This is a genomic window from Bacteroides sp. MSK.20.12, assembly GCF_019052435.1.
In the GTDB taxonomy this organism is placed as follows: domain Bacteria; phylum Bacteroidota; class Bacteroidia; order Bacteroidales; family Bacteroidaceae; genus Bacteroides; species Bacteroides xylanisolvens.
This window is the reverse complement of sequence record NZ_JAHQVH010000033.1, coordinates 1-57,671: the sequence shown is the minus strand read 5'-3', so window position 1 is coordinate 57,671 and position 57,671 is coordinate 1. Positions and strand designations below refer to the sequence as shown.

The following is a 57,671-nucleotide window of genomic DNA, read 5'->3' as shown; positions in this document are numbered from 1 at the left end:
TGGTATGAACAGATATTTCCGTGGACAGGCTTTGGTTGCTTTCTGCGTAGGTATTCTTTTCAGCATTGGCTTCCTGATTATCGATTTCCCCATGGCTATCGCTTTGGGACTTTTCATCGGAGCATTGAATATGGTTCCCTACTTGCAAATCATCGGTTTCCTGCCCACCATTCTATTGGCAATCCTCAAAGCTGCCGACACCGGACAGAACTTCTGGATTATCATTGCATGTGCATTAGCTGTCTTTGCAATCGTACAAATCATACAGGATACCTTCCTTGTCCCCAAAATCATGGGAAAGATTACCGGACTGAATCCTGCCATCATCCTTTTATCTCTTTCTATCTGGGGTTCATTAATGGGAATGCTCGGTATGATCATCGCCTTACCACTAACAACTTTAATGCTCTCCTACTACCAACGCTTTATTATCAACAAAGAAAAGATAAAATATGATGAAGCCGAAACTACTGATAATCAAGAAACAAGCCATAACGAGGAAAAATAATTGAAACTTTTTTCTACGGAATGCTTGCAAATTAAATAAAAGTAACTACCTTTGCACCCGCAATCAGGAAATAACTGATTCGCAAATAAGGATTGATTCGCTAGCTCAGCAGGTAGAGCACAACACTTTTAATGTTGGGGTCCTGGGTTCGAGCCCCAGGCGGATCACTTAGAAATCAGAGAGTTACACGAAAGTAACTCTCTTTTTTTATGCCTAAATTACGCTGGTTTACATGGTTCAGTTAAACCGAGAGTTAAACCAAGAATGGAAGCAACAGTTAATGTAACCTGTTACAAATCAAAGGTTTTAAAAAATGGCGAATCACCGCTTATGGTGAGAATCTGTAAGAATGGAAAGAAGAAGTACAAGAGCTTAGGAATCTCTGTCAATCCTGCATATTGGGACTTCAAGAAGAACCTACCCAAGCCCAAGTGTCCAAACTATGAAGCATTGCTCATTCTCATAAACGAGAAGATTAACGAGTTTCAAAGAATCATCTTGGATAAAAAAGTCAATAACGCAGAGTTTACTGCTACAACCCTACTCCAATCCACAGACACCTTCCAATCCAAGCACCTCGTATCTGTTGGAGAAGGATTTCTAAACTATATTCAAGCACTTAAAAATGAGAACAGGCTCAGATATGCAGGAATGTTTGAAGTGTCCTACTCATCTTTTATCAAGTTCAACAAGCATCTTGACATGCCATTCTCTGATATAGATGTTGCTTGGTTAAAGAAATATGAGCAGTGGATGAAATCAAACCATTACGCCATAAATACGATAGGCACACGCCTTAGACATCTTCGTGCTGTGTTCAACAAAGCTGTTGAATCCAAGCAGACCACTGCCTATCCTTTCAATTCCTACAAGTTGTCAAAGGTGAATCAGCAGACAGCCAAGAGAGCAATATCCAAACAGGACATTCAAAGAGTTATCAATTATAAAGGTAAATCAGATATGGAACGTTTGGCGATAGACCTGTTCACATTCTCCTACTTCACAGCTGGAATTAATTTCATTGATATGGCCATGCTGGAACGGAGCAACATAGTGGACGGTCAGCTTGTCTATTACAGGAAGAAGACCAAGAAGCAAATCATCATCCCTTTGCAGGATAAGGCTGTTGAGATTATAAAGAAGTACAGTAACGAACATTCGCCTTATCTGTTTCCTGTTCTCTCGCCATTCCACAAGACAGAAGTACAGGTAGCAAACAGACTGCATAAAGTTTTGGCAAAGGTAAACAAGCATCTGAAAGAAATAGGTGAAAAGTTGGAACTGCCTATACCTTTGACTACATACGTTGCACGCCACTCGTATGCGACAGTTCTCAAACGGGCAGGAGTTTCAACAGCTATTATCAGTGAATCTTTAGGGCATAGCTCGGAGAAGATAACTCAGACTTACCTTGACAGTTTCGATAATGAACAGATAGGCAATGCCATGAAGAATTTACTTTGAAACCATTGCAATATGAATGAAAAGTTATATATTTGCATCAATTCTACAACAGTGGTAGAAGATACGGGCTAAGACTTAAATAAGCCCTGTTTTTACTAATGGTTCACGTGACAGTGCAGTTATCAAGTGAGATAATCAAGAAAGGTAACCATAAAAGAAGCTTGTCAGCAATTAAATTCTACTGCATAAGTAGCGGCTTCTGTAACTAAGTTCTCGGAGCAATGACTTCCGAAATTTATTATTGGATGAGCATTCATTCTACCTTGCAAGGGTGAATTGTGTCCAATCGTAAGAAGAACTTGGTTACAGGAGCTTTTTATTTATTCCCCTTAGTCCAATTGTTAAATTTTTAAATTCATCTAATTATGGTAATGAATTTGAAATTCCGAGCAATTGGATTGAGCCACCAATCGGTACTTGTCACTCCGACAGGTCTTAATCGGCTCACGAGTTTTATAACTTTATATGGGTCTGAACTCCATTCTTCGGGTGGGGTAACAAAATCATCACACCCATATAACAACAGGTTCTTTCAAGTTTCTTACCCCCTAAATCCAATGCGCCATGAATGACACTAAGCACAAGACATTGGACGTGGAGCTACTGAACATCCACAAGGGAGAGTATCTATCCGAAGCCTTAAAAAGACAAGGCTACTCCATGCTGCCGAGCAATGCCATTATTAATAAGGTAATGACTGGTACAGGAGCTACTTATATGGAGTTGAACGCAAAGTTAAGTCCGAGAAATTCTATCGTAATCGAACCGTATCGTTCTGCGGTGGAGAACAAAGTGCAAGCGTTTGACGAAGCACAAGGAGTGTTCAAAGAAGTAACCGTTAAGAAACTGACCGCCTACCTCAATAACTCCAATATCAAGTACAAAAAAATTATCACTACTCCCGAAGGGTTTGAAAACAAAGTCTTAAAAGTAGCAAAGCAACTTAAGATGAACATTTACAAGGAATACTTCTGCCTGTTCGATGAATCCGAGCACTTAACAGAAGATACAGACTATCGCAGAAGCATATCCGCCCCGATGAAGGAGTTCTTCAAGTTTGAGGGAAAGGCTCTCGTATCTGCCACTCCGTTAAAGCCAAGCAAGTACACCTTAACCCTGTTCCTGCGCCACCAATTCAAGTGGATAGAAATCAAACCCGACTATGACTATCGGGAGGACATGACTTTGGTAACAACACGTAGCTTTTACAAGCGAGTAAAGCAGGAAGTAAAGAACCTGTTGGATAACAACTCTCCTCATGTGTGCATCTTCTACAAAACGACAGAGGGTATATGTAACATCGTAGAATCATTGCTGCATGACGGAATAATAAAAAAGGACGACTACAAGGTGTTCTGTTCAAGGGACAGTGCCGACAAGCTAAAGAGCCGTTTCTTGGAACACAGTACGGATAAGCTGGAACTTCCTCTAAGAAAGGTGAACCTGTTTACATTAAGGTTCTTCCCGTCAATAGACATCAATCTGAAAGAACTTTGCGATGTGCTGGTGTTGTCGAACTACGATCATGTGAAGCACACCCTAATCAATCCGTTCACCGAAGCTATCCAATGTCAAGGAAGATTCAGACACGTGTTCCCCAACGGGAAGAGGTACAACTCGCTTACGGTTATCGCTTCAATTCCGAATGAACTTAAAGCTAAATCCGATGAAGAAGTACAGGCAGACATCGAAGCGAGAATTAAATGCTACCGAGCCATTCAACAGGAAAAAATAAAAGCTGATGATTCTACATATTATGACAAGGAACTAAAACGGCTACGGCTGAACGAAGTCCTCAATTCCGAACGGAACGGATTTGACAGGTTCGCCATAGAGCAACTATTACTCGACGAGCAGGTGAAAGGATATTACCTCTCACCCAATGCACTTAGACAGGCATACGAAGATACAGGATATTTCAATGTGGACTTCCAACCCGAAGATGAAGCGGTCGGTGAAGATGACATTTACAGAATCAAAGCAGCCAAGACCAAAGAGAAATGGCAGTTCATTGTATCCGTCTTAAGCAACATCAAGGAAGATGAAAATGCTGTACAACTTCTCCGAGCCAAGTGTGTAGAAGAAGAATGGCTCATCAATGCGTTCTTCAAATTGGGGCGAGAAGTTATCGAACAACAGAAGTACAGCAAGACTACAATCAAGAAGCTGTTGGAACAGGCCGAGCAGGAAGAAGCTCTGCAACAAAGATTCAGTTCAAAGTTTCTGTCTGACATGAAAAATGAATTTAAATCGGAAACAGGTAGCGATTTATATATCCTCGTAAATAATGTACTTGATAGAATTTCTTACCTGTTGAACTGTTACGGAATAACCTACTCCCGATATGGAGACGGTAAGAAAGATGCAACGTGCAAGTTGTCCGAAGCTCTTATCAAAGATTATTTCGATGTGAAGCGCAGCAATCGGAACGGTGCTAAAATCAAATTGGAGAGGTTCAAAGATGAATTGCTGAACTGACACTAATTGAAGCAACGGGTGGCGCAGCCGCCCGGTGCTTCGCACCGTCCGACTGCACCCCTCTTTTAGTCCCCCTCATGCTTGTCGAAGAAAAAAGAATGCTTTTATAATTGCACTATCACCTCACATCATCTATTAAAAAGACATTCTTTGTTGGCAGAGTATATGTTCACAATTCTATTCCCGTAGCCGACCGATTACTCACTAATACTCCGAACTTCCTTTGATTGAATATTTAGGGAAAGACATAGAACGAGCCTTAGATGCAAGCGAAGAAATTCACTTGTGTTTAGGGTTTGTTCTTGTTAAATCCATTCAATCAATAACCCTTTAAATTTCAATTATAGATAGATTATGAAAGCTGATTACACAGTTGGAGAAGTGGAACTTACTTACAAATCCACATCAAAAACTCGGAGTAAAATTTATAGCTCGGAGGATGCTTACAAGGTCTTACTCCCCACATATAAGGAGGGTACAATCTGTTACAAAGAATATTTCAAAGTCTTGTTCCTAAACCAATCCAGCCAAGTTTTAGGTTACACTCTCATATCAGAGGGAGGGATAACAGACACAACCGTAGATGTCAGAGTAATTCTACAAGCTGCATTGCTCACCAATTCAGTAGCTATCATTCTTGCTCATAACCATCCAAGTGGTAACATGAAACCAAGTAGGCAGGATATGGAGATTACTAAACAGGTCAAAGAAGCTGCAAGACTTATGAGAATAACAGTAACAGACCACCTCATATTAACAGATGCAGGATATTATAGCTTCGCTGATGAAGGACAGTTATAGCGTATCATCTTAAAAGGACATTCAATTTTTAAGTTGGGTGTCCTTACTTACATAAGCTGAATGTTCGTTCAGCATTTGTAACCAACTATTAATAATTGTGAATTATGAAGACATACATAGCATATCTAAGGCAATCCACCATGAAACAACAAATCTCTGGTCTTGGTGTAGAAGCACAACGAGAGATTATACACAACCATGTAAAGAATAAGCTTATACTTGCTGAATATATTGAAACGGAGAGTGGGAAGAAATCTAACAGACCTCAACTCCTTGCAGCTTTAGCGATGTGCAGGAAAACAAATTCTATTCTGATTGTAGCCAAATTGGATAGGTTGTCAAGGAATGTAGCGTTTACTTCAAAGCTGTTAGAAAGTGATGTTGAGATTGTGTTCTGTGACTTCCCGCAAGCTAACAGATTAATTCTGCATATCATCAGTAGCATAGCCGAATATGAAGCAGGACTAATCAGTCAGAGAACCAAACAGTCACTTCAAGCCAAAAAAGCAAGGGGTGTGCAGCTTGGTAAATCGGAGAACTTGATGAATAAATTTGAACAAGCTGTTCAACATAGTATCGTTACCAACAAGGCTAAAGCGGAGAACAATCCAAATAACATGAGAGCGATAGCACTGTTACGGTCACTATCAATACAAGGCAAATCATTATCCGAAATGACTTGTCTGTTGAATGAGCAAGGCTTTGTTACATCTAAGGGATGTAGGTTTCAAATTACACAAGTCAAGAGGTTGCTTGTCAGAGCAGGATTGATGTCGTGAAGTCACTTTGAAAGGCAGGACAAACAAGGAGCAAGGTCAGTCTTATATACCCCAATCTAAATTTGTCCTACCCCAAAATTCAGACGGAGAAACAGAGTTTAGCTTTATAAATTCATACGGGTAACAATTTCTAAAATTCACTTCTTATAAGAGGATTTATCATTTTGATACCCACATGGATTCACAGAGTTCAGATGCAACTCTGATTAAATATCTCATTCAGACTATGTTTGAGAGCAGAGAATTTACTATTAATCCACACTTCATACCTATTAATTTAGAACCTTTCATTATCTTTGCACCAATTCCAATGAACTAATGAGATAGGGAGTTGGAAGGACATATTTAACGAAAGGTGTTATTGAAATTATCTTCCATTCTCAAATCTCGCAAATTTGACAACGGTACGAAGATGATAGCAGTAGCACCACATCATTTGATATATACCTACCTTATATATTCTTATAAGGCTTTAGATATTGTCAAATTGGTGTGGGCTATTGTTTTATCCGTACCAAAGGCAATGCGAGAGCCAGAGAATGAGATAAGACAGTATGTTCCCACACCTTTTTTATTGTAACAGCTTATCCATAGGGAACAGGTGGGCATAATATCATTATCATTATGAAATACTTGTTTATCTTTTTACTTATCATTGCATTTACCAGTTGTGGTAATTCTAACAAAACCGTCAATAGCGAGGATACTGAAACCGTCAATGGTTACAGATATGAAAAAGGCAGCGATGAAGCCTTTACAGGTACAGTTAAATTTAAGAACGGTACAACAAAGGAATATAAGGACGGCAAAGTCACATCAAGAACAATCTATCATGAGAATGGACAGCCTGCTTCTACCAAATATAAAGATGAGAATGGACGCTATTACAAGAAAGTGGAATATGACAAATCGGGCAACAAGATTGATGAAAAAGTTTATGAATAAACCTTATCAGCATATCTAAATGACAACGGACATAGTAGTTTATAATCGTAAATAATAATCAATTTAACAACAATGAAAACTTTAAGATTAATTGGAACGACCTTATTAATGGTCATGTTGGCTGTAAACTTTACAGCGTGTAGCGATGATGAAGATGAACAGACAATCATTGAACAAGCCAACCTTATAGGTAAATGGCAGTCCACTTGGGAGAAGATTCACAAAGTGGAGAATGGTAAAGAAGTAGTTACTTCTGATGAAGCATATACCAATGGTTTATGGGAGTTCAAGGCTGACGGTACTTGCATAGAAAGTTATGTGGACGGTGGACATACAGAAACAAGTCGTTGGTCTTTGAAAGACAATAAGCTGACTATCTCTTACAGTGACGGCTATTCAGATGTCCTTACTATCAATGAACTTACAGCTAATAAATTGGTTCTCGCCTTTGAGGATTGGGATACAATGGATGATGGTAGCGAGGAGTTGGACGATATTACTACGACCACCTACAAGAAGATTAATTAATTACTCAATCTACTTGGACGGAACAGCATTTGAGGAAACTCTTATGCTGTTTTTTATGGGGTACGAATATTGAAATATTCTTCTTTATATGGAGAATTGACAAATTCATACCCACATAAGTTTTAACTCACAATTAGCATACCTAATGAAGTAATCTAATTGTGATGTTCTATTACCCGTACTAATTCAATTTAAGAGTGGCTATTTCCTCTAAATTATAGCAGGAGATAAGCCATTTCAGAGATAGTAAATTTAATGTTAAATCAATGAACCAGTTAAACCGAGAGTTAAACCAAAGGTAGAATAACTGAGAATTTGTGCAACTACTGATTAAAGGATAAGATTCGCTTGCTCAGCAGGTTGCATTTGAAAGTCGAGCCGTAGGCGAAGGCTTTTAAATGCCTTGAGAGACAACACTTTTAATGTTGGGGTCCTGGGTTCGAGCCCCAGGCGGATCACTTTTTAAAACAGCAAAAATGCATAAAGCTCTGACAATCATACATTATCAGGGCTTTTTCTTTTATATCAAACCTGCATTTTACCACGAATTGGAGCACCTAATACAGATGATTCCTATCGATGATGAAAGACAAAAACTAAAACCAAAGCGGAAAAAGAAAAAACGTAGACTGTAATCATTTCTACATAAATAATAGCATTTTAATTCAAATAATCTCATACTCCACTTTGTGTTATTCTTGTAACACGCTAATAATCAGCAATATTATTTATTATTTCATTCATTCATTGGATAGAAAGCCAAAAACCACTATCTTTGTTTCCATAGAAAGTCAATATTATAACATTAGATATGAATTCAAAGGACAGTTCAATATTTCAAGTTTTGAATCTATCTGAATACCAACAAAATCTGTATTCAGTGAAGTCCTCATATACAGACGAGCAGTTAGAATTTTACAAGATGCAAGCTAAAATTGTAAGTGCGAACTATTTCTATTGCTTCAATAGTATTATTGAAAATCAGCCTATTCCATATATATATGTATACGACCAACGATCATCTTACAAAGAACAAGAAATTGATCTAGTTAAAATAAACAAACAGCTATGGACTCTAGGAGAAATAGCACTTGCTCTCATTGTTTATGATGATGGATTCAAAATAATAGACACAAGAAATCCAATAAAGAGTGTATCTGAGCCTTCTTTTTTAGATGGCATATCACAAGCGATAAAAAGAATCGATTCAACTTTAAAGAATAGAATATTTGAAGGACAGATTTTAGAAGAATCACCTGCTAATTATATTAGTGTATCACCGTATCAAAAACTATTAGACCACATTGAAAAGAGAATACTAAAAAAGAGTAAAAAAACAAATTGTAAACCAGAACTATTAAAGAAACTTTTAGTCAAATTTATACTAATCAAGTATCTTGAAGAACAAACAGATAATAACGGAAATAGTGTATTTGAAGACTGCTTTTTTGATAAATTTATCACCAAAGATAGAAACAACAATACTCTATTTAATAATTATACATTTTGTGATGTTCTAAGAGGTAATAATATAATAGGACTGCTATCATTCCTCAATTCTAAGTTTAACGGAGGGATATTTAAAATTAGCGAACAGGAAGAAAGAGAGTTACAAGCGGCAGACTTTAGCATTGTCGCCGATGCACTTGATGGGAATAAAGATATTGATGGGCAAATGTCCATATGGCGCTATTACGATTTCAACCTTCTTCCTATTGAATTTATTAGCCGTTTATATGAACGCTTTGTAACTTCTGTCACAGGAAAGCAAAAAAGCACTGGGGCTTATTACACACCACCACATCTTGCAAGACTTCTTATAGATGAATTATTACCTTTCAATAAATCAATCAATTTTGAAAATTTTAAGATTTTAGATCCATCATGTGGCTCAGGGATATTTCTTGTTTTAGCATACAAAAGACTGATAACTTTATGGATGTTAAAAAAGCACAAACAACTTATTGAGGGAGAGGAAGCTATTAATGATATAAAAAAAATCCTACTTAACTGCATCTATGGAGTAGACATAAATGAAGATGCATTATCTATTACAGCAACTTCGTTGCAAATAGAACTTTGTAGTCATATACGACCAAAAGAAATTTGGGACAAATTAACTTTCGACAATTTAGAGGAACATGGAAATCTTACAAATTTAGGTTTTTTTAAATGGTATAAATCCGTATCTTTCAAATTCGATGTTATAGCGGGAAATCCGCCATTCAACATTTCAAAGGAAGAACAGGAAAATAATATAAGAATAGAAAAAGATGATGATTTTTCAAAAGAAAAATACAAAGATTATAGAGGAAAACTGCAAGCTTTCCCTTATAATAATCCAGCATTAATATTTTTGTATAGATGCCTAACTGAGCTTTTAAAGAATGATGATAGCACTTTATTTATGGTTATGCCTTCGTCATCATTTTTATACATGCCTTCATCTGCTGAATATAGGAAAAGTCTTGTTTACTTTTGGAATATAGAACGAATATATGATTTTACTCCATTAATCAATCATTTATGGGGCAAAAAGAAGGTGGCGACTATAGCAGTCAAAATATCAAATAAATATTTTAACTCATCAAAACCAATAGAGCATATTATCGTTCGCAATTCATCAGCAAATGAGAAGGGAGCGATACGTTTTCAGATTGATAAATACGACAGATTTTATGTACCTATTGATTTTGTATATACCAAAGATTATATATGGAAAATTAATTTATTAGGAGGAGGATATTTAAGAATTTATTTTGAGAAATATCAAAACGGATTCATACATATTGAAGATTTCATAAAATCTAACAAATGGAAAAAATCTAATGGCTCAAGAGAAGATAATTCGTCTGATAAACAGATCGATATGTATGAAAAAAAAATCCTTGATTCCGATCTTTTCATTTCAGATAAGATTACTAGAAATATGATTTTTGTAGAAAAAGAGCATATTTTTAGAAGACCTATACCTGATGAAGTTTTAAATGCTCCTAATATACTAATTAGGCTAAACATTAATCATCAGATACCAATTTCTTACAATACTCAGTACAATGTACACTTTCGTCCAGGAGTCTTAGGCTTAAAGGGTGATAATAATTTGTTAATGCAAAAATTTGTATCCGCTTTTGTTGCGAATAGAAATTTATATATGTTATTAATAAAAGCAAGTTCCCCTAAAATTTTTATACAACAAAGTAATAGCTATACTATTGATGGTAACGATATATTAAGTCTTCCTATAAACATAGATAATGAAGGATATCCTATCCCATTTAAGCAAATGGATGGAATTGAAAAATCTGTTATAGAAGATACATTATTGTTATCTGACAATCTAAACAATTCATCATCAGTTATTTTCAATAAAATCAATCCCAATTTATTATCTAATTATTGTGATGCTTTTTGTGAAATACTTAACTTAACATATGAAGATGGAGAGTACAAATTTCGGGCTATACGACAGATAATTAATGACGATTATGTATGGACAACATTTGAACATACCAATAACAAGAAAGAAATAGAGACTATACTTACAAATTCAAACAAAATAGAATTTGATAAAATTTTCTACGATGAAATTTTCAATAATGCACTGACAATAAATAGAATTATAGTATACTATGGAAAAAATAATCAGATAAGTTTGATTAAGCCAAATAAGACTAAATATTGGATGCAAACCATAGCGTATCGAGATGCGGAAAATGCTAAAAGTGACATGTTTAAAAACGGATATTAAATTATGCAATTTGACTATATAGACCATTCTCATAAATATATAGATGATATTCTTTATATAATTAGACTAGGACTAAAACAGAGAAGTAGTGTACTTAATCGAAAAACACGAGAAGGCATAAACACCCAATCATTAGTTGATGCTTTTAATGTTATTGGCTTAACAAACACTGTGCGTAAAGTAAAAATTGGTGTACAAAAAGAGCATGAACGAGAAGATGGCAAAGGAAAAGAGGATATATACTTCTATTTGAATGACGACAAATATACACGCATATTCTACGCCGAAGCAAAGCGACTTCCAATGCCTCGCTATAAAAACAAAGAAGAATACGTAACAGGAAATAGTACAACTAACAACCCGTCTGGAGGAATACAACGCTATAAATTAGGATTCCACGGTGATGAACATCTGAACAATAATGGAATGTTTGCATATATTGAGAATAAATCGATTGAAGAATGGCTTAAAATCATCAACGATAAAATATTGAATGAATATCCTAATGATTCACCATTGATTTTAACCAATAAAATAAACGAATATACCTCCACCCATACATATGAAAACCATGAAGGATATTTTACAATGTATCATTTCTGGATTGACTTAACAAGAAATTGATTACAGAATAGCTTATAAAAAACGTGTTGTATTTTGGTTAAATGGAATATTTTTTTCACATTTGCACAAGCATCGTTCTTATAGCGAGCAAAACGATAAAACATAATCGTGTGCTAAATCATGTGGATTTCCAAATGGATGAAACTATAAAACGGTGATAATCAACAGAGATAATATAATAATTCTCTTGCTGCTGGCAATAAATGTGAAATTCTATATTTTGTAAATATGAAGAAGAGTAGCTATCTTTCCCTTCAGTATTCTCCATGAGCAAACTACTGCAAAAGCACGTAGCAAATTAGTGGGATAAATCATGGGATATGCTTGAAGCTAAAAATATAAAGTTTTAAATATCAGCATGGTAATTCCTATTGGAGAATCCCAGGCGGATCACCAAGAAAATCCCTTGATAATCTTAAGTTATCAGGGGATTTTTCTTAAAACAATATTTCCAATCCTACTCCCGCAAAAATTGGCTCAGTCTGAAAATTTGGGAGATTTGATTCAGGGCAATCACATCCTTAAAAAAAGATTCATTCCGGTGCGGATTTGAATTAAATATTACATAGTGAAAAAACATCTATCATAAGTATCATTCATTTTAATAATTTTCTCATTATCAAAAGAATAAGTATGACAGATAGCTTTTTAAAAAGGTATCTATCATACTTTTATCAGCAAAAATAGGTAAGCGTCTCGGCGATGCCGTCCCCCCCCTCAAAAAAAATAGAAGTAGCATCTCCTCTTTATGTTTCGATCCTACTTCTATTTTCTTTCCATTTGTCCGGCAATAAATTTCTATATACCTTTATGTCCGTATTTGGTGGTAGCTTTGCCGCTTTATTGATTACCTCCGTGATATATTCGAAGGTATTTATTCCCTGCATTCTGCATGAACAGGCCAGCGAATAAAATAAGGCACCTCTTTCCGCCCCCTTATGGCTTCCAAAGAAAAGGGAATTTCTTCTGGACAGTGATATATATCGGTTGTACCGCTCGACCAAATTATTGTCCAAGTAGTAATATCCTTCAGTAAAGATGCCCTTAATGGCCTCCCATTGCGAGAGCATATAGTCAACCGCTCCCGCCATCTCACTTTTGGGAAGCAAGTCAGGCTTACTCTTTATCCTGAGCAGTTCCCGTTTTATTTCGCTGAGTATCTGCGGCGCATACCTTTTCCGGTGCCTGAGGTTATCCTTGTCTGTCCATCCCTGTCGACCAACACAGTGTTCATGTTCTTTTTGATACAGCTTGTTCGTCAGTTCAACGATCTTTTGTGCTTCCGGTTCCTCCTGTACCTCAAGAAACTTCCTTTTGACATGCTGCAGGCAGGCGATTCTTTTAATTCCCGGATAGGCGTCACTTTCCAATTTTCTATACGGACTGTATGCGTCACTTTGTACTGTCCCCTCATATTCGGAAAGAAGGTCAAAAAGCACCTTCCCGCTACGGGAGCCATTCTCGTAGAGGTACAGTATCAATTTCTGCTTGACCGCGACGGCCGCCCAGATATACCCCTGCCTTACCCCTTCGCCTCTACTGTTCTTCTCTTCCACAAGGACTTTGTGGTAACTTTCATCACAACAAAGATAAGAGTCTTCAAGCACGGCCATTCTCAACGCCCTGTAAAGGTTTTCCAACACTTCGGCCGCTCTGCCCAGCAGGTGATGCGCGGTGGGCTTTTCAAGCTCAAATCCGCTTTCACGGAAGAAGCCGATAATCCGCTCCACACTCATAGAGTAGATATAGCGCAACTGGCATAAACCCGCTACAAAAGATCCGTCGTAGTTTGAGTTAAGGAAAGGTGCCTGGGGAGCGGAACCGCAGAAGACTGTTCCGTTTAAGCTATAAATGTTTTGCCGGTAGACAAGCTTTTCAAATTTCGGAGGAGTGTAGACATAACGGATAGAATCACGGTATCCCATGAATTTGGCAAGGGATATGCTGAAAAGGGGATGTTCGGGATTGACTTCGATTACCTTCTCTTCCAGTTCAAAATGCTCCTTGCGTTTGGATTTATTGTTTCCCCGCTCTTTGGGAGAAGGGCATGGACGGGAAGGAGACGTCTGCCGGACCGCCTCCGCTTTACCCGGTACCTGCTTTTCAGACTCGTTGCTTATAAGTTTGCCTAAGCCACGACTGATGTTCTCCTGTTTTTTCAGTTTACCATTTTTCAAGGTCAACGCCTCTTCTAATGAATGGACACTTTCGGTTAATTGCCGGACCTGCATCGTCAATTCGCAGATAAGCAGCTGCCCATGCTCCTCACGCCTGGCAGCCGCTTCAAGCTGTTCTTTTAAAGATCTGATTTGATCCTCCAGAAGTTCTATGAGTCGGTCCTTTTGCATGTGTCAAAGATAAGAAAAAAGAACCGGAAGACAAAGAAATCAGCGAAGTATTTGCAATATAACATATTGATATATAGATTATTATATCAGCATATCACTTCAACCGGAACCGTTTCCTGCATTTGGCAGACCGGAGCGAGACGCCCTGCATTATCAAAAGAAAAGTCTTCCATGAGAGCTCATAAGACCCTGTATCGGGATTAAAACGGGCAACCTCAAAGGTACCTTCTTCCAGTCGTTTCTGATAGAGAATAAAACCGTCCGTATCCCACCGCAAAATTTTAACCATGTCACGTTTGCGGGAGAAAAACACAAATACATCACCCGAAACGGGAGAAAGGGACATGTCGGACTTGACAAGCCGGTAAAGCCCGGTCATGCCTTTACGCATATCAACATAATGCTGGCACAGATAATAATGCATGCCATCGGTTAAAGCAAACATGACTCTTCCTCCTGAATTTTACTGTTATAACGGTCGATAAAACGGCTGACGCTAAAAGAGCTGCCTTGCTTGATAGAGATAGTCACTCCGTCAGGGAAAGTGATGGTAACCCCGTAAAGCATATCCGGAGAGGAGGAAGGGGAAGAGCAGACCGGAAACAAACGGCTGAAAGAGGATGCAGGCTCTTTAGCGGTGGCGACGGAAGAGGAGGGACGCAACTCACGGATACTGATGCCGTGACGGGAAAGCCAAAGACACATACCATGGTAGTTTACATGTCGTTCACAGCAATAACTACGAAGAGTTAAGGCAGGAGAAGAACATAAACAGGATTTATAATCCGATAAGGTACGGGTGTACAAGTCATGTGCAGTCATAAGATGTGTTTTTTTATTATGACGCAAAGCTAAAAGGAAAAATTAAGATAGAAAATATGGCATCGTCGAGACGCTTACAAAAATAGATTATCTATCATCAGCAAAATAGCCGAATAAAGGCCCTATATAGATAAGATAGCTTGTTTTTGTTGCAATGAACCTGTATAAATCCGATGATCATGGCTTAATAATCCAACTTTAACGGTGATAAGTTTATAGCCCACGTATGTAGGCTGTACAGCCTACATACGTAAACCGTACAGCCTACAGATGCGGGCTGTATAGCCTGCATACGTGGGCTATAGACACATCACCGCTCCCAATAGATTATTAAGCTGCCAAATACAGGTTGTCGTCCTATAAAACGTGCATTCTTATGCTTTTAAATGGATAATCTCACCTAATACTACACTAAAATAGACAAAGTATAGGCATGATAGATAGCTGTTTTTTGCAATAAAAGTATGATAGATATCTTTTTTAAAAGCTATCTATCATGTTTATTCTTTTGATAATGAGAAAATTATTAAAATGAATGATACTTATGATAGATGTTTTTTCACTATGTAGCATTTAATTCAAATCTGTGCAGGAATGAATAATTTTTTAGGGATATGGCTGTGTCCTGAACCAAATCCCCCAAGAATTACAACTGAGCCCAAAATTTTACTAGTACCATATAAGTTCACAATCTTTTATTACACATCTCTTAATCTTGCTATTTTCAATAGAAGATTGTACTTTTGTCATCATTTTATTAGTCAATATTTTATACAAATGATCTTTATACACAATTTATTTCTCATTCTGGGACGTGGAATAGGACAAGTGATGTTTCAGAATAATGCGCTATCCGGATTATTAATGCTAATTGGAATATTTCTAAACTCATGGCAAATGGGCATACTAGCAGTCTGCGGTAATATAATAAGTACACTGGCAGCCTATTTTTCGGGATATAAGTATGATGATATTAAAAATGGATTATACGGATTTAATGGAACTTTGGTAGGTATAGCAGTTGGCGTATTTCTTCAATTATCAGTAGGAAGTTTAATCATGTTGATTATCGCTTCAGCCCTTTCCACATGGATTGCCTATTTTTTCAGTCAGCAACGTTTGCTCCCTGGCTTTACTGCTCCTTTCATTCTTGCTGTATGGGGAATGTTGGGAGTTTGTAGCTGGCTTATACCAGATCTGCTACCAGTTTCTGATACGGTTATTGATACCACACAGAATATTAATTATTTCCAAGCCTTCTGCTTAGGTATAGGGCAAGTCATGTTTCAGGGAAATACAGTTTTATCCGGATTATTTTTCCTTATAGGCATTTTGATTAATTCTCGGAAAGCAAGTCTCTATACTATCTTAGGAGCACTTCTTCCTATTCCCTTAGCCATTTTACTTGAAGTGGATACTACATACTTAAATGCCGGTCTAATGGGATATAATGGCGTATTATGTGCCATAGCTTTAGGAGGAACGAGCTGGAAAAATGGCGTATGGGCAGGATGCTCTGTCTTACTGTCCACCGTATTACAGATTCTAGGAATGAGTTTGGGTATCACTACCTTAACCGCTCCCTTTGTTATATCTGTATGGATCATACTAATGATACAAAAAGTAATAAGGACACAGAATAACTAAATTAGCCTTCAAATAAAATTTTGTGATATTTTTTTCAAAGAAAAAGATATTATCTTGTCACCCGAAATAATTGCCTTTGTGTTGTGAACACTACACCATAATGCAGTAAACTTAAAAATAGTATCCAAACTCCTTGAATTAAAAAGAGTTTGGATACCTCAACATTTACAGTAGAAAATATTATTTATAAAGTTTCAATCAGCTCTTAGTTATGCTTACAATATAAAGGTGATAATTACCCATATAAACAACAGACAGAAGTGTATCACATAATTATGATAACATCATCTCATATCTTTTCACCCACAATCAGCAGCAATTTTTCATTTTCCCCTCTTAAAAACTTAATTTCTTCTTTCAACCAATCTATTTCCTTATTTTTTGAAGAAATCAATTCAGCTATCATTGCATCAGGAGTATAATTACGACTGATAAAATTCAATATCTTGGAGATATTTATTTCTTCTCTTTTTTTAAAGTTTCAAATTGCTCCTTTTGTTTATCCAACAGCTTTTCGAAAATCTCAATTACCTGTTCAACAGGAAAACTATTAAAGGTCTGATTATTACCTGTATTACTGACAGCACTTTTAACACCGCAATTCTCGTAGAAGTTATTCGTATTATACAAGATTGTCTCTTCATTAAAATTCTTCAGGCCATCTACAGTAACGCCTAATGCTGAAGCAATCTCGCCTAATCGTTCATCGTCAAACTTCTCTGTTTGTTCTATTTTCGAAACAGCCTGTTTCGTTATACCTAACAAATCACCGAGTTCCGCTTGAGTCATTCCCCGAAGCCGACGCACCCGTTCAATTTTTCTTCCCAGATGAATCGTATTTGTGTACTTTTCCGTTTCCATATTCCAGTCTGTTGATTATTTGCCCTGCTTTATGCACTCTCTTAGAATCTCTATTTTCTCCTGTTCACTTTTCAACAAGCGCTCATACAGTTCAACCACCTTTTCAAGAGGATTAATCTGTTGCGTATGAGCTGCATAAACAGTTGCTGTTGCTCCCGGAGAAATCGTGGCATCTTTATAGTTATTAATATTACAAATGGCTTTTTCAACATCAAAATCCTTGATGACATCAGTAGATATTCCCAAGACTTCAGCTATTTTTGTCAACAGTCCGTCTTCTATCTCATCTTGTTTCTCTATTTTCGAAATCTCCTGTTGACTAACACCCAGATCAGAAGCCAACGCTTCCTGTTTCATACCCAGATACACACGGATTCTTTGCAGATTGCGACCGACATGCCTTTGATTCACCTTGTCTTTTACTTTAATATCCATATCATTGTTGCTTTAGTAAATACATTGAGACAAAGATAATGAAAATAAAATTCGCAACTACATATCACCCTTTGAAAAAGACAGCTTTCTATCTGTTTCTCTTTTGAATATAACCTAATTAGATCTATTTTATCCCGGTCTTTATCATTTTTATCTACTTCTAAAACTTTACTACTGTAAAGTTTACGACGGGTAAAGATTTAATCAACAACAATATTACCTTATAAAATCAAATATACAACAGGTAGTAAGAAACAACTCTGTCCTGATAAAAGTCAACTTTATTTTTTTCAATCCCCAGTTCTATATGCATAATTTTGCCCTGTCAGTTTTTTTACTGACATGAATCGTGGCGCCACATTCAAAACAGTAACAGAATAATGTTCAATTGGCATTGACATTCTGAACAATCATCATTTAACCAATAAAATCTAATAGCCTATGGGGTAAGTAAAGTCATTACAGTCGAAACATAGCTTTAAATCATCCTGAAATTTAGCTATCCAAAAACAAATTAGTAAACATACAATTAAACAAAAAGCATGAAATCATTTTCTGATAAAACAAACATAGGGGAGAATAATCCCCTAAAGACTGTTTATAGAATGAATTTTTACCTATTATTCCTATTAATAGGTTCATTATCGATACTTGGATCAACACGAGCTTATTGCCAACAGAGCAGAACGATCTCGGGTATAGTGAAAAACTCTCAAGGAGAGACGATTATCGGAGCGAATATCGTTGAAAAAGGTACCAGCAACGGGACGATTACGAATGTAGACGGACTGTTCACACTGCGCGTAGCGCCCAATGCAGTATTAAAGGTATCTTATATGGGATACACGGAGCAGGAAGTCAATACACGCAACAAGAACAAGCTGGAAATCATACTGACGGAAGATGCCAGACTGATTGATGAAGTAGTGGTGGTAGGATATGGATCGGTCAAAAAACGGGATTTGACGGGGGCAGTCACCTCCGTCAAAAGTGCGGAAGTACTGGCCGCCCCTACCAATAATGTAATGGAAGCCCTTCAAGGCAAGATACCCGGAATGGATATCACCAAAACTTCGGGACAGGTAGGAGGTGATGTCACTATTCTGTTACGTGGTTCACGATCTATTTATGGCAGCAACGAACCGTTGTTCATTATCGATGGAATCCCCGGCAGTTATAGCCAGGTCAGCCCGTCAGACATCGAGAGTGTAGATGTGTTGAAAGATGCTTCTTCCACCGCCATTTATGGTTCCGCAGGAGCAAACGGCGTTGTCATCATCACCACCAAAAGAGGAAAAGAGGGAAAAGCGACCGTAAACTTCGATGCTTATTACGGATTCAGCGGTTCACCCAACTACAGACATGGGATGACGCGGGATGAATGGGTCACCTACCAGCAAGAAGCCTATAAATATAAAAACGGTGACTATCCTACCGATATGTCCGCCCTACTGGGGAAACAAGATTTTATAGATGCATACAACGACGGCAAATGGATAGACTGGATAGATGAAGTGTCGGGCAACACGGCTACCACACAGAAATACAGTCTTTCGGTCAGCAGTGGCACTGAAAAAACAAAATTATTTGCTTCGACTTCCTACAACCGGGAAGAAGGTTTACTTAATAACGAAAATCTGAACAGATATTCGTTACGCCTCAACCTGGATCAGCAGATATTTTCATGGGCAAAGGTGGGCTTTACCTCCAATTTAGTCTACCGGGACTTGAACTCCGGCGTGAAAAACACATTCACCAAATCTCTCTCCACCATCCCGCTGGGTGATGCTTATACCGAAGAAGGGGAGATCAATCACGAATACATCACGGGACAATATTCCCCGATGAGTGATTTCATAGAGAATCAGTATGTAGACAACACACGTTCCACCTACCTGAACATGAGCGGCTACGTCGAACTAACTCCCATCAAAGACCTGACTTTTACCAGTCGTGTCAATGGTACGTTGAATCACTCACGCCGCGGGCAATACTGGGGAGAGAAGTGCAATGCCAACCGTCCGTCTTATGCAGGTTCACCGCATGCTTCCATCACCAACAACAATGCCTGGAATTACACTTGGGAAAATATTCTCGCATACAACACAACCATCGCCAAAGACCATAATCTGGGAGGTTCACTGATTACTTCCTGGAATAAGAACCAGTCGGAAAGTAGCATGGCTGCCGCCAGCGGTCAGATGGTAGATCAATGGTCTTTCTGGCGACTGACATCGGGCACTTCCCAACATGTAGAATCCGACTTCGCACAGACGCAGAAAATGTCTTTTGCCTTCCGTCTGAACTATTCATACAAAGGCAAATACCTATTTAATTTCTCTACGCGGTGGGACGGTGTTTCACAATTCTCCACCGGACATAAATGGGATGCTTTCCCCGCAGGCGCACTGGCGTGGAGAATATCGGACGAGGCATTTATGGAAAAGACACGTAGTTGGCTGGACAACCTGAAGTTGAGAGTGAGCTACGGCATCACGGGTAACTCGGGAGGAACCACCGCATACAGCACCACAACACAAGCATACGTATATACCGCTTCGGGAATTTCCATTAATGGGAAGATTGTTCCTTTCACGCAATACTCCGGTACTTACGGTAGTTCCGATCTCGGCTGGGAGAAGTCATACAATTGGAATGTGGGGTTGGATTTCGGTATCCTGAACGGTCGCATTGACGGATCGGTAGAATGGTTCAAGACAACCACCAAAGGATTATTATTCAAACGTACATTGCCCATCACCAGCGGTCTGACCGGATGGGGATCGCCTCTGGCTATCTGGCAGAACATCGCCCAGACCAGTAACCAAGGTGTGGAAGCAACGATCACTTCGCACAACATACGGCATAAAGATTTCACCTGGAACACCACTTTATCCGTCACCTGGAACAAGGAACAAATAGACGATCTGCCTGACGGTGATCTGATCGCCGAAAATCTGTTTGTCGGTGAACCGATTAAAGCTATTTACGGATATAAATATGCCGGAATTTGGGGAACCGATACTCCACAGGAAACATTGGATGCCTACGGCGTAAAACCCGGATTCATCAAGATAGAAACCTTAGACCAGAAAGGCGATGGAGGTGTGCATAAATACAGTACGGAAGACCGGCAAATTCTAGGACATTCCAATCCGGACTGGATCATCGGATTCAGCAATTCCTTCACCTACAAGAATTTTGATTTATCCGTCTTTGCCATGGCACGTTACGGACAGACAATCAACAGTGACCTGCTCGGTTATTATACCGCTGAACAGAGCGTAACCAAGAATCAACTGGCAGGCGTAGACTACTGGACAGAGGATAATCAAGGAGCCTATTTCCCCCGTCCCGGAACGGGAGACGAACAAAAAACCGTATATCCTTCATTAAGAGTGCGCGACGGCTCCTTCATTAAGATTAAGAATATCACGCTGGGATATACACTACCCGTCAATATTTCCCGCAAAGTTTTAATGGAGAAATGCCGTATTTATGCCACAGCCTACAATCCGTTCATCTTTGTAAAAGATAAGCAGTTGAAAGATACTGATCCCGAAACCAACGGTTCGGATGCATTTCCTACCTACCGGCAATTTGTTTTTGGCGTTAATTTGACATTCTAACAAAAGATTATAATCATGAAAAGGATATATATAAAATTCATATTTTGCAGTGTGCTGTTCTCGGCCTTATCTCTACATTCCTGCACCTTGGAGGAATACAACCCGGGCGCATTTACCAAAGAGGCTTTGGCTACTTCCATCGATGGATATGAAACCCTGATTAACCAGTGTTATTTTGCTATGGAAAGGTTTTACTACGGTTCTGCGGACTGGATGTCACTGACTGAAGGCGACACCGATCTTTGGACGTATAAAGCCAACGAATCAACCAGTTACACACAGTGGTTCTGGTTTTTCGCAGGAACATCACCCAATACGACTTACACCAATAATTGGTGGAACGGGACATACGACGGTGTGGGAGCCTGTAACGAAGCTATCGCATTAGGAGACAAACCTCCCTACACCACGGAAGAGGAGCGGAATGCCAAGATTGCGGAAGCCCGTTTTCTTAGAGCTGTCTATTATTTCAATGCAGTGGAACAATTCGGAGTAGTGACGATGCTCACAGAACCGATAACAGCGGAAACACTGACTTACTCCCCCACCCGCACCGATCCGATGACCATCTACCAGGAAGTAATCCTGCCCGATTTAAGATTCGCATCCGAATGGTTGCCAACAGGTACGCATGCAACTACTACCACCCCGACGAAGAAAGCCGCTCTCGGTTTTCTGGCTAAAGCCTGCTTGCAGACGTACGAATATGGAAGCACCGAATATTTGCAGGAAGCTCTGGATGCAGCCAAAAAATTGATTACCGATTGCGAAACTGGCGGTGGGAAATACAATACGTATATGTATCCATCGTATAGCGAAGTATTCAAAGAGAGCAATAACTGGGAAAACAAGGAAGCTCTCTGGAAACATCGCTGGTATGCAGGAGCAGACGGTCACGGATCAAGCAACGGAAATTACAAGCTAAATCGCAACGATGAGTATTTCTTATGCAATATCAATAAGTTCGGTGCTCGTGAAGATAATCAGGAGACACGCCTTACTTGGGAAGGCTCAATTACCGGTATCTTTATGCCCACTCAGCATTTATTGAGTTTGTATGTACAGAAAGACGGAACATTGGACCCCAGATTTCATGAATCGTTCACTACTGAATGGAACGCGAACAAGAATTACACGTGGGATGAAAGTGCCGTACACATGTATGACAAAGAAGAAACCGTCATTGGCAAAGCTCTGAATAAAGGTGACTTAGCCATTAAGTTTATCATGCCACAAGACATTGATTATGCTACAGAAAAGCAAAAAGAACATATTTCTGATTACTTGCTGATTGATTATCACCATGTATATAGTAATGACAATAATAACGTGAACATGAATTATGCTTATACAAACGTCACAGGCAATTACAAGGATGACGGCACAAACGAAAACCAGTTCCGCTACTATTATCCGTCACTGAATAAGCATAATAGCAGTAATTATTATGTAGCCAATGCTTCCAAACAGAGAAACGGTAATCTGAATGCGACATTTATCATGCGTATGGCAGAAGTTTATTTGATTGCGGCAGAAGCTGATATTTACCTGAATGGTGGTGTAAATGCAGCCGGTTATATCAACAAAGTTCGTGAACGTGCCGGAGCAAATCCGCTTACAGGGAGTATTACAGTACGAGATATCTTAGACGAAAGAGGCCGTGAACTTTGCGGAGAATATTGCCGCTTCTACGACTTGAAACGGACAGGAATGTTTAAGAACTCGGAGTATCTGGAGAATACTCATCCGGACTTAGCACAATTCTTTCACCCGAATTATGCATTACGTCCCATTTCAACTACATTTACTGCAACAATCACCAATGGCAGTGAGTATCAAAATCCGGGATATTAAGTAGGAATTTCAATATGTACAGGTGCCATGGAATCAATTGTGGTACCTGTACATTATTATAATTCATGGTAATCAGTCAAACAAGGCGGATATGCCGATTGAAATTTTAGCTAACAATGCTTCTATAAAAAGTTATCATGTTTTAAGTTTCGACCGCCTAAACATGGATAAAACAACTCATGTCCACAGGTATCACAACAAGAAAACGAATGACCAATTATAAAGAATCTAAAACAAACACAAATGTCGAAATAATACGTTGGGAATCGTATATGATTGTTTATATTTGCGGTATCGAGCAATTTATTAAGAACCTGATGATATGTTGAAACGGACTAAATTTCAAATTCTGTAGAAGTGTACATCACAATTAAATACTAAAAAGAAAAGAACATGAAACTTTGGAAATATAGTGGAACACTTTTAACAGCAACAGGAGTCATTCATACCATTTATGCGCTATTTCTTGGAAAAGAAGCTTTTGCGGAAATGCTTAACAATGGATTAATAGACTCTATTGGAGAAAATCAGAACTTGGGCTTTGCTTTCTGGTTCCTAATCTGCGGAATAATACTTATTCTTTGGGGAGAGACACTTCAATACTATATCAGAAAAGAACAAAAACCGGCACCTTTATTTTTAGGTTACTTCATTCTACTGTTCACCATAATCGGTTGCGTAGTCGAACCAATATCCGGTTTTTGGCTTTTCTTACCGCAAGCACTTATTATTATTTATTCAAACGCTCGCTTTTCTCAACTTCCCAAGCAATGAATGAACGACAAACAGAGATGAGAAAATGACTATCTCATCTTCCAAGCACCAAAAAGTGTTTTCTTAAAGCAGGCCTTGTTTCGTTTCGCCTCTTCCGAATCATATTCTATGGCAAGATCAAAGTACTCTATTGCCTGCGGTATATTCTGTTCCGTACCTCGTCCGAAGCCATAAGCAACACCAAGAGCATTCAGTACCATAGCATCAAGAGGTTCCCATACCTCATCGAGCCTATCATTCCCTTCTATCTCGGAAAGGAATTCAAATGCCGTATCATCATCCTGAAAAGTGCCTAGACCATTCTGATAACAAATAGCAAGTTCGGCTGCCGGTTGCCAAGAATCCTCATCATCCATATTATGATACGCCTTATCTAACCATATCACCGCCTTGGCATAATCTTGTGTTATATTGCCACGCCCTTCAAAATAGAAGTTGCCTACCTGAAATTGCGCCTTTGCGTTACCTGCCTTCGCTGCTATCATGTAATTCTCAAATGCCTTGTCCAAATCTTCAGCAACGCCGTAACCTGTTCCGTAACACACAGCCACATTGTAGGCGGACTGGACATCTCCGCGCTCCACAGCCATTGAGTAATAATGAAAAGCCCCCTCCGCATCATCATACTCATCTTCCAGCAATTTACCGTAATCATTACAAGTGAGCGGATCACCCGTATCAGCAAGAAGTTTCAGATAGTCCTCGTACACCACGTCATCAATATCCGCCAGTCCCGACTCATAAATGGTACGATAGTTGCCGAATGCGGCAGGCAAACCGTTATCGAACGAGTTTTCATAGTATTTTGCCGCTATAGGATAAGCAAAAGCGTAATACTCATCTTCAGAATTGTATTTGCGGTTTTCTTCCTCACCACGAATGACAAGATAATCACCATAGAACATAGCATTTCCCACCACATATTGGCTAAAGGCATCTCCCGCCTGTGCTTGCTGTATCACTGTCGTAAAAGCTTCCTCAAGAGATGCGAAAGGCATCGTTTTCTGAACAGCAGGAGACAAGTTACCGGTCCGCAAAGCACATAATACCCCATCGGCACTGCCCCGGCGCACACTCTCCTTTATCAACTGAGATGCCTGCTCCTCATCTACGGGAAATTCCGCTCCGCACCAGACAAAATCTTCCCCTAAATGGCATCGTCCAAGGTAACAGCAAGCATCCGCATCCCCCTCTTCCGCTGCCTGACGCAGAAGTTCGTACCCTTCCCACATTTGTTCTTTGTCGTAGCTTTTCCATATTTTGTCAATGGCAACAGCTACTGCTTCACTGTGTTTCATTGTTACAAATTATTATGTATCCGTTTTCTTTCGATATGTCTTTTACCCTTTATTCATCTTCGGCCACTTCTTCCGTTATATCCGTCCACTCATCCGTAATCCGGGGAAACTCACGTTTATGGTAATAATTGAAAAGCCAAAATCTGATACGGCCAATATAAGAAGCCCGAGTCATGAGCACCACCCAATCTCCCTCTTCATTATTTCCTCCTATTTCGACGATATAATTATCTTTCGTTCCCCTCACTTCCAGATAACCGTTCTGACAGCCGGGAGTCTTCAACAGCAGCGAAGAACATTTGCCGGCTTCGAGATTCTCGAGAGCTACTAACACATCTTCATAATCGATAAATTTGAATTCTTCATTGTCTACGTATAAATAATACGGCTCGTCAGCAGGAGATACCGGTGTGAAATGTCCTTTCTCCCAATTCTTAATTTCTGGAATTTCAAGTCGTTCGAAGTAGTTACAGAACATCCGGACAATATCATCCGGACTATAATCATAGCTGGAATACCTTGTCAACCCGTCAGACATGGCAAAACATACTGCAACTTGCAGGTTGCCGTCCGACACACTCATACACGATATCCCGGAACAATTACCATAAGGAGTGATTACAGGACGACAGTTACTGAGCCATATATCTCCATATTCATCAATATTATTTATTGCCCGCTCTATCTCCTCTTCGGAAACAAGTGATGTCCGTTCATGACCTTCTGAATAGTTCAACACAAATTGCATAGGTAGTTCAAATGATACAGCCCCCTCCGGCCTTTGCTTCTTTCCCGAGATTTTTTTAAGAAATGAAAAAAACATTTGGTGTATTCTTAGTAGTTTTGCGAGTGCAAAAATAAAAAAAGATCTCCAAAATCAATCTATGTATTGCATTTTATTCGTACATCAAGCCAACGGGAGATTGCCAGTATGGCGGCAGAAAAACACAGGAAAGAGTAGATATCTGATCATTATTAAATTGAATAAAGAGGCTTGTCTGATATGTCGACAAGCCTCTTTACTATAAAAGTCGCAATCTCAACAAAAGCACGATAAACACATCGTGCAAATTACATCGGTAATTCTCCGACTATGTTTTTCGAACATACAGGCAATTTATCTTCTTTTCCCATATTTACGAAAACAGTAGCACATAATACGGTCCATTGGTCACCATATGTCATCGTACTGCTGTGGTTATATCCCAGACAATGCCCGTATTCATGGAACATGGCTTGACGGGGATAATTGTGCGGATGAGCATCGGGGGGAGTAGCATCAAAATAGACACCGGTATAACAATAACCAGCCAGTCCATACGTATTGCCACCACCAAGTCCGCCGACACCCGAAACACATCCCAGCACAAGTCCTCCATGATTACGAATTCTTTGGCGCAATGCATCTAAATTGATCGGATTCCCTCCATTGTCTTTCAGTCTTCCTTCATAATTGTTCATTTCCGCATTAAACTCTTCGGAAGAGAACATAAAAGCCATATTGAGAGCCAACGCCACTCCGTGCCGACACAACAACGGGTTCATGTGCCGCCAATATGCATGACCAGCGTCAGCCGAATAGGCAGAAAAACGTATAAACCAATGGCTGTCTATCTGTTCCATTTTCTTCATGAACGGATCATCCGTCCGGAAGACAAGCGTCACATCATCATTCGCAAGTTCATGTTGTGCAGGCACCACCACTTTCCGACCGTTACTAGTGGTGAACGTCCGCTCCGAATCTACGACAGGCAAAGGAAACGAAGCCTCCATAAAAGGATAAATCCGGTCGAAATGCGCCAGTTCGAAAAACTCGGTACTGACTTTGTTAAAGCGGCACAAAACCGTTACATCCTGAATGCCGACAGGAGAAAAGAACTTAACGAGCAGTTCATGTTCGTTTGAAATGGACATCTGCAATGGAGCATTTGCATAAAAAGACCGACGCCCACTGTTATAAAAGACATCACGCGGCTCATCGGCAAGAAACATCGTATCAGTCCGGAAACGAACAAAATCTTCCTCACGCACACAAAAGAAACCGTCCTGATTTTCCGGATGAAGGTAATCAATACTGATATGCGACACTCGCCCGGGCTCAATATTACAACCAGTGAAACGGTATTTGCGCTCAAACAGCTTACCGTCGCTACATTCCGACTCGATAGACACAAAGCCGGAAAGAGGTTTGTGTCCCGGTAACGAGTAAAAGGAACATTTCCCGGTAATGTCATACGCCTCTACTCCTTTCGATCCTGAATATTGCCCATTCACACCGAGAGTGGCATATATTCCTTCAGAATCATCAAATGTAATATCAATCTTTCGGATAAATCTCCACATATAATCGGATGACAGCTTCAAGTCTACGTCCACTCTTCCCACACAGCGTTCCAATGTTACAAACTGTGATACCGGAGCCTGATCTCTTCCGATCTGCAATTCTATCTTTTTATAAAAATAAACTGCATCAAGCGGTGCTTTTTCTGTAAGGTTCATCAACCAATCGTCAGACAAATATGTAGGTTCTTTGATTGCTTCTCCTGCCTCTTCTTCCACACTAGTGGTAGCAAGAAATACCAATGTATAATCCCCCTGCTGCAATCCTTCGATCGTCAGTTTGGAAAAGTCGTTTTCTAGCTTCTGGTACAAAGGTTTGATTATCTTACCTTCTTTATCGGCAACGGCATACCACATACGAGCAATCTGTTCCTGGCTACCGCTGCGTGTCTGTACGATAAAAGCATCATCTTCCTGCAAACCAAACAGAAATGTCACTTGTCCCATACGGGAGGATATATTGTCCGTTTCCCGTTCAAAATCCCCCGAACAAGAAGCAAACACCAATATCCAAAGTAACAACATTGAGATTTTCATCATCTTCATTCTCATCCTCCCCTATTTTTTTACACAACGTACAGAAGCAAATGCTTCCATCTGCAATTGTTGCTTTTTAATAGTAGTTCTCTCTGCTCCTTCAAATGGTAACCAATAGGCCCATGCATATCCGCCCGGACAGCCGTTGCGTTCGCTTGTCCACAACACTGCTCTTTTTCCAAAACCAGGATTGTTGGACGTCGTTTTATCACCTTTTCCGCCAACCAAAGGAATGATAAGGCAACGCTTTGTTTCTTCTGAAGTAAATTTCACATAGTGCTGCGTACCCGTCACCCCAGTCGGTGTGATCAATTTGCCTTCTCCTACATGAAGTGTAGCGATAATTGTTTCTCCATTTCCAGCCTTATATGTGCTCGGAATCTCCTGTCCGGCAGGAAGAAGAGACTGCCATTCTGCAACAGTCGGTATCCGATAACCTTCCGGACAAGGCATGTGGGTATCTTTTTGCCACGGTGTATCGGCTACCTGATTACCCAGGTTGTTGGAAGGATTGTATCCTTGCCATGGCACATACATATATAAACGTCCGGACTGGAACAGCCCACCCACAGTATTTATCCAGCTTGTGCGATACATATCTTCGATTGTAGCCCCGTCCAACGGATAAATCTGGTCATCAAGATCGCGGCTGCGCGCATTGAATGCCATCCATACGTTTCCGCCTATTTCTACAGTCTCAATTTGCTTGTCACTGGGAGCCACACGAATCTCCACATAATCATACGTCCCATCCAGTAATACATTTTTCAAATGTACCCGTACTGCATATCCCAGACGTCCGTTGCCTTGCGCATTCACCGATACGTTGAATGCCGACACAATGCCTTCCGCTTCTTCCGACATGGATATACTTCCCACGTTTACGTCGTCACCGGCACCTTCCGTAGAAGATATGCCAATAGGAGTGTCGGACACAAACGCCAGCGTCATTTCACCAACACCCGTAGCAGGTACTTCCAGAATATTGTTTTCATAATTTACCTTCACTTCTCCCGGAATCTTCGATTTGGATGCACTAAGCAGAATGCGGTGGTTCGTATCAGGCTTACCGATAATCGTCTCCCCTTCTTCCCACGGTTTGATAGTAAAGTTTCCCTCTATCTTAGCACCCACATTCAGCACAGTCAATTCATATACTTTATTACGTTCGACGACAGGCAACTCTACTTTCAGCCTAATGGGCACTTCGCCATACGTTCCGCGTAAAACGATGTGAACAGGACGCATACTCTCAAAAATACGGAACACTTCTTTCTGTTCACCGTTGAAATCAGAACCAAACTCTTTCCGATAGTTTACCGTTTTATCTGAAGCCTGTTTATTTTCAATGAACGGGAAAGTTTCCGCCGGAGCGTCTTCTACAATGATTTCCTTGATTTTCGTCTTGCTATCAGCAGTTGTATTCAGGTCGATACGTGCCACCCCACGTTTCATAGCCACATTAATCTCTGTACCTCCACGGGTTACTACTCCACTCTCCAACTCAACAACCGCCGCCATAAAGCTCGGTGCGGAATTATCATGCAGTCCTTCACCAATGACCATATTGCGAAATTCTTCTTCACTAGTAACATTTTCTCCCATCGCTTCCTCCAATCCTGTCAGGAAATAAAGCCGCGATCCACTTACCGCTGAAATTTCGGATTGCCCGTCTTTTCCCGGATTCAACTGTTCTGCCTTGTAAAGACCTCCATCACTAAACTGAAAAACAGACACATCCTTAAGTTCTTCAGAAGATTCCTCACCTGAAACTGTAATACCTTTTAATGTTACTGAATAAGTTTGTTGAATAACTTTTTCCTCCGTTTGCTCATTGTTCGAACAGGAGCCTAAAAATAACGCTCCCATTAAAATAGAAACAATGGCTTTTCTGCTAGAATAATTCATGTTTTTAATATATAATTTCGAAATAATTGAAAACATTACCGGTACGTTTTTTAAAAGCGGCGACAAAAATACTACTTTTTATCTATCGGCAAAATCAAATATTAGAATATATATACAAAAAACACTCATTTATAACAGAGGCTTACCATTTAATTCCAAATCCAGCAACCTCTTTTTAGCAGAAAGTCCGCCGGCATACCCTACAAGAGCTTGGTTACTGCCAATCACACGATGGCACGGAGCAAAAATAGAAATAGCGTTCGCCCCGTTAGCAGCAGCAACCGCACGGACAGCCTTCGGCACATTCAGTTGTCCGGCCAACTCACCGTATGACACAGTCGAACCGTATGGAATCTCCAACAACTTACGCCATACACTCTTCTGAAACTCCGTACCAACAAAAAGCAAAGGTACCTCAAACACAGTCCGCTTGCCATTGAAATATTCATCCAACTGCCGAATCGCTTCCTGTATCACATCTGACGTACTTTCCTCATAACCTGCTTTCAACAGTTTACGCAATCTCCTATCTACAATATCCCGGTGACTTTCAGCCGCCCAGTCACAAAGGCAAAGCTTATCCTCAACCGAGCCAAGCATCAAATCACCACAAGGAGAATGATAACGCTGTATCTGAATTATATTCGTTTTATCTTCCATATTTCCAAAGATACAGTTATTATAGTTACTCTTCAATTTAATCCTCAATTATTTTAATCCCCAATTATTTTTTATACACGACTTACCCTAACACCTGACTTATATTCCCCTGTTCATCGTCCCTATCACCCAGGAGCACCTCCATACCGTTCCGTATTTTACCGAGGAATCTTAACCATTTCAACCGGCTGCTCTTGTATCTTATCCAACGGTTGTGATTGATATTTTACCTTTGAGAAATCAATAGCTTTTAAGTCAATGCAACGTATCGAATTGTTATAGGCCGTTTTATAATAAACCTTCCGGTTCGTGAGGTCGATAGCCGAGGTCCATTGCGTAGCACTGGGAATATCCGGAATATCACCCTGCGAATGTTCTATACCAATAGGAATATCAAAATTATTAAGCAAGTGGAAACATTGCTGCACGGTATCAAAGCCTGTAGCTCGTTGCGGAGCTGTCCCCCGATAAAAAGCAGCACGTACAAACCGCGAAGGAGGCGTGGCATCACCCGGAATACCGAGAAAACCGGAGTTGCCACCAGTCGGTTGCAATGTAATACCACTCAATTTTTGCATGGAAGCGTCACCCGGATGAAGATTGACGTAGTTGTTCAAATTAGTGAGTTGCCATTCAAAACCGGGGGCATTCGTCAACACTCCTACTGTATTCTCATAAAAATGCGGTACGCCACCTACAATTTCCAATACAACCTGACGCCCCGACGGTTCACCGATACGCCAATGTACTACCGCTGTCTTTTCCAGTCCTACAACACGTACAGAAGAAAGGGCTGCCTTCACCTCGTCAATAGTGGAAAACTGCGACAACAGCCACTCCGTCACTTGAAGGTCTGCCAGTGTCCGCTGGTTCTGTGCAGCATCATACGTTTCATATCCCCCATAATGAGGAAAGAAAAATAGTCCAGCCGAAAGTCCTGCCTCATTGATTCCTTCGGCAATAAACTCTTTTTGTACAACAGCCAGACCGACCACTCCATATTTTGCCGTAAACGTTAGTCCATTGACACCCGTAGGAGTGAATGACGTGAGCTGTTGACCACGTGGAATAATCACATACTCGCTTTGCAACACACCGCGCGCCCATTCAATCGTACGGGCTTGCACATAACTGCCGTCACGGGACGTCAGCGAGATTCCCGTACAAGCTACAGCCTGAAAAGTGCTGCCACATACGGCAGCAATCCCTAACAATAAGTTCTTTGTCATCTTCATCATTATTTATATATTTATTCGCTAAAAACTCAATACTGTATAAAGACAACAAAATATGGGTTATTTTAGTTGCAGATATATCTTTAGAAAGACAAGACTATTGCTCTGTCATCTGAAATAGCGGCATTTGTATTGTAAAAAGCATAATGGCGCAGAATAATAATCAAAGAGTAACAAATAAAAAAGCAATAAATAAACGAACTTAAATAAAAGGTATCCGAACTCTTTTGAGCAAAACAAGAAATCTCATATCCCGTCAATTCATTTAATGATATAGTTCTTTTTCTCTTTTCCTATTCCTTTCAGAGTCAAAGATTTCCATGCATCAGGGATTGCTCCTTTTCCGGCAACAATTCCCTTATCCGTAATATCCAATCCACCGAATCCCATCAATACGGACTGTAATACACCACCTGCCCCTGTCAGAAAATAAGGATTTGTACCACCGTCAAACTCGGCTATAACCCGGAAGGGCGGATTCAGATTGGGAAGATAGGAATCTCTAAAGTAATGCCATGCACGTTCACGGTCTCCCAAACGGGTAAACAAAATAGAGTAGATAGACTTCGACATGGCAGGTGTCTTCTTTCTCGGAACAGTCTGTAGATAGTATTCCAAATCCCTCCAGATCTGTTCTTTATCCGTAACAAGTTTTAACGGGAAAGCCAACAGGCAGACATCCGCTTGTTTGGTTATAGCTCCATCATACGTATCATGCTCTGCCGTTACTCCATTGGCTAGTTTCCGGAAACGAAGTTTCTCTGCCACAGTCGTCCACATAGGGTCTGATTTTACATTCAACAGTTTGGCAGCCTTACAGGCAGCTTCCAGAGTGGATTTCGCAACGCCGTTTGTATAAGCATTATTGTTCACGTTCTTTCCTCCTTGAGGGTTCTGATTCCATTCATCCGCTCCTATTACATTCCTGATTTCATACTCTCCCGCTTCATTCGGTTCCGAACGGCTTACCCAGTATTCGGCAGCAGCACTAAGAATGGGAAATCCCTTTTGACGAAGCCATTCCAAATCCTGCGTCACAGCATAATATTGCCAGGCTGCCATAGCTACATCTCCCGTAATATGATTTTCAAAAGGGCCGTAAATGTTGGTAACTGTATTATCTTCGTTTCCTTTACCACTACTTTCCCACGGGTACATGGCTCCTTTATACCCATGCATGAAAGCGTTATGCCTGGCTGCATCCAAACGCTGATAGCGGTACTCTATCATTGATTCCGCCAATTCGGGATGCAGCAATAATAAAGCCGGAAAAATCCACGTGTCAGCATCCCAGAATACATGCCCGTTGTAACCGAAGCCCGAAAGCCCCATCGGAGAACAGGATAATCCCGAACCTTCCCGCACAAAAGCATACGTGTGATAAAGCATACTGTGAATGTCTTGTTGCGACTGAAGATCACCCTCAATCACAATATCGCTTTCCCAAAGCTTGTCCCATGCAGCGATATGTTTGCTCCATAATCGTTCAACACCCTCTACTGCTGCAAATGCCGTCAACCGTTCCACTTCATTCTTGACGTCAGCATGAGTAGCAGCGGAAAGTGTCGTCCCGACAATCGAAAAAGTGTAAGGCTGGCCTGCCTGCAAACGGACCGTAAATTCTTGTGTATGTACCCCGACTCCGCGTGCACTCCGATGGCATACTTCCGGACGGGGAAAAGAATCGTCGAAAACAAACGATGAACAAGCACCGATTTCAAGTTCCCGGGTCGGAGATTTTGCGATTGATGTGCAGAAATCAATCGCTGTTTTTCCATTGAAGATGCGGTTGAAAGACTCCTGCGGACTACGCAACGATTCATGCACCGTCAGTATATTCGCCACAGCTACTTCTATATTTTCTTTCGGAACGATCCGCACACGCAGTAAACACGAATAAGGTAAATGACGTAATGCCGTATATTGATATTCAATATGTGCAAGCGATTGATAATCAAATTCTCCGCAAAACAATCCCTGACGCATATCCAAAGTCTGTTTATAACCGGATATTTGGGAAGCTTTCACCGTAGTTCCGTTTATCTGCAATTCCGTATCCAGCATATTGATGCCATGCAAGAAATTATTCACTCTTCCCTTTCCATAGATATCATAAAGTCCTCCCAACACGACACGGGAAATCTTCAAAGGATCGGGGGAAGAAACTAATCCCAGCATACCATTGGCTACCGTTATTCCATAATAGGACGAGGGTTCAATCTGTTCGGCAGTTATTTTCCAGGCATCTTGCGCAGATACACCAATGACAGGCCATAACCTGCTCAACAGCAGTAATATTAAAAAGTTCCTTTTTCTCATCTTATCTCTATTTATAAGCCTTTTGTAAATGTACAGTCAGTCTTTTCTCATCGGAGCAGGGCAACGCCTGCTCCGACAAAAAAAGAGACATGCTAACTAAAAGTTTGTATGGATAAAAAACTAATACATATATCCGCTCTTACCCGGATTACCGCCCATCTGCGACCAGGCATTGGCTGCATAGCCTGTCGCCGCTCCTTCAACAGCAAATAGAGTCGGTTTTCCTTCCAGCATACCGGTCACATAGATTGTGCCGTCAGCAGATATGGTGGGCGACGATTTCAGTTCGGTTCCAAGCTGGAGTGAAGCGATAGCTTTTCCTGTAGCCGGTTCGAGTTTCACCAAGGAACCTTTTTCTGCATCATTATAGTAGATATACCCTTCATTATCTATAGCAGGAACGCCATAAGCAGTACCCGCTACTTCCGTTGCCCACAAAACGGAACCTGTAGAAGATATGGCAGTAATATATTTGTCAGTAGCTACATACACAACCCCATTTCCATCAACCACCAAGCCATAACCGGTTTGTTTATTTTCCCCTTTCACGGCAGTATACCATTCTGGAGTCGAAACTTGCCCCTTGGTAGTCTTCTTGGTATCATAGCAATAGACTAATGCTTTTGTCTCATTGGTAGATATGCGGGCTCCTAAATTAAGGCAAAGGATATATGCTTTGCCATCTGCACCAATAGCGATCTGGCTGCCATTAGGCTGGTCATTTGGAGCATAATTCTGCTCATTGGTCGACTTGCTCCAGCTATTGCCTTCCGGGAAGAATATGTGTGTACCATACGATCGTCCACTACTCTGACCCGTGTTAACAAGTATCCTACCATCTTTCAATCCTACACAACCACCATAACTTCCGGAAGACGTTTTTTCCGAATATTTAAGTACCCCGGATACCTTATCATAAATACGGAAATGTTTTCCATCTGTGCTTGGCGCCGAATTCGTTAGGATCATCACATATTGATCCGTGACAGCCGGAGCACCGAAAGGACGCATACTCGATTTTGCACCAATCGCTGTAAACCACATCTGCGTACCACCGTCTGCACCGCCTTTAACAGCATAGAGACTGGCAGACTTGGATGCATCTGCTCCCGCCTTGGTAGTATTGTCTCCGACAGCCACATACACCGTTCCGTCGGAATCCACCGTAGGAGTCGGGTGCTGATAGTCAGAACCTCGGTTCGGTTCATTATTCTGTCCGCAATCAAATCCCCAAGTCCGTTCACCGAGTTTCGTGAAACAAACCAGGTTATAATTGCTGGAAGAAACATATATATACTGACCATCTGTGCTTGTTGCCGGAGAAGTGCCGTACACCACTCCCTGCTCATCGTAGGAATGAGACCATAACACGCCAAGACTACCGGCTCCCTTTGCTATATCCATTGTGACAGTCTTCGTATCTTTCCTTTTTTTATTGTCCGTCACAGTCAGTGATACGTTTATTTTTCCATGCGAACCGAAAGTGATTTTCGGGTTTTCCTCTGTAGAGAGGATAGCACCGAATGTCCATTCTCTTTTGACAATCTCAGACCCTTCCGCTGCTTTCGATTGATCCGTAAAAGCAACCTCTTCTCCCGCTACAATTCGTTCGGGCAACCAGCTGAAGTCTGCCGTAGGACGGACACCGTCATCTATTATTTTAATTGTCTTTTCAAAAACTGATTTCATCGCACCGCGATCCGAAGTGACAGTCAGACGAAAAAGATAGTCTCCGCCCTCTTCCACGCTAAATGGTTCGGGAGCAGTCAGTTCGTAGGAAACTTTACCCATAAATTCCCATTTGCAGACTGCAATCTGGGCATTCTCCGCCGTCGACGTATTTGTCAGGGTAATCAGATCACCAATCTCATAGGATTCTTTATCTGTAGTGAATCCCGCCTGTACCCACGTCTCTTCATCAGGTGTACACCCAACCAACAGACCGATAGCAGCTACCAATAAATATATGATTCTTTTCATTGCGTTTCTGTAATTTTAGATGATCGTTTCATTACTTCACGTATTCCAATTTACCGATGATGGGATAATGATCGGAGATATAAGTGATATTCTGATAAACTTTATCTATTGTCTCGAACTTCAAAGCCTTAAAGCCTGTACAAAAGATGTGATCTACAATATAAGGATTGGCGGTACCAAAGCCTGTATAAGAGTATTTCGAGTCTGTGATCGGAGCCGATAAGCGGACATTTGTCATGAATGTTTTAACTCCGTTAAAAATATCACTGTCAATCTGCTTGTTAAAGTCGGCGGTCAGTAACATCGGCAATCCTTCCGGATTGAGCTCGGACATTTTATTCACAATCACTTCCATCGACTTGCCCGGAGCGATGGTAGAACCTACATCGATGTGAGTATTGATGAAGAAGAATTTCTTACCGGAAGCAATGTGTTTGAAAATAGCCCATGTCGCTATACGGGGAACGGTACTGTCCCAACCTTGAGAACCCGGTACATCCGGAGTTTCAGAAAGCCAGAAACAATCCCACTTGATTAGTTCAACAGCCTTTTTTCTATAAAAGATAGGAACAAACTCATCATTGTTAGCGTTGTTGGCACGGCGTCCCTTACCGACATATCCATAATCTTTCCAGTTCTCTTCCAGCCACTTCAGTTGTGGTGGCCGCGCTTCCTGCATACCGATCACTGTCGGTTTATGTTCTCCGATCATCGGTATAAAAGCTGCCGTACGGGCTTCCCATGACTTTTCTCCCGTATCTTTGGTATTATAATACCGGATATTGAACGACATGACTTTAATTTGGTTATCATTCAGTGACGGGTCTTCCTCTTTTACTGTTTCAGGGTCCTTATAAAATTCTGAATAATCAGGAGTAGTATTACTGCATCCGCCTAACGCTACAACATAGATAGCAATTACAGGCAATATCTGGTTAAATTTCATCATACTAAATCTTTTATATTTTAATTCCAATTGGGGTTCTGTGATAGTTTATATCCGGCACTCTCATAGTCGCGGATCACCTGTGCAGGAACAGGATAAAGATATTGGCGGTCGTCATCGTACCAGATGCGGTTTCCCGAACCGGGGTTATATCTCAAATCGTATCCGCCTGCGGCATTTGCTGTGGCATAAAGTCCTGTTTCATTCTTTACGTTCACCGTTTTGCAGTCTTTATTGGATGATTGCGTACCGTTATCAGTAAAGTAGCAATCAGGAGTTCCGTCACCATTCAGGTCAATATCCACATTCAATGCGCTGATGTGCATACCTGTCCACGGTAGTTCCTCTATCAGTTCACCACATTTCCAACGACGCAAATCATTGAATCTCGTTCCTTCAGCCACCAACTCAATGGCACGTTCCCGACGGATTTCCAGTAAAACCGGATTAGTGATATTCGGATAAAAGACCTGCTGCAAATATGAATCAACAGTTGTAGGGAGTTTTTCCGTTCCGCCTGTAATTCCGGCACGTCGGCGCAAAGCGCCGATGGTAGTGTTCCAGTCAGCATCAGTAAGCCCACCCAGTTCGGCTTGTGCTTCGGCATAGTTTAGCAGCACTTCAGCGTAACGCAACAGGGGGATACTGTTGTTGTTCTTTTCATTGTTATCGTATTTTGTATCGTCAAGAGAATACTTGATTACATGATAACCGGTCAGGCAAACTGTCATATCGGCTACTACGGCTTTTCCGTCACGTTTGAAATCCAGTCCGCGGATGGTCTGTGCCAAACGCAGGTCACGATTCTTCATCTCTTCCACGAAGTTTTTGGTTTCATAGCCTGTTTCGGCAGTGAACGGGGTACCGTCCAATTTCAAGTAAGTATTGACAAACGGACGAACCAGACTCCAGCCTTTACCGTACGACAGCGAATTGTACCAGTAATTTTGAGTCCCGTAAATACCTGATGCGCTATTGGCACATACCGCCAGAATTACTTCGGAGGTAATGGGAGCTTCCAGATAGAACAAATCACGGTAGGCCCCTTTGGTACCTGTTGCCGTATTCAGCGAAAGTCCGCTGTTGTCCATCACCAGTTTGGCTGCACTGGCAGCATGGCGGTAAAGTTCTTCCGGAGTGATTTCCAGACCTGTCAGTTTGTGATAACGGCGATAGGCGGCTTCGAACAGGCACACACGTGATTTGAGTGCGGCTGCAGCCCATTTGGTGAGTGTAGAGCTATTGACAGAAGAAGTTGCCTGAATATGTTCGTAAGCAAAATCGAGATCTTCGATCATATTCTTGATAATGACGTCCCGGCTGTCACGCTCTTTATACATGACATCGTACTGGTAAGACTGGATTTCACTGCCAAACCAGGGAACTTCGCCATATTGGGTCAACTTGTCATAATAAAACCAGGCGCGGAACCAACGGGCGATACCCAAGTAATTATCGCGGGTAGCTGCATCCACTGTACACTCCTTTGAGTAGCAACCGTCGATAAAATAATTGATGTTCCGCAGGGTTCCCCATGACCAGCTGGTAGCTGTTTCCGAATTGTACGCATTTTGCTGAATAAACACATTCGTCTGCCGTACAGCGGCAATATCACACATCTCATCCTGCTGATAGCCCGTAGAAAGTGTAGGCAATGCCCGATAGAAGGAATAGGCATAAAGGCGCAATCCGGACTCGCTGCCGAAAGCCATAGATTTGTCAGCCTCTACCTGCATCGTCTCCGTCAAATCGCAACTACCTAGCAGCACCGTTGCACACAGAAGCAGGATATTACGTATAGTACTTAATCTTTTCATATCTTCTTTGTTTCTATTTAGTAAGTAATAGAGATTCCTAAACTTAGATTCCGCATCGTCGGATAGTTGAAACCGTCTCCTTTATTACCGGAAGTCAGGTCATTATCCGAACCTTTTGTTATCACTGTCACATCGTAATCTTTCGTGTGACGGTAGAGTGGAGACCACGACCATAAGTTCTCGCCCGAGAAATAGACAGATACTTTAGAAAACCCGGCTTTTGCTATCCATTTCTTTGGCAAATTGTAACCAAACTGCAAATTTTTGAGCCGGAAGTAAGATACATCCTGCAAGTAGCGTGTATTGGCCGTGCCTTTATATAAAGGATTGTAATAACCCGAATAACGCGGCAGATAAGCATCAGGGCGGTCTTTGGTCCAATAGTTATTCAAGTGCCACACCGGAACTTGGTTGTAAGGACGGTTATACTGTCCCCAGAAAGAACTCTCACCACTGGGATACCAGTCTTGTTTTCCCACACCGTCGAACATGGCTGACAGAAAGAAGTTATTCCAGTCGGCACTAAATGAGAGGGTATAGATGTAGCGCGGTTCGGAGTTTCCTATGATTTTCCGGTCGCCCGGTGAGTCTACTGTGTTGGCTCCGTTATCAATAGTACCTGTATTGTTCAAGTCTTCGAAGCGCATATCACCGGGATAAGTGATGTAATTGACAGATGTCTGCATCAGGTTGTTTTTGTAACCCTTTCCGTCAAAAGCCGCATCGATTTCGTCTTGTGACTGGAACAGTCCGTTACAAACAAATCCCCAAATCTCACCGATACGCTGACCTACATAATAATCATCCAAGTCACGTTTCGGGTTATTATATTTGTCTATCACCGAATGATAATCGGCAAGGGTTGCTTTGATGCCGAAGCTAAATGGTTTGCCAGCCAAACGGAACGAGTCGTTATATCCCAAAGAAATCTCGTAACCATAGGTACTCATGTCAGCATAGTTCCCTTTGGGCGACGATGCACCGAATGTATCGGGAAGCGTCGGTCCCACCGTATACATATTAACAGTCTTACGTACGTAATAATCGGCGGATAACGTAATTTTGTTGTTCCAGAATCCCAAATCGATACCGCCATCAATGGTTCGTGAGGTTTCCCAACCGATATTGTCAGGAATTTGGGCAGGATTGAGCGTGTAGCGTAACTGTGCCTTACCGTCGAGATAGCGGCCTTCGCTCGATGAGCCGGTAGTGGAATAAGTCTTCAATGAGAACTTTTCCAGATAAGAATACGGCTTCACATTACTATTGCCCAGCGCACCATAAGAGACACGCAGCTTTCCATTGGAGATAATAGCCGGATTTACCTTCCAGAACTTCTCTTCCGAGAAACGCCATGCTGCCGAAGCTGAAGGGAAAAATCCCCATTGCGAATTGTTGGGGAACTTCGAAGAACCGTCATAACGCCCGTTCACCTCAAATAGATAACGGTTGTCATAGGAGTAATTCAAACGGAAGAATGCTCCGGCATACCGCCACCGGTTACCATCACTCTTAATGGACATATTATCTCCCATAGCAAAATTTATATTTTCCACATCAGGCATCAACAAACCATTCCGCTCCGAAGAGATTGCCTTGTAATCCTGCTGTTCGTAATTATATCCCGCCAAAGCTTTCATATAATGTTTTCCTACAAATGTATTCTCATATTCGGCATATACATTGGTGGATATATAGGTAGTCTGTTGCACTTTCTCCAACATCTTATCATCTGTTTCCGGTACTCCGAGATATTTAATCACCCCTTCGTAATCGCTATACGGAACAGCGGTAGTCTTCTTGTCTTCTATAAAATCTTTCGTACGGAAAGAGAAGTCTCCGGTAAAACGCAATTTGTTGTCCAGCATGGTTATATTCAGGGTAGTCGTATTTTTCAGCGTTTTAGTCGTACGCTTTATCCAGTTGTTGCCTGTTACCAGTCCACCGACAGAACGTGCTCCGGAGTGTGTCAAGGTTCCGTCCGGATTGAAGATTGGTTCGGACGGATGCCCTTCCATGTTGATGGCTTTCCAAACCAGACCCTCATTCTGTTCTACATAACCCAATGGTTGTGTATATTTATCATGAGTATAGTCTATATTATTGGAAATTTTCAGCCAGCTGAACACTTGTGCGCTGATTTTGGTACGCATATTCATAGTGCGGTAGGTGTCTGAGTTATAATTGAACAGACCGTCATAATCGTATAACCGTGCGGAAGTGTAGTAACTTATTTTTCCGTTCGAACCGCTGATAGATACATTATGCGACTGTGCAAACGTATGATCCTTATAAAGCGCATCATAGTAATCCTCATTTCCATAGTATGTATATTTCCCATCGGGGCCAACTGCTGTCTGTAACGTATTTCCTGCCAACTTCCGTTGCCGGAAAGTCTCCAGCCATTCTTTTGAGAAAGGTTGTGACTTATTAATGCTGGTAGGCTCTATCCCGCGGTAATTGTATTCCGCCTCACGAAACAGATAAGCCCAGACATAACCGTCATCAACGACATCCGGCACAGCATACGGAGTTTCATAGGAGAAATTTCCCGTATAATTGACCGTAAACTTATCTTTTTGCTTTGACGGATCTTTTGTTGTAATCAGGACAACCCCATACGGAGCACGTGAACCGTAGATGGCTGCCGAAGCCGCATCTTTCAATACGGACACGCTTTCTATGTCATTCGGGTTCAGCATGGCCGGATCGCCTTCTACACCGTCTATCAATACCAGCGCACTACCGCCCGCTCCGATAGACGTTACACCACGGATATTATACGAAGCCGATTGATTGGGCTTACCGTCGACTAACGAAATATTCAGATTTGGTACAGCGCCTTGCAACATCTGTGTGACATTAGCCACCGGACGATTTTCAAATACATCCGATGATACATTTTCTACCGCCCCTGTCAAGTTTATCTTTTTTTGGGTACTGAATCCGACCACCACTACTTCGTCCAACGTCTGTGTATCATCTTTCAACACTACTGTCAGATAATTCTTATTTTTCACGCTCACCTCTTGCGTCAAAAACCCCAGGTAGGATATTTGTACCACACTCCCTTCACTGACTGTCAACTGGAACTTACCGTCCATACCTGAGATTGTACCTGCCGTGCCATTCTTCTCTTTTATATTGGCTCCGATGACAGGCTCCCCTGACATGTCCTTCACTATCCCGCTAATAGTGTATTTCCTGGAGGATTGTTGTGCGGACTGGCCGCTTTTCTTCTTGATGATAATATCTTTCCCTTGGATAGTGTAGCTAACATCTTGTCCTGCCAAGACCTGTTCTACCACCTTCTCAATAGGTAAATCTTTGGCTAGCACTGTCACAATCTTTTTGGTATTCAGATCGTTTGTTGCAAATGCAAATGAATATCCGTTTTGCTTCTGTATTGTTTCAATAGCCTGCTTTACTGTTACATTCTTCAACTGCAAATTGATAAGCTGCGCAAATGAGCTTAGATAAGAGCATAGCAAGAGCAGGACCATGAAAAAGACTTTCTTCTTATTTTTCATAAGTCAATGGATAAATAATTGATAAATAGGATGAGAAGTTTAGGATTTTATTTATATTTGCCTAAGCTTTCATCAATTAAAGTCACTGTGGCTTTTAAGATAGAAAGGCAAGAGGTCAGGGGATGGAAAAGGAACCTGACCTTTTTATATTTCTATCAGGAGAGGTGAATCATGTTTTTACTAAATGGCTTTTCATATTTCTTTAAGTTTTAAAGGTTTAACATCTGTTCATTTGGGAAGTGTGATCACAATATTTTTTCCATTCATGGTATAAGTCATTTTGTCTGTAGACGACAATACATTCATAATCTCCTGAATACTTTGCTCTCTTTTACGGAAGTTTCCATAAAAACGAATCGTATTTAACGTGTCGTCTGCAACGGTTATTTTTACGTCATAGCTTCTTTCCAGTTCTTTAATGATATCTGAAAGCAAAATTTCATCAAAGTAAAGGCGGTCGTTTGTCCATTCAGCACTGTAAGCGGCTTTGGTATCGGATACAGATAGTTTTCCTGTTTTTTTATCCAACAGCGCCTGTTGGTCCGGATGAAGTATGGTCTCTTTTTGCCGGGTATTCAGCGCTACCTTTCCTTCCAGCAGACAGACTTTAGCTTCCAAATCGTCTTTATAATTCCGGAAATTAAATTTAGTTCCCAATACTTTGACGTCTAGTTCTTCCGTATGTACTTTAAAAGGTATCTCCTCATTTCTGGTTACTTCAAAATAGGCTTCTCCCGACAAGTTCAATGAACGTTCATTAATTCCAAAATCTTGTGCATAGCTCATTTGGGAACCCGCATTAAGCCAAACCAACGTTCCGTCAGGAAGATACAGTTTGGTTTTTGAACCGTATGGAGCTTCCACCGTAATCTGTGTCAATTGATTCCGGAGTACTCTCTTTCCACTCTGAAAGGCAATCGTTCCACAGAAAAAAACAATTACAACCATTGCAGCGGCATACATCCACGGACTGATAGTGAGTGTTTTTCGTTTTACCGATGGTTGCACAAGGTTTTCTGTATGCTCTAAAAATAATTGATAAGCCCGTTCTTTGTCGAAATGCTGTTCATCTGCTTCATCAGAAGCAGCGATCCATACTTCTTGCATATCGGAAAAATATTTCCGGTTTTCTTCCGAAACATTCAGCCAATTCTGTAACGACTGCATCTCTTCCGGTGTCAGACTGTTTGTCAGATAACCGATTATCCAATCATTGACTATATCCGTATGTGGTGATTGTTCATTCATAAAAGATAGTGCCTTTATATATACTACAGTTTTTTATAATAGCAGGGTAGGATAAAAAGCAAAAATAATACATAAAAAAGTGCCCAGTTCTTTTTTAAGTATTACTAATGCGCTCTTTATATGATACTTAACCGTATTTACAGAAATGCCAAGTTCACGAGAAATTTCTTCGTAACTCATTTCCCGGAAGCGGCTCATGGTGAATACCTGTTTGCAGGCAGGCGGTAATTTGTTGATAGATTCGTGGATTTTCGATTCCAATTCTTCTTTTAGCAGGTTGCCTAAAGGATGCTCATTGTCAGAAACGATATTTTGCAATTGAATACCAGCCTGCTCAATGGTAGAAAAACGTATCTCTGTCTCCTGCTGCTTGAGGGCTAAGTAGTTCAGACATTTATTACGTACGGCTATTATCAGATAGTTGCGAAGAGGAGGCACCAGTTCCAATTTGTCTCTGACTTCCCAAAGATGAAAGATTACATCGTTCACTATGCTTTCCGCCTGCACTCTGTCTTTCAAGAGATAATAACTAAGTTTGCAGAGAGCAACATAATGATAATCATATATGTATTTATATGCTTCATTATCTCCGGCCTTTAGCTTTTTTATAATGTGTTTTTCATCAATTGGAATCATATTCTGTTTTTTCTGCTCTGCAATATTCGGATAATATATTGAAAGATGCAAATTAATCAGTAGAAAAATTGGAATTAGAAAAAGCACCAGGAACATACGGATGAGTGAACCAGAAGCACGAACCTTCCCCCTCACGGGATTCGACTCCAATCTTTCCGCCCATCCTTTTGACCAGGCTTTGACAGATGGATAATCCCAATCCGGCACCTTGTACAAATGAGTCCAATTTTACAAAACGATTAAAAATTTCATGTTTTTGTTCGTCGGGAATCCCTTTGCCCGTATCCGTTACACAAAAACGTACCTGACTCTCATCTTCCAATAAATAGGAAAGTGTGATTGAGCCTTTAGTGGTAAACTTCAAGGCATTAGTCAGAAAATTAGAGAGTACTTGCACGATTCGGTTTTTATCAGCATCAATCACAATCTGCGGTGAATTTTCATCAAACCGCAGTTCGACCGCAGTGTCACGTTTTTTGTGTGAGAAGGTAGCAATCACTTCCCGGCAAAGTTGTGGTACATCCACCCGTCCCATAACAAGATCTATCATACCGGCTTCGATTTTGGAGATGTCCAGAATGTCGGAAATAAGGTTGAGCAACAGCTCATTGTTCTCCTGCACTAAAGACATATATACATGACGCAGCTCCGCCTCATCGGTTTCGGCAAGCAGACTGGAAAAACCGACGATGGCATTCAAAGGAGTACGTATTTCATGGCTCATATTGGCAAGGAATGCTGATTTGAGCCTGTCCGATTCTTCCGCTTTTTCTTTAGCTTGAATCAGCTCTAGTTCCACCTGTTTGCGGGTGGTGATATCGGTAGCCAGTTCCATGATTGCCCAACGTCCGTCGAGCCATTTTATTGCCATGCTCTGGATGGTATACCAACGTTTGGTGACCGGATTGTAGTCTTCCCAAAAATGAACGCCTGTAAACTTACGGTTGGCATCGAGCAACTTCGGCTTCGGGCAGTGTTTACACCCATTTTCCAATCCTGCATTCAACATTCTCCAACATTCCGCATTTTCCGGAACTTCTCCTGCTTCTTCCCTGAAAGGCTTATTGGCAAAAATCACTTTCAACGTATCGTAATCACTCACAAAAATATTGGCATTGATATTGTCCAATACCTTTTGCATGGTTCGCTGCGACTGTTGCAGCGATGTTTCAACTTGCCAGCGTTTGGTAGCAGTAGATACGATTTGCGATATCTGGCTCATCAGTTCCACATCTTTTTCATCCCATTGTTTGTTCCAGCAAAAGTTGAACGAGAGAAAGCCGAAATGTACTCCCAATTGTGACAGGGGAAAAACAGCGATGGCTTTTACGCCTTGCACTTCGAGCATTTGAGTAATAAAGGGATCAAGCGAATAAATATCGGACGTACAAATGATATGGTTTTCTTCCAGCATGTCGAACCAGGGTTTTCCCGCTTCAATGGTCATACTCCGCAAGTAATCGATAGCGGGTTCTATACCGTCGTTGCACCATTCGTTGGTGCAGCCATACGTAACTCCGTCGAGGTGGTTTTCCCATGTCGCCAAACGGTCGACACCAGTATAACGGCCAATTTCGGCCAGTGCCATATTCATAGCAGTAGGTATATCCGGTTCCAATTGCAAAATTTGCAGTACCTTGATAAATAATGCCTGCCGTCGGTTGGTTGCTTCGAGATTCTCCTGAATAGCGATCAAGTCTTTAGATTTCTCTTCAACCATCTGTTCGAGGCTGGTACGGTACTGTTCCAGTTCCATACCGCCCCCTTGAGGTTCAGAATCAGTGGATTTCATGTTTAATAGATAACAGTAAATAGAATTTTAGTTTAGTTTCGAATCCGGACGAGATGCGTCCCACATTCTGCAAATATATACATTTATTTTAGAAACCAAACTTTTTCCCATCAAAACGACTTCTTATAAATGCCTAATAATCGCAGAATTACGAAAGCATATATTACATAATCGACCTCGTCAATTCCAAACTTCCTCAATATTATACCGGATGGAATCTTTTCAACAATATATGACTTACACTGAAAAAGTCCTTATCACACTTTTCTATCTATTAAAACTAAATCCTATTCGTCTGGTTATATCAGTTTCAACCCTACGATTGAAATAATCAGAGTCGTCATAAAAAACAAACGACCCAAAGTTGCCGGTTCATGAAAGAACAGGATACCGATCAATACAGTCCCCACCGCTCCTATCCCCGTCCAAACAGGATATGCAGTGCCGATAGGCAATGTTTGCGCAGCCTTTGCCAGTAGGAACATGCTTAAGGTTACAGAGATTACAAATCCCGCTCCCCACAAATAAAAATCGGTGCCTGTCGCTCCTTTAATCTTGCCTAGACAAAAGGTAAAACCAACCTCAAACAGTCCGGCAATAATCAATATAATCCAATTCATATCATTCTATTTTAATATTAGACTGCAAAATTAACAAGATGCCCGGAGCTTTCACTTTACATTTGATAAGAAACGACGGTGTAAGAGTATCATCAAATCTTCTTTTCCTAATATAACTTTTTGTATTTTTGCAGAATAATGATTCAATGCGATATGGATATACACGAGATTATAAACAGGATATATCGGATGCCGGAGGCTTCAGCGGATAAGGTGGTCAAACATCTGTCAAAAATCACATATCCCAAAGGTTATCATATATTGGAGGCTGGCAAGACTGAAACGAATATCTTTTTCATCGAGAAAGGGATTGCTAGAGCTTATATTCCCGTAGACGGAAAAGAGGTAACGTTCTGGATTGGGAAAGAAGGGTCAACCATTGTCTCATTGAAAAGCTATGTAAATAATCAACAAGGGTATGAGTCAATGGAACTGATGGAAAACTCGGTGTTGTATCTATTAAAGCGCAAAGACTTACACGAATTATTCAAGGAAGATATCCATATTGCCAACTGGGGGCGCAAGTTTGCCGAATCAGAGTTCCTGCAAACAGAGGAAAGACTTATTTCTCTCTTATTCACCACCGCGTCCGAACGGTATATGAAGCTGATACAAAATAATCCGGAGCTATTACAGAGAACACCATTGGAATGTCTTGCTTCTTATCTGGGAATAACTCCGGTAAGTTTAAGCCGGATAAGGGCGAAATTGAAACGGGTACTTTGAGATAGAAACATATTTTTCAAAAGCGAACAGAAAGTGATATATTTGTGTTTTGAATGAATCAAAAGAGAGAAGTCATGAATATCGAAGATTATAGAGAATATTGCCTGTCAGTCAAAGGAGCAACAGAATGTATGCCGTTTGATGAACATACTTTGGTTTTCAAGGTTATCGATAAAATGTTCACTTTTGCTACATTACGTCCTAAAAACGGAAGATTCTGGGCGGATATGAAATGTAATCCTGATAAATCAGAAGAGCTCATAGAACAATACGAAGACATTTTTTGGGGACCTTTTTCGGATAAGAAACATTGGATAACCGTTTACTTGGAAGGAGATGTTCCCGATAAACTCATAAAGGAGTTGATTAGCCACTCGGTAGAAGAAGTTATAAAGAAGTTACCCAAGAAAAAACAAGAGGAATACAAGAACATGATTTAGGATTCGAAAAATAGACATATCCGGCACTACTATTATTGCTAAAAGTAGAGCCGGATAAAATCACTATACACCCCAAAACGCACACACGGATAAAATCATCGTATATTTAAAAACGTATGTCCCAGGAACACTTGCATTCTTCATTCCGGCAATCATGAATCTGGAGAAAAAATAAATGGACGAATTTTATTAACTAATGCTTTTTTAGAAGCATTTTTTTAGGTTATTTTGCGGAACAAATATCACGAACTCGTCAAATTATGGATTGGATTGGCCTTGATTTAACATTCCCTATCACCGACCCTACATGGATATTTCTCCTTGTACTCTTGATTATATTGTTTGCTCCGATATTATTGAATAAACTGCGCATCCCTCATATTATCGGGATGATCTTGGCAGGACTGGCTATTGGCGAACATGGATTTAATATCCTGGTACGAGACAGCAGCTTTCAGTTATTCGGGAAAGTCGGACTCTATTACATCATGTTCCTGGCTGGTCTGGAAATGAATATGGGAGATTTCAAAGAGACGCGAAACAAAGCATTAGTGCTCGGTTTACTGGCTTTTATCGTTCCCATCGGGATTGGATTCGTGGCCAATGTATCTTATCTGAAATATGGTGTAATCACCTCTATATTATTAGCCAGCATGTATGCCTCCCATACGCTCGTGGCCTACCCCATCGTCACCCGCTTCGGCATATCACGCCATCGTAGCGTAAGTATTGCCGTAGGAGGAACGGCCGTAACAGATACACTCACGCTGCTGGTACTGGCTGTTATAGGCGGACTGTTCAAAGGAGAAACCGGAGGATTGTTTTGGATTTGGCTGGTGGTAAAAGTAATCTTTCTAGGGGCACTGATCATTTATTTCTTTCCGCGCATCGGTCGTTGGTTCTTTCACCGGTACAATGACAACGTGATGCAATTTATTTTCGTACTTGCGATGGTCTTTCTAGGAGCAGGGTTGATGGAGCTTGTTGGTATGGAAGGTATCTTGGGAGCTTTCCTCGCAGGATTGGTACTTAACCGGCTCATCCCCCACGTCTCTCCATTGATGGATCATTTAGAGTTCGTTGGTAATGCACTTTTTATTCCTTATTTCCTTATCGGAGTGGGAATGTTAATCAACTTACGTGTTATTTTCGGAGAGGGGGATGCCTTAAAAGTTGCCGCCGTGATGATAACCATGGCGCTGACAGGCAAATGGATTGCTTGCTGGCTCACTCAAAAGATATATAAGATGTCTGTTCTTGAACGAAATCTGATGTATGGTTTGAGTAATGCACAGGCGGCAGCCACATTGGCGGCTGTGTTAGTTGGATACAACATTATTCTGCCCACCGGCGAACGGTTATTGAATGATGATGTACTAAACGGAACAGTCTTGCTTATCCTGGTCACTTGCGTAGTGAGTTCACTGATTACCGAACGGGCAGCCAGAAAAATGGCGATGGATGATTCACAACCTGAAAATGAATCGTCGAAAGAAACAGAGAAGATTTTAATATCCATAGCCAACCCGGACACTATCGAGGACATGGTGAATCTTTCTCTAGTCATACGTGACCCCAAATTGAAAGATAATCTCCTGGCATTAAATGTCATCAACGACGATAACAACTCTGATAATCTACGAATTCGAAGCAAACATTATCTCGAAAAAGCTGAAATGACAGCAACGGAAGCAAATGTACCACTCAAAAAGGTCACCCGGTATGATTTGAATATAGCTTCCGGTATTATCCATTCAGTCAAGGAGAATGAGATTACGAGTATTATCACCGGCCTGCACCGCAAGAAAAACATCACAGATTCATACTTTGGAATACTTGCCGAACACTTATTGAACGGATTAAACTGTGAAATAATTATCTCTAAATTTCTGATACCGGTCCATACAATCAAACGGATTGTCGTTGCCGTCCCTCCTAAAGCCGAATATGAATCCGGTTTTCCGCATTGGATGGAGCACTTCTGTCGCATGGGGAGCACTCTTGGATGCCGCGTACACTTCTTTGCCAATGAAAAGACTACCATCCGCCTACAAGCGTGGATAAAGAAAAGGCATAAACAGACGCTTACCGATTTCTCTCTCTTAGAAGACTGGAATGACCTGCTGGTATTGACAGGACAGGTAAGTTACGATCATTTATTGGTTATTATCAGTGCACGACCAGGAACTCTTTCGTATGACAGTTCTTTTGAGAAGTTACCGAGACAGCTCGGGAAATATTTCTCCAACAATAGCTTTATCGTGCTGTATCCCAATCAGTCGGGAGAGCCATTGGATACGTCTTTCTTCTCTAAGCTATATACTGATACCGAAACCCGACATTACGAAAAGGTCGGTAAATGGTTTTACAGGTGGTTTAAGAAAGAGGGATAAAATTAGAATTGAAAAGTTCCGTTTAATTTATAAATATCGACACATTTATCTATATTTGTACCATTAGCAATTTTGCTATAAACACCTAAAGGAAAAGAATGGTATGTCAAACGTCGATTTTTCCAAAATAACAGAAGGAATCTATCATGTGATAGAAACTGAAGAGAAAATACTAACCGGGCTACAAAATGATACGATCACGTTGAAACGTAATAAACAAAATCGTACCATCAAACAGATTCTCGGACATTTGATTGATTCGGCATCAAACAATCACCAACGCATGGTCAGATTGCAATACAGTAAAGATTTGCTTTTCTTTCCCGATTACCGTCAGGATAATGATCTGTGGATAGCATTACAAGATTACCAAAATGAAGATTGGAATAACCTGATTCAACTATGGAAGTTTTTTAACCTGCATATCATTCAGGTTATAAAATCTGTAGACCAGACAAAACTGAATAGCTACTGGTGTGATTTTGAAGGAACAAAGGTTACGCTACAAGACATGATAGAAGGTTATCTAAGTCATTTACACCTGCATATTCATGAAATCCATGAATTAATGAATGCCTAAAAAGGATAGCGGTTGCAGTTCTTTTATGTTCTATAAATATTAAGATGTACCCACATGGCAACTTACACTCATTTCGCAAAACAACCCGATGTACTGAAACATCTGATACTCTGTGAAGTTCTTAGAAATGAAGCCCCACAAGTATATGTAGAAACCAATTCCGCATGTGCCATCTACTCCATGACACAAACCCCGGAGCAGCAATATGGTATCTATCATTTCCTGGAGAAAGCAGATGATGACAAATCTCTAAAAGATTCCATTTATTACCAACTGGAAAGTACAGAAATGGCAAAAGGAAATTATCTGGGTTCTCCTGCCCTGGCAATGAATGTATTAGGAAAGCAAGCAAAAAGGTTCGTATTCTTCGATTTAGAAAAGAGTGCGCTGGAGAATGTAGACATTTATGCCAAACAAATCGGATTAAGTACATCCGTAGAAATACATCATACCGACTCCCTGAAAGGCACAATAGAACTGTTGCCTTCACTTCCCGCATCCTCTTTCATCCATATCGATCCTTACGAAATAGACAAGAAAGGAGATTCAGGAGTAACCTATCTCGATATCCTGATACAGGCTACTCAATTAAGCATGAAGTGTTTATTATGGTATGGATTCATGACCGGAGATGATAAAGAATCTTTGGACAACTATATTGTATCCAGTCTGGAAAAGGCAGGTATCAAGGATTACATAGGTGTAGAGCTTACCATGAATTCAATAAGAAAAGACAATATATTATGTAATCCGGGCATTTTGGGAAGTGGTATTTTGGCTACAAATGTATCACAAATCTCCAAAGATACCATTCTTGATTACAGTAACAAACTGGTTGATATATACAAAGATGCTAAATACAAAGATTATGATGGAAGTTTATATATTCAGCATCTTTGATATCCACTTATTAATTTAATTACCTAGAACATTACTCTACAAACAGAGCGTCAGAAAGCCGGAGCTTTTAAAATCAGTTTCCGGCCTTTTGGCTATAAATTAACTTATTTCTTTGGCTGATTGTCCACAAACCATCTATTAGCCGTACATTTTTCGTATCGTCATCTTCCACGTTCCATGCATAACCTCCTGAAGGCAGGCCACGTCTCTCCAATATTTCATTGGGTTGATTATTGGAAAAGAAAAGTTCCAGTTGCGTAGAGTCAGGACTAAACACAATAAAGGCAGAAGCATTGCTATCGTCCACCGCTTCCGTGCGGATTCCTTTCTCAAACAAGCGGATACAGTCTTTTTGCACTTCACACCATACATATCCGGCAGAACCGATACAGCCATGTTCATCCCGATCACCTCCCACAATCAGAGATTGCGGATACTGAACTAATTTAGAAGCCGGCATTCCCGGTGTATATTTTCCGGTATAGAACACTTCCAGCGTATCATTCAGAAGCAAACCGTTGACTTCATCTTTATTTGCATCCATCGTACTGAACGAAAGGGTATCATTCTTATCAGTAACAATCGTTACCGTATTCATGGTTGCATCACTAACGATTCCTTTTGAGCTTGCCACTTTTGACGAGCAACCTGCCATGAGGCAGAGCGTACCTACTGCTAATAATATTGTTTTCATTTTCTTTAATTGGGGATTTGTTTTTAAATTAATGCAAAGATAAAGGTTATACTGCCAATATTTCGCTTTTACAAAATAAATTAATTTCCGGGCAGATTGTTCACCAGCTACACACAAAATGCCTATATTGGACAACGATCTATTAGAAAATCAGCCTACCTTTGTGATATGGATAATCAAAAGTAAATACAGAATACCATGAAAGAAACTTTGCAGATTCCCACTCCCGAAACACTGGAAGCCTTGACAGGTAAGGAACTTTATGATATATGGACTTCACTTTGCCAGCTAATCGAACAAAAGTACAATATGGAACAACTATGGAACCATGGAGGAAAAAAATGGATATACGAATATAAATATCGCAAAGGCGGAAAAACGCTATGTGCCCTATACGCCAAAGAACAAACGATTGGCTTCATGGTCATTTTAGGTAAAGATGAGCGTGCCAAATTTGAATCTCTGCGAGAGGTCTTTTCCAATGAAACTCAAAAGGTATACGATGAGACGACTACTTTCCACGATGGAAAGTGGCTCATGTTCGAATTGAAGGACACTTGTTTATTTAATGATATAGAGCGACTTCTATCCATCAAACGAAAACCCAACCGATGATTGAATCAGATATAAATAAAAGGTATTGTCAAAGTTGCGGGATGCCTCTCCGTTTTGATGTAGAGAAATATCTGGGTACTAACTCCGACGGTTCCCGAAGTGACGAATATTGTTACTACTGTCTGAAAGACGGAAAATATATCGTCGACATTCCGATGTCGGAAATGATTAATATCTGGATAAAATACACTGATAAGTACAATGAATATGCAGATACCGCTTATTCGCCGGAGGAACTTAGGCGAATACTCAACGAACGGTTACCCAAACTGAACCGATGGAAACAAAAGTTGGAAACCAGTAATATTCATCACCAAAAGATTCAGGATATAGTCGTTTACATCAACAATCATTTATTCGATAGTTTAGATGCAGATATACTTAGTACGATAAGCGGACTTTCCAAATATCACTTCAGAAGAGTGTTTCAAACCGTTGCCGGAGAAAATATTGGAAGCTACATACAACGTTTGCGCCTCGAACATATAGCACATCTGTTAGTATCCACCGACTTTACATTAAATCAGATTTCGGAGCAAACAAACTATCAAACTAAATTCAGTCTGGCAAAAGCCTTCAAAAAACATTTTGGAGTGTCAACCTCTCAATATAGGGAGAAGTATAAGCCGATGTATGACGAACAGCATGTGGTTATCACTCCTGAAATCCGGTCGATTCTGCCGATGAAAGTATTTTGTATCGAGGTGGGTGAAAAGTATAAGGATGAACTCCGATACAAATTAATATGGGACAGGCTCACCAACTATGTGAGGCAGCGCAATGAAGACAAGTCGAATGATAAGTTTGTCAGCCTTAGTATGGACGACCCGGCCATCACCCCAATAGATAAATGTCGCTTCTATCTCGGGGTAATAATCGATAACAAAGAAAATGATTCCCAGCCGGGAGTAATGGAAGTTCCCGGTGGTCGTTACGCTATATTCAGGCATATCGGCGACTACTCTTTATTGCATAAATTCTACCGGACTATTTATGAAGAGTGGTTCCCGGAAAGTAAATATCGCCCTCAAAGCACCTTTAGCTTTGAAATGTATATGAACCGCCCTGCCTCCACCCTTAGAACAGAACTAATTACCGACATCTATATTCCGGTCATCAAGAAATAATTAATTATCAACCCTCTAAAAACAATGTATTATGGGAAAAATTTCAGAAATCATGCTATTGAAGCAACCGAAACAATCCGCTTTGGCTGTTGAAGTACAAACAGAAATGAACGGAATGCCGGAAGCTATCGGGAAGAATTTTGTAAAAATAGACTCTTTATTTAAGGAACAGGGTGAAGTCACTACCGATATCCCCTACGTTGAATATCCCAACTTTGAAAGTCTGACGGAACACAATATCAAAATGATTATTGGTCTAAAGTCATCCAAAGAATTACAGGGTGAAGGGGATATACGATCTATAATGATACCGGAAAGAAAAATAGTTTCCTGTCTGCATAGAGGAACTTACAGCGAACTGGCTGTCCTGTACAACGAGATGATGGAATGGATAAAAACCAACAGTTACAAACCTTCGGGAACATCCATTGAATATTATTACAGCAATCCTAACGTACCCGAAGAAGAACAGGTGACAAGAATAGAAATGCCACTATTATGAATGTTTTCTTCATCTAGTTATTTCTTTCTTCCTATCAATAACCATCGAAAACACAGCCTTACGCTCAATCTCCGGGAAAGGAAGAAGCAGACTTAAAAAAAATAGCCAATGCTTTGTACATTGGCTGTTTCTAATCTGTACGCAAAATATTCCCCTGTATTTTCCCCAGAATCTTGGGGAACTGCCAAAAGAACAACAAAGTACAGCAAATTGCCGCAGTGGCATCAGATATAGCTTCAGCTGCATATACACCGGTTACTCCCATATAATGCGGTAATATCAATGCTAATGGAATCAGTAGAATCGCTTTACGCAACAAAGCAATAAAAATAGATATTTTTGCTTGTCCCAAGGCTACAAACATATTCTGACAGGCTCGCTGTAATCCAAAGATAGTCATACCGCCCAAGAAAACAGGCATTGTCCAGCGGACTGTTTCTATCAATTTTTCATCACTAGTAAAAGCAGATGCTACAATCGTAGGAAACAAGATCATAAGTAGCATTAATAACAGGTTAAATGAAAACATGGTTATCATCACAATACGAAAACAGTCTTTCACACGTTGTTTATCACCATGACCATAATTATAACTGATAATCGGAACAAATCCCAGCGCAAAACCGGTTAACGGAACACTTGCAAACTGCATCGCACTTTGCAAGATAGTTAATGCGCTGACATAAATATCTCCAAAATTTTTCAGACTACTATTCAATACAAAACCAACCAGGCTCTCCGTACTTGCCATTATAAATGGAGATATTCCCAAAGCTAACATGGCGAATACAATCTTCCGGCTCAACCGCATATTACGCTTTTCCAAAGGTAAGGAAGCACGACGGGAAAAGAGAAAACTCAATACCCACGCCGCACTACATGCTTGAGACAATACGGTAGCCAAAGCAGCTCCTTTCACTCCCATATCAAACCAGAAAATGAAAATAGGATCAAGAATAATATTCAATAAGGCACCGATCAAAACGGAGTACATGGCAATAGCCGGCCGTCCCTGTGCATTAATAAAGCTATTCAGTCCTGTAGATATTTCAACGAAAACAGTTCCTAATAAATAGATGGAAAGATAATCAACCGCATATTCCAACGTATTTTCCGAAGCACCCGTAAAAAGCAAAATCGGTTCCATAAAGGTATATGCGATGAACGAAGTGAACAAGGTGAATAGTATTAATAAGACAAAACCATTCCCCAAAATTTTTCCGGCACGCAGACGGTCGCCTTGTCCCAGTGCCATGGCTGCCAATGGCGCGCCCCCTCCTCCTACAATCGCCGAGAAAGAAGAAATCAGTATAACAAGAGAAGTCGTCACTCCTACCCCAGCCAACGCATCAGTACCAATACCCGGAATATGTCCGATATAAATACGGTCGACCATGCTATACAGCAAATTGACGAATTGGGCTATTACTGCGGGAAGCGCCATTTTAAAAACGAGCGGCAACATACGCTCTGTACCTAGCCGTGCTTCATACTTATTTATCATTCCAAACTTCTTTTTCTAAAATCAGCTGCAAAGTTATAAGAAAAACAGGCTCCCGATTTAAAACCGTTGGATAAAATAAATAGAATAGATACCTTTTATCCACCCGGGATAACTAATCGTACCTGCCAGATAATCATTCAGTTCATCATACAGCTTTTCCAATTCATTTATATCAGCAGAAGTTCCGGGTTCTATTATAAATTTCATATATGCATTGTTTATCTTTTCATCAATTCTTCTATCTTTCCACCTATAATATAAGGTATACATTCGGAGATCTTTTCGACGCTCCAATCCCACCATTGCAATTCTTGCAATCGGGCAATCGTTTGCTCATCAAAACGTTTCCGAATCTCCCTGGCTGGCGTTCCGCCTACTATTGTATAAGGAGGAACATCCTTAGTAACCACTGCCCGCGACGCAATGACTGCTCCATTCCCGATATGTACTCCTGCCATAATAACAGCTTCATATCCAATCCATACATCATTACCTATTACTATATCCCCTTTATTATCCCAGGCAGAAGTTACATCTCTCTTATCTAAATTCCATTCCTCAAAAAAGATAGGAAACGTATAATTGGATAAAGAATTCAATGTGTGGTTTGCACTATTGAAAAGAAACTTAGCTCCACAGGCTATGGAGCAGAATTTTCCTATTATCAAACGGTCTTTATTAATCGGATAATGATATAAGACATTGTTCTTCTCAAAAAGAACCGGATCATTTACAAAGTCATTGTATATTGTATAATCACCTACGATAATAGCAGGATTCTTAATCACCGTATTCAGGTAAATAGTCTGAAAATCATTAGAACGAGGATATATGTTCGAATTCATTGTAATGGCTTCTTTTATATAGTTTATTGAATAGAATAAAAAAATAACTTGTGACTTACGTTAAATCACAAACAGTTGTAGCAGCAGAACTCTCTATTGTTACAATCCATATGGGCGAAGCTATTTACAAAGTTGCCATTTCATTGTGTCAGCAAAACAGGATTTATATTACATAGCAAAGGTATATAAAAAAACAGATTTTTTACGCCCGGTAAATAAGAAAGTCAAGAC

Annotated in this window: 44 protein-coding genes, 1 tRNA gene and 1 pseudogene (1 of these 46 running past the window's edge); 22 read left to right on the top strand and 24 right to left on the bottom strand. The window is 40.5% G+C overall.

Going from position 1 to position 57,671, the window contains the following annotated elements; translation table 11 throughout:
• The 10 genes from KTR06_RS16720 to KTR06_RS16675 form a co-directional block, all read left to right on the top strand.
• A protein-coding gene (locus KTR06_RS16720) for an AI-2E family transporter (RefSeq protein WP_004315221.1) crosses the window boundary here: on the top strand, positions 1-508 show its end. Its footprint begins 626 nt before the window's first position; only the last 508 of its 1,134 coding nucleotides appear in the window; its start codon lies off the left edge, out of view; its stop codon occupies positions 506-508.
• Positions 509-602: 94 nt separating this feature from the next.
• Positions 603-675: transfer RNA gene (locus KTR06_RS16715), tRNA-Lys, on the top strand.
• A 97-nt stretch (positions 676-772) separates the two neighbouring features.
• Entirely contained in the window at positions 773-1,972 is a 1,200-nt protein-coding gene (locus KTR06_RS16710; RefSeq protein ID WP_217290593.1) for a site-specific integrase, read from the top strand.
• A 564-nt stretch (positions 1,973-2,536) separates the two neighbouring features.
• Positions 2,537-4,450 carry a DEAD/DEAH box helicase family protein gene (locus KTR06_RS16705; protein ID WP_217290592.1) on the top strand — a complete coding sequence of 638 codons (1,914 nt, stop codon included), beginning with the start codon at positions 2,537-2,539 and terminating at the stop codon, positions 4,448-4,450.
• A gap of 354 nt (positions 4,451-4,804) precedes the next feature.
• Positions 4,805-5,251: a JAB domain-containing protein gene (locus tag KTR06_RS16700; protein ID WP_118216489.1), complete on the top strand. Its 447-nt coding sequence runs from the start codon at positions 4,805-4,807 to the stop codon at positions 5,249-5,251.
• 104 nt (positions 5,252-5,355) lie between these two features.
• Positions 5,356-6,030 carry a recombinase family protein gene (locus KTR06_RS16695; protein ID WP_172778622.1) on the top strand — a complete coding sequence of 225 codons (675 nt, stop codon included), beginning with the start codon at positions 5,356-5,358 and terminating at the stop codon, positions 6,028-6,030.
• A 624-nt stretch (positions 6,031-6,654) separates the two neighbouring features.
• Positions 6,655-6,975, top strand: a complete 321-nt coding sequence (locus KTR06_RS16690; protein ID WP_117573741.1) for a hypothetical protein — start codon at positions 6,655-6,657, stop codon at positions 6,973-6,975.
• Positions 6,976-7,047: 72 nt separating this feature from the next.
• The gene (locus KTR06_RS16685) at positions 7,048-7,503 is read left to right on the top strand and encodes a lipocalin family protein (RefSeq protein ID WP_117917800.1); all 456 of its coding nucleotides are present in this window, start codon (positions 7,048-7,050) and stop codon (positions 7,501-7,503) included.
• Positions 7,504-8,425: 922 nt separating this feature from the next.
• Complete coding sequence (locus KTR06_RS16680) at positions 8,426-11,254, top strand: class I SAM-dependent DNA methyltransferase (RefSeq protein WP_165861902.1); 2,829 nt, start codon at positions 8,426-8,428, stop codon at positions 11,252-11,254.
• 3 nt (positions 11,255-11,257) lie between these two features.
• On the top strand, positions 11,258-11,878 hold the full coding sequence (locus tag KTR06_RS16675) for a hypothetical protein (RefSeq protein WP_217290591.1): 621 nt from the start codon (positions 11,258-11,260) through the stop codon (positions 11,876-11,878).
• Positions 11,879-12,624: 746 nt separating this feature from the next.
• On the opposite strand, the gene KTR06_RS16670 is transcribed toward KTR06_RS16675, so the two are convergent.
• The 3 genes from KTR06_RS16670 to KTR06_RS16660 form a co-directional block, all read right to left on the bottom strand.
• The gene (locus KTR06_RS16670) at positions 12,625-14,226 is read right to left on the bottom strand and encodes an IS66 family transposase (protein ID WP_120070833.1); all 1,602 of its coding nucleotides are present in this window, start codon (positions 14,224-14,226) and stop codon (positions 12,625-12,627) included.
• A 94-nt stretch (positions 14,227-14,320) separates the two neighbouring features.
• Positions 14,321-14,671 (bottom strand): IS66 family insertion sequence element accessory protein TnpB, encoded by a 351-nt coding sequence (tnpB, locus tag KTR06_RS16665; protein WP_120070836.1) that lies wholly within the window; start codon positions 14,669-14,671, stop codon positions 14,321-14,323.
• Positions 14,659-15,048: a hypothetical protein gene (locus KTR06_RS16660; RefSeq protein WP_120070838.1), complete on the bottom strand. Its 390-nt coding sequence runs from the start codon at positions 15,046-15,048 to the stop codon at positions 14,659-14,661. Before KTR06_RS16660 ends, tnpB begins: the two co-directional genes overlap by 13 nt.
• Before the next feature lie 777 nt (positions 15,049-15,825).
• On the opposite strand from KTR06_RS16660, the gene KTR06_RS16655 reads away from it, so the two are divergent.
• Positions 15,826-16,695 (top strand): urea transporter, encoded by an 870-nt coding sequence (locus KTR06_RS16655; RefSeq protein WP_120070862.1) that lies wholly within the window; start codon positions 15,826-15,828, stop codon positions 16,693-16,695.
• Positions 16,696-17,151: 456 nt separating this feature from the next.
• Here KTR06_RS16655 and KTR06_RS16650 read toward each other — a convergent pair whose 3' ends face one another.
• The gene (locus KTR06_RS16650) at positions 17,152-17,556 is read right to left on the bottom strand and encodes a helix-turn-helix domain-containing protein (protein ID WP_004299170.1); all 405 of its coding nucleotides are present in this window, start codon (positions 17,554-17,556) and stop codon (positions 17,152-17,154) included.
• Positions 17,557-17,571: 15 nt separating this feature from the next.
• A complete protein-coding gene (locus KTR06_RS16645; protein ID WP_004299169.1) occupies positions 17,572-17,991 on the bottom strand; it encodes a helix-turn-helix domain-containing protein in 420 nt (139 codons plus the stop codon).
• 542 nt (positions 17,992-18,533) lie between these two features.
• Between KTR06_RS16645 and KTR06_RS16640 the strand changes: the two genes are divergently transcribed.
• From KTR06_RS16640 to KTR06_RS16630, 3 genes are all read left to right on the top strand, one after another.
• Positions 18,534-21,620 (top strand): TonB-dependent receptor, encoded by a 3,087-nt coding sequence (locus KTR06_RS16640; RefSeq protein WP_217290590.1) that lies wholly within the window; start codon positions 18,534-18,536, stop codon positions 21,618-21,620.
• Between the two features lie 15 nt (positions 21,621-21,635).
• A complete protein-coding gene (locus KTR06_RS16635) occupies positions 21,636-23,474 on the top strand; it encodes a RagB/SusD family nutrient uptake outer membrane protein (RefSeq protein ID WP_217290589.1) in 1,839 nt (612 codons plus the stop codon).
• Between the two features lie 393 nt (positions 23,475-23,867).
• Entirely contained in the window at positions 23,868-24,248 is a 381-nt protein-coding gene (locus tag KTR06_RS16630; protein ID WP_118407200.1) for a DUF6463 family protein, read from the top strand.
• Positions 24,249-24,277: 29 nt separating this feature from the next.
• On the opposite strand, the gene KTR06_RS16625 is transcribed toward KTR06_RS16630, so the two are convergent.
• From KTR06_RS16625 to KTR06_RS16555, 15 genes are all read right to left on the bottom strand, one after another.
• Positions 24,278-25,546: a tetratricopeptide repeat protein gene (locus KTR06_RS16625; protein ID WP_118407199.1), complete on the bottom strand. Its 1,269-nt coding sequence runs from the start codon at positions 25,544-25,546 to the stop codon at positions 24,278-24,280.
• Positions 25,547-25,595: 49 nt separating this feature from the next.
• On the bottom strand, positions 25,596-26,294 hold the full coding sequence (locus KTR06_RS16620) for a hypothetical protein (protein ID WP_217290588.1): 699 nt from the start codon (positions 26,292-26,294) through the stop codon (positions 25,596-25,598).
• A 323-nt stretch (positions 26,295-26,617) separates the two neighbouring features.
• Positions 26,618-28,432, bottom strand: coding sequence for a hypothetical protein (locus KTR06_RS16615; RefSeq protein ID WP_217290596.1), 1,815 nt, complete (start codon positions 28,430-28,432; stop codon positions 26,618-26,620).
• A 12-nt stretch (positions 28,433-28,444) separates the two neighbouring features.
• Positions 28,445-30,331, bottom strand: a complete 1,887-nt coding sequence (locus KTR06_RS16610) for a fibrobacter succinogenes major paralogous domain-containing protein (RefSeq protein ID WP_217290587.1) — start codon at positions 30,329-30,331, stop codon at positions 28,445-28,447.
• Positions 30,332-30,460: 129 nt separating this feature from the next.
• On the bottom strand, positions 30,461-30,991 hold the full coding sequence (locus tag KTR06_RS16605; RefSeq protein WP_118407197.1) for a methylated-DNA--[protein]-cysteine S-methyltransferase: 531 nt from the start codon (positions 30,989-30,991) through the stop codon (positions 30,461-30,463).
• A gap of 158 nt (positions 30,992-31,149) precedes the next feature.
• Positions 31,150-32,229: a choloylglycine hydrolase family protein gene (locus KTR06_RS16600; RefSeq protein ID WP_217290586.1), complete on the bottom strand. Its 1,080-nt coding sequence runs from the start codon at positions 32,227-32,229 to the stop codon at positions 31,150-31,152.
• 258 nt (positions 32,230-32,487) lie between these two features.
• Positions 32,488-34,545 carry a glycoside hydrolase family 65 protein gene (locus KTR06_RS16595; RefSeq protein WP_022199141.1) on the bottom strand — a complete coding sequence of 686 codons (2,058 nt, stop codon included), beginning with the start codon at positions 34,543-34,545 and terminating at the stop codon, positions 32,488-32,490.
• Between the two features lie 120 nt (positions 34,546-34,665).
• Positions 34,666-36,525, bottom strand: coding sequence for a PQQ-binding-like beta-propeller repeat protein (locus tag KTR06_RS16590; protein WP_022199140.1), 1,860 nt, complete (start codon positions 36,523-36,525; stop codon positions 34,666-34,668).
• 31 nt (positions 36,526-36,556) lie between these two features.
• Entirely contained in the window at positions 36,557-37,474 is a 918-nt protein-coding gene (locus tag KTR06_RS16585) for an endonuclease/exonuclease/phosphatase family protein (RefSeq protein ID WP_009040650.1), read from the bottom strand.
• A 17-nt stretch (positions 37,475-37,491) separates the two neighbouring features.
• The gene (locus KTR06_RS16580; RefSeq protein ID WP_217290585.1) at positions 37,492-39,288 is read right to left on the bottom strand and encodes a RagB/SusD family nutrient uptake outer membrane protein; all 1,797 of its coding nucleotides are present in this window, start codon (positions 39,286-39,288) and stop codon (positions 37,492-37,494) included.
• Positions 39,289-39,305: 17 nt separating this feature from the next.
• Positions 39,306-42,818, bottom strand: a complete 3,513-nt coding sequence (locus KTR06_RS16575) for a TonB-dependent receptor (RefSeq protein WP_254306436.1) — start codon at positions 42,816-42,818, stop codon at positions 39,306-39,308.
• A 228-nt stretch (positions 42,819-43,046) separates the two neighbouring features.
• A complete protein-coding gene (locus KTR06_RS16570; protein ID WP_217290584.1) occupies positions 43,047-44,066 on the bottom strand; it encodes a FecR family protein in 1,020 nt (339 codons plus the stop codon).
• Positions 44,067-44,099: 33 nt separating this feature from the next.
• Positions 44,100-44,702 (bottom strand): RNA polymerase sigma-70 factor, encoded by a 603-nt coding sequence (locus KTR06_RS16565; RefSeq protein WP_022199135.1) that lies wholly within the window; start codon positions 44,700-44,702, stop codon positions 44,100-44,102.
• A 52-nt stretch (positions 44,703-44,754) separates the two neighbouring features.
• Positions 44,755-46,494: a GAF domain-containing sensor histidine kinase gene (locus KTR06_RS16560; RefSeq protein ID WP_217290583.1), complete on the bottom strand. Its 1,740-nt coding sequence runs from the start codon at positions 46,492-46,494 to the stop codon at positions 44,755-44,757.
• A 299-nt stretch (positions 46,495-46,793) separates the two neighbouring features.
• On the bottom strand, positions 46,794-47,114 hold the full coding sequence (locus KTR06_RS16555; RefSeq protein ID WP_004306435.1) for a multidrug efflux SMR transporter: 321 nt from the start codon (positions 47,112-47,114) through the stop codon (positions 46,794-46,796).
• Positions 47,115-47,267: 153 nt separating this feature from the next.
• On the opposite strand from KTR06_RS16555, the gene KTR06_RS16550 reads away from it, so the two are divergent.
• From KTR06_RS16550 to rlmJ, 5 genes are all read left to right on the top strand, one after another.
• Positions 47,268-47,840, top strand: coding sequence for a Crp/Fnr family transcriptional regulator (locus KTR06_RS16550; protein WP_217290582.1), 573 nt, complete (start codon positions 47,268-47,270; stop codon positions 47,838-47,840).
• Between the two features lie 74 nt (positions 47,841-47,914).
• Positions 47,915-48,280: an MmcQ/YjbR family DNA-binding protein gene (locus tag KTR06_RS16545; protein WP_217290581.1), complete on the top strand. Its 366-nt coding sequence runs from the start codon at positions 47,915-47,917 to the stop codon at positions 48,278-48,280.
• 260 nt (positions 48,281-48,540) lie between these two features.
• Entirely contained in the window at positions 48,541-50,673 is a 2,133-nt protein-coding gene (locus KTR06_RS16540) for a cation:proton antiporter (RefSeq protein WP_004323542.1), read from the top strand.
• A gap of 103 nt (positions 50,674-50,776) precedes the next feature.
• Positions 50,777-51,253 carry a DinB family protein gene (locus KTR06_RS16535; protein ID WP_004323543.1) on the top strand — a complete coding sequence of 159 codons (477 nt, stop codon included), beginning with the start codon at positions 50,777-50,779 and terminating at the stop codon, positions 51,251-51,253.
• Between the two features lie 54 nt (positions 51,254-51,307).
• Complete coding sequence (gene rlmJ / locus KTR06_RS16530; protein WP_004323544.1) at positions 51,308-52,153, top strand: 23S rRNA (adenine(2030)-N(6))-methyltransferase RlmJ; 846 nt, start codon at positions 51,308-51,310, stop codon at positions 52,151-52,153.
• Positions 52,154-52,226: 73 nt separating this feature from the next.
• Here rlmJ and KTR06_RS16525 read toward each other — a convergent pair whose 3' ends face one another.
• Positions 52,227-52,847: a hypothetical protein gene (locus KTR06_RS16525; RefSeq protein WP_217290580.1), complete on the bottom strand. Its 621-nt coding sequence runs from the start codon at positions 52,845-52,847 to the stop codon at positions 52,227-52,229.
• 198 nt (positions 52,848-53,045) lie between these two features.
• Between KTR06_RS16525 and KTR06_RS16520 the strand changes: the two genes are divergently transcribed.
• From KTR06_RS16520 to KTR06_RS16510, 3 genes are read left to right on the top strand one after another with little or no spacing between them, the layout of a single operon-like run.
• On the top strand, positions 53,046-53,462 hold the full coding sequence (locus KTR06_RS16520; RefSeq protein WP_118220018.1) for a DUF3788 domain-containing protein: 417 nt from the start codon (positions 53,046-53,048) through the stop codon (positions 53,460-53,462).
• On the top strand, positions 53,459-54,589 hold the full coding sequence (locus tag KTR06_RS16515; RefSeq protein WP_118220019.1) for a GyrI-like domain-containing protein: 1,131 nt from the start codon (positions 53,459-53,461) through the stop codon (positions 54,587-54,589). The genes KTR06_RS16520 and KTR06_RS16515 overlap by 4 nt, the downstream gene beginning before the upstream one ends.
• A 31-nt stretch (positions 54,590-54,620) precedes the next feature.
• On the top strand, positions 54,621-55,091 hold the full coding sequence (locus tag KTR06_RS16510) for a GyrI-like domain-containing protein (protein WP_120070852.1): 471 nt from the start codon (positions 54,621-54,623) through the stop codon (positions 55,089-55,091).
• Between the two features lie 130 nt (positions 55,092-55,221).
• Here the strand turns inward: KTR06_RS16510 and KTR06_RS16505 are convergent, their stop codons facing one another.
• From KTR06_RS16505 to KTR06_RS16495, 3 genes and pseudogenes are all read right to left on the bottom strand, one after another.
• Positions 55,222-56,595, bottom strand: coding sequence for an MATE family efflux transporter (locus KTR06_RS16505; RefSeq protein ID WP_120070855.1), 1,374 nt, complete (start codon positions 56,593-56,595; stop codon positions 55,222-55,224).
• A gap of 78 nt (positions 56,596-56,673) precedes the next feature.
• Positions 56,674-56,802, bottom strand: a pseudogene (locus tag KTR06_RS16500) (GNAT family N-acetyltransferase); the annotation flags it as partial.
• An 11-nt stretch (positions 56,803-56,813) separates the two neighbouring features.
• Positions 56,814-57,440: a CatB-related O-acetyltransferase gene (locus KTR06_RS16495; RefSeq protein ID WP_120070859.1), complete on the bottom strand. Its 627-nt coding sequence runs from the start codon at positions 57,438-57,440 to the stop codon at positions 56,814-56,816.
• Positions 57,441-57,671 lie beyond the last annotated feature (231 nt).

Coding starts and splice junctions, on each gene's coding strand:
- KTR06_RS16670 (WP_120070833.1), bottom strand. CDS start 14,226: ATGCAAAAGGACCGACTCATAGAACTTCTGGAGGATCAAATCAGATCT.
- KTR06_RS16660 (WP_120070838.1), bottom strand. CDS start 15,048: ATGACTGCACATGACTTGTACACCCGTACCTTATCGGATTATAAATCC.
- KTR06_RS16675 (WP_217290591.1), top strand. CDS start 11,258: ATGCAATTTGACTATATAGACCATTCTCATAAATATATAGATGATATT.
- KTR06_RS16550 (WP_217290582.1), top strand. CDS start 47,268: ATGGATATACACGAGATTATAAACAGGATATATCGGATGCCGGAGGCT.
- KTR06_RS16575 (WP_254306436.1), bottom strand. CDS start 42,818: ATGAAAAATAAGAAGAAAGTCTTTTTCATGGTCCTGCTCTTGCTATGC.
- KTR06_RS16600 (WP_217290586.1), bottom strand. CDS start 32,229: ATGATGAAGATGACAAAGAACTTATTGTTAGGGATTGCTGCCGTATGT.
- KTR06_RS16585 (WP_009040650.1), bottom strand. CDS start 37,474: ATGATGAAATTTAACCAGATATTGCCTGTAATTGCTATCTATGTTGTA.
- KTR06_RS16700 (WP_118216489.1), top strand. CDS start 4,805: ATGAAAGCTGATTACACAGTTGGAGAAGTGGAACTTACTTACAAATCC.
- KTR06_RS16565 (WP_022199135.1), bottom strand. CDS start 44,702: ATGATTCCAATTGATGAAAAACACATTATAAAAAAGCTAAAGGCCGGA.
- KTR06_RS16535 (WP_004323543.1), top strand. CDS start 50,777: ATGTCAAACGTCGATTTTTCCAAAATAACAGAAGGAATCTATCATGTG.
- KTR06_RS16555 (WP_004306435.1), bottom strand. CDS start 47,114: ATGAATTGGATTATATTGATTATTGCCGGACTGTTTGAGGTTGGTTTT.
- KTR06_RS16625 (WP_118407199.1), bottom strand. CDS start 25,546: ATGAAACACAGTGAAGCAGTAGCTGTTGCCATTGACAAAATATGGAAA.
- KTR06_RS16540 (WP_004323542.1), top strand. CDS start 48,541: ATGGATTGGATTGGCCTTGATTTAACATTCCCTATCACCGACCCTACA.
- KTR06_RS16570 (WP_217290584.1), bottom strand. CDS start 44,066: ATGAATGAACAATCACCACATACGGATATAGTCAATGATTGGATAATC.
- KTR06_RS16580 (WP_217290585.1), bottom strand. CDS start 39,288: ATGAAAAGATTAAGTACTATACGTAATATCCTGCTTCTGTGTGCAACG.
- KTR06_RS16590 (WP_022199140.1), bottom strand. CDS start 36,525: ATGAAAAGAATCATATATTTATTGGTAGCTGCTATCGGTCTGTTGGTT.
- KTR06_RS16545 (WP_217290581.1), top strand. CDS start 47,915: ATGAATATCGAAGATTATAGAGAATATTGCCTGTCAGTCAAAGGAGCA.
- rlmJ (WP_004323544.1), top strand. CDS start 51,308: ATGGCAACTTACACTCATTTCGCAAAACAACCCGATGTACTGAAACAT.
- KTR06_RS16605 (WP_118407197.1), bottom strand. CDS start 30,991: ATGGAAGATAAAACGAATATAATTCAGATACAGCGTTATCATTCTCCT.
- KTR06_RS16495 (WP_120070859.1), bottom strand. CDS start 57,440: ATGAATTCGAACATATATCCTCGTTCTAATGATTTTCAGACTATTTAC.
- KTR06_RS16695 (WP_172778622.1), top strand. CDS start 5,356: ATGAAGACATACATAGCATATCTAAGGCAATCCACCATGAAACAACAA.
- KTR06_RS16560 (WP_217290583.1), bottom strand. CDS start 46,494: ATGAAATCCACTGATTCTGAACCTCAAGGGGGCGGTATGGAACTGGAA.
- KTR06_RS16620 (WP_217290588.1), bottom strand. CDS start 26,294: ATGCAATTTGTGTTGAACTATTCAGAAGGTCATGAACGGACATCACTT.
- KTR06_RS16635 (WP_217290589.1), top strand. CDS start 21,636: ATGAAAAGGATATATATAAAATTCATATTTTGCAGTGTGCTGTTCTCG.
- KTR06_RS16525 (WP_217290580.1), bottom strand. CDS start 52,847: ATGAAAACAATATTATTAGCAGTAGGTACGCTCTGCCTCATGGCAGGT.
- KTR06_RS16690 (WP_117573741.1), top strand. CDS start 6,655: ATGAAATACTTGTTTATCTTTTTACTTATCATTGCATTTACCAGTTGT.
- KTR06_RS16645 (WP_004299169.1), bottom strand. CDS start 17,991: ATGGATATTAAAGTAAAAGACAAGGTGAATCAAAGGCATGTCGGTCGC.
- KTR06_RS16705 (WP_217290592.1), top strand. CDS start 2,537: ATGAATGACACTAAGCACAAGACATTGGACGTGGAGCTACTGAACATC.
- KTR06_RS16680 (WP_165861902.1), top strand. CDS start 8,426: ATGCAAGCTAAAATTGTAAGTGCGAACTATTTCTATTGCTTCAATAGT.
- KTR06_RS16710 (WP_217290593.1), top strand. CDS start 773: ATGGAAGCAACAGTTAATGTAACCTGTTACAAATCAAAGGTTTTAAAA.
- KTR06_RS16595 (WP_022199141.1), bottom strand. CDS start 34,545: ATGAGAAAAAGGAACTTTTTAATATTACTGCTGTTGAGCAGGTTATGG.
- KTR06_RS16610 (WP_217290587.1), bottom strand. CDS start 30,331: ATGAATTATTCTAGCAGAAAAGCCATTGTTTCTATTTTAATGGGAGCG.
- tnpB (WP_120070836.1), bottom strand. CDS start 14,671: ATGTTTGCTTTAACCGATGGCATGCATTATTATCTGTGCCAGCATTAT.
- KTR06_RS16510 (WP_120070852.1), top strand. CDS start 54,621: ATGGGAAAAATTTCAGAAATCATGCTATTGAAGCAACCGAAACAATCC.
- KTR06_RS16640 (WP_217290590.1), top strand. CDS start 18,534: ATGAAATCATTTTCTGATAAAACAAACATAGGGGAGAATAATCCCCTA.
- KTR06_RS16615 (WP_217290596.1), bottom strand. CDS start 28,432: ATGAAGATGATGAAAATCTCAATGTTGTTACTTTGGATATTGGTGTTT.
- KTR06_RS16685 (WP_117917800.1), top strand. CDS start 7,048: ATGAAAACTTTAAGATTAATTGGAACGACCTTATTAATGGTCATGTTG.
- KTR06_RS16650 (WP_004299170.1), bottom strand. CDS start 17,556: ATGGAAACGGAAAAGTACACAAATACGATTCATCTGGGAAGAAAAATT.
- KTR06_RS16520 (WP_118220018.1), top strand. CDS start 53,046: ATGAAAGAAACTTTGCAGATTCCCACTCCCGAAACACTGGAAGCCTTG.
- KTR06_RS16515 (WP_118220019.1), top strand. CDS start 53,459: ATGATTGAATCAGATATAAATAAAAGGTATTGTCAAAGTTGCGGGATG.
- KTR06_RS16630 (WP_118407200.1), top strand. CDS start 23,868: ATGAAACTTTGGAAATATAGTGGAACACTTTTAACAGCAACAGGAGTC.
- KTR06_RS16505 (WP_120070855.1), bottom strand. CDS start 56,595: ATGATAAATAAGTATGAAGCACGGCTAGGTACAGAGCGTATGTTGCCG.
- KTR06_RS16655 (WP_120070862.1), top strand. CDS start 15,826: ATGATCTTTATACACAATTTATTTCTCATTCTGGGACGTGGAATAGGA.